At 52.8% G+C, this 57,671-nt stretch carries 44 protein-coding genes, 1 tRNA gene, 3 rRNA genes and 2 pseudogenes (1 of these 50 cut by a window edge); 23 read left to right on the top strand and 27 right to left on the bottom strand.

What is annotated here, in order from left to right; translation table 11 throughout:
* The 4 genes from rsmG to asnC all read right to left on the bottom strand — a co-directional run.
* Positions 1 to 538, bottom strand: partial view of a 16S rRNA (guanine(527)-N(7))-methyltransferase RsmG gene (rsmG, locus tag ACMGGS_RS06310; protein WP_414165447.1) — the 5' portion only. 86 nt of this gene lie to the left of the window's left edge; 538 of the gene's 624 nt are visible here — the first part of the coding sequence; its start codon is at positions 536 to 538; its stop codon lies beyond the left edge, outside the window.
* A gap of 101 nt (positions 539 to 639) precedes the next feature.
* Positions 640 to 2,529, bottom strand: a complete 1,890-nt coding sequence (mnmG, locus tag ACMGGS_RS06305; protein ID WP_414165446.1) for a tRNA uridine-5-carboxymethylaminomethyl(34) synthesis enzyme MnmG — start codon at positions 2,527 to 2,529, stop codon at positions 640 to 642.
* 373 nt (positions 2,530 to 2,902) lie between these two features.
* Positions 2,903 to 3,352 carry an FMN-binding protein MioC gene (gene mioC, locus ACMGGS_RS06300; protein WP_414165445.1) on the bottom strand — a complete coding sequence of 150 codons (450 nt, stop codon included), beginning with the start codon at positions 3,350 to 3,352 and terminating at the stop codon, positions 2,903 to 2,905.
* 88 nt (positions 3,353 to 3,440) lie between these two features.
* Positions 3,441 to 3,899, bottom strand: coding sequence for a transcriptional regulator AsnC (gene asnC / locus ACMGGS_RS06295; RefSeq protein ID WP_276160371.1), 459 nt, complete (start codon positions 3,897 to 3,899; stop codon positions 3,441 to 3,443).
* Between the two features lie 150 nt (positions 3,900 to 4,049).
* On the opposite strand from asnC, the gene asnA reads away from it, so the two are divergent.
* A complete protein-coding gene (asnA, locus tag ACMGGS_RS06290) occupies positions 4,050 to 5,042 on the top strand; it encodes an aspartate--ammonia ligase (protein ID WP_414165444.1) in 993 nt (330 codons plus the stop codon).
* Position 5,043: 1 nt separating this feature from the next.
* Here asnA and viaA read toward each other — a convergent pair whose 3' ends face one another.
* On the bottom strand, positions 5,044 to 6,495 hold the full coding sequence (gene viaA / locus ACMGGS_RS06285; protein ID WP_414165443.1) for an ATPase RavA stimulator ViaA: 1,452 nt from the start codon (positions 6,493 to 6,495) through the stop codon (positions 5,044 to 5,046).
* On the bottom strand, positions 6,489 to 7,985 hold the full coding sequence (gene ravA / locus ACMGGS_RS06280) for an ATPase RavA (RefSeq protein ID WP_414165442.1): 1,497 nt from the start codon (positions 7,983 to 7,985) through the stop codon (positions 6,489 to 6,491). Before ravA ends, viaA begins: the two co-directional genes overlap by 7 nt.
* Before the next feature lie 220 nt (positions 7,986 to 8,205).
* Here ravA and kup point away from each other — a divergent pair, with 220 nt between their 5' ends.
* The 7 genes from kup to rbsR all read left to right on the top strand — a co-directional run bounded on the left by kup (position 8,206) and on the right by rbsR (position 16,085).
* A complete protein-coding gene (gene kup, locus ACMGGS_RS06275) occupies positions 8,206 to 10,074 on the top strand; it encodes a low affinity potassium transporter Kup (RefSeq protein ID WP_414165441.1) in 1,869 nt (622 codons plus the stop codon).
* A 193-nt stretch (positions 10,075 to 10,267) separates the two neighbouring features.
* Complete coding sequence (gene rbsD, locus ACMGGS_RS06270) at positions 10,268 to 10,687, top strand: D-ribose pyranase (RefSeq protein ID WP_414165440.1); 420 nt, start codon at positions 10,268 to 10,270, stop codon at positions 10,685 to 10,687.
* A gap of 7 nt (positions 10,688 to 10,694) precedes the next feature.
* Positions 10,695 to 12,200 (top strand): ribose ABC transporter ATP-binding protein RbsA, encoded by a 1,506-nt coding sequence (gene rbsA, locus ACMGGS_RS06265; protein ID WP_194207704.1) that lies wholly within the window; start codon positions 10,695 to 10,697, stop codon positions 12,198 to 12,200.
* Between the two features lie 4 nt (positions 12,201 to 12,204).
* The gene (rbsC, locus tag ACMGGS_RS06260) at positions 12,205 to 13,170 is read left to right on the top strand and encodes a ribose ABC transporter permease (protein WP_176918567.1); all 966 of its coding nucleotides are present in this window, start codon (positions 12,205 to 12,207) and stop codon (positions 13,168 to 13,170) included.
* A gap of 26 nt (positions 13,171 to 13,196) precedes the next feature.
* A complete protein-coding gene (gene rbsB / locus ACMGGS_RS06255) occupies positions 13,197 to 14,087 on the top strand; it encodes a ribose ABC transporter substrate-binding protein RbsB (RefSeq protein WP_103676202.1) in 891 nt (296 codons plus the stop codon).
* A gap of 66 nt (positions 14,088 to 14,153) precedes the next feature.
* Complete coding sequence (gene rbsK / locus ACMGGS_RS06250; protein ID WP_414165439.1) at positions 14,154 to 15,083, top strand: ribokinase; 930 nt, start codon at positions 14,154 to 14,156, stop codon at positions 15,081 to 15,083.
* A 3-nt stretch (positions 15,084 to 15,086) separates the two neighbouring features.
* Positions 15,087 to 16,085 carry a ribose operon transcriptional repressor RbsR gene (rbsR, locus tag ACMGGS_RS06245; protein ID WP_414165438.1) on the top strand — a complete coding sequence of 333 codons (999 nt, stop codon included), beginning with the start codon at positions 15,087 to 15,089 and terminating at the stop codon, positions 16,083 to 16,085.
* Here the strand turns inward: rbsR and mdtD are convergent.
* Together mdtD and ACMGGS_RS06235 are read right to left on the bottom strand one after the other, a co-directional pair.
* Positions 16,082 to 17,473: a multidrug transporter subunit MdtD gene (mdtD, locus tag ACMGGS_RS06240; RefSeq protein ID WP_414165437.1), complete on the bottom strand. Its 1,392-nt coding sequence runs from the start codon at positions 17,471 to 17,473 to the stop codon at positions 16,082 to 16,084. The two genes, rbsR and mdtD, sit on opposite strands and share 4 nt — an antisense overlap.
* A 2-nt stretch (positions 17,474 to 17,475) precedes the next feature.
* Positions 17,476 to 18,186, bottom strand: coding sequence for a FadR/GntR family transcriptional regulator (locus ACMGGS_RS06235; RefSeq protein WP_414165436.1), 711 nt, complete (start codon positions 18,184 to 18,186; stop codon positions 17,476 to 17,478).
* A 476-nt stretch (positions 18,187 to 18,662) separates the two neighbouring features.
* On the opposite strand from ACMGGS_RS06235, the gene ACMGGS_RS06230 reads away from it, so the two are divergent.
* From ACMGGS_RS06230 to rrf, 4 genes are all read left to right on the top strand, one after another.
* Positions 18,663 to 20,204 (top strand): 16S ribosomal RNA (locus ACMGGS_RS06230).
* An 88-nt stretch (positions 20,205 to 20,292) separates the two neighbouring features.
* Positions 20,293 to 20,367, top strand: a tRNA-Glu gene (locus tag ACMGGS_RS06225).
* Between the two features lie 186 nt (positions 20,368 to 20,553).
* A 23S ribosomal RNA gene (locus tag ACMGGS_RS06220) occupies positions 20,554 to 23,460 on the top strand.
* A gap of 96 nt (positions 23,461 to 23,556) precedes the next feature.
* Positions 23,557 to 23,672 (top strand): 5S ribosomal RNA (gene rrf, locus ACMGGS_RS06215).
* The 16S, 23S and 5S rRNA genes sit together here with 1 tRNA gene alongside, the layout of an rRNA operon.
* Positions 23,673 to 23,903: 231 nt before the next feature.
* Here the strand turns inward: rrf and mobB are convergent.
* Together mobB and mobA are read right to left on the bottom strand one after the other, a co-directional pair.
* Positions 23,904 to 24,434: a molybdopterin-guanine dinucleotide biosynthesis protein MobB gene (gene mobB, locus ACMGGS_RS06210; protein WP_414166211.1), complete on the bottom strand. Its 531-nt coding sequence runs from the start codon at positions 24,432 to 24,434 to the stop codon at positions 23,904 to 23,906.
* Positions 24,416 to 25,000, bottom strand: a complete 585-nt coding sequence (gene mobA / locus ACMGGS_RS06205) for a molybdenum cofactor guanylyltransferase MobA (RefSeq protein ID WP_414165435.1) — start codon at positions 24,998 to 25,000, stop codon at positions 24,416 to 24,418. The genes mobB and mobA overlap by 19 nt, the downstream gene beginning before the upstream one ends.
* 69 nt (positions 25,001 to 25,069) lie before the next feature.
* On the opposite strand from mobA, the gene ACMGGS_RS06200 reads away from it, so the two are divergent.
* From ACMGGS_RS06200 to polA, 5 genes are all read left to right on the top strand, one after another.
* Positions 25,070 to 25,339 carry a YihD family protein gene (locus tag ACMGGS_RS06200; protein ID WP_414165434.1) on the top strand — a complete coding sequence of 90 codons (270 nt, stop codon included), beginning with the start codon at positions 25,070 to 25,072 and terminating at the stop codon, positions 25,337 to 25,339.
* A 74-nt stretch (positions 25,340 to 25,413) separates the two neighbouring features.
* A complete protein-coding gene (locus tag ACMGGS_RS06195; RefSeq protein WP_414165433.1) occupies positions 25,414 to 26,400 on the top strand; it encodes a serine/threonine protein kinase in 987 nt (328 codons plus the stop codon).
* Positions 26,401 to 26,426: 26 nt separating this feature from the next.
* Positions 26,427 to 27,050 carry a thiol:disulfide interchange protein DsbA gene (gene dsbA, locus ACMGGS_RS06190; protein ID WP_176919572.1) on the top strand — a complete coding sequence of 208 codons (624 nt, stop codon included), beginning with the start codon at positions 26,427 to 26,429 and terminating at the stop codon, positions 27,048 to 27,050.
* A gap of 194 nt (positions 27,051 to 27,244) precedes the next feature.
* Positions 27,245 to 28,714: a YdgA family protein gene (locus tag ACMGGS_RS06185; protein WP_414165432.1), complete on the top strand. Its 1,470-nt coding sequence runs from the start codon at positions 27,245 to 27,247 to the stop codon at positions 28,712 to 28,714.
* 374 nt (positions 28,715 to 29,088) lie between these two features.
* Positions 29,089 to 31,875, top strand: coding sequence for a DNA polymerase I (gene polA, locus ACMGGS_RS06180; protein WP_414165431.1), 2,787 nt, complete (start codon positions 29,089 to 29,091; stop codon positions 31,873 to 31,875).
* A gap of 295 nt (positions 31,876 to 32,170) precedes the next feature.
* Here the strand turns inward: polA and yihA are convergent, their stop codons facing one another.
* The gene (gene yihA / locus ACMGGS_RS06175) at positions 32,171 to 32,803 is read right to left on the bottom strand and encodes a ribosome biogenesis GTP-binding protein YihA/YsxC (RefSeq protein WP_414165430.1); all 633 of its coding nucleotides are present in this window, start codon (positions 32,801 to 32,803) and stop codon (positions 32,171 to 32,173) included.
* A 301-nt stretch (positions 32,804 to 33,104) separates the two neighbouring features.
* Here yihA and ACMGGS_RS06170 point away from each other — a divergent pair.
* From ACMGGS_RS06170 to hemN, 3 genes and pseudogenes are all read left to right on the top strand, one after another.
* Positions 33,105 to 33,240: pseudogene (locus tag ACMGGS_RS06170) on the top strand (hypothetical protein).
* 150 nt (positions 33,241 to 33,390) lie between these two features.
* The gene (gene yihI / locus ACMGGS_RS06165; RefSeq protein ID WP_414165429.1) at positions 33,391 to 33,897 is read left to right on the top strand and encodes a Der GTPase-activating protein YihI; all 507 of its coding nucleotides are present in this window, start codon (positions 33,391 to 33,393) and stop codon (positions 33,895 to 33,897) included.
* 188 nt (positions 33,898 to 34,085) lie between these two features.
* Entirely contained in the window at positions 34,086 to 35,459 is a 1,374-nt protein-coding gene (hemN, locus tag ACMGGS_RS06160) for an oxygen-independent coproporphyrinogen III oxidase (protein ID WP_414165428.1), read from the top strand.
* Here the strand turns inward: hemN and ACMGGS_RS06155 are convergent.
* The 8 genes from ACMGGS_RS06155 to glnA form a co-directional block, all read right to left on the bottom strand.
* Positions 35,445 to 36,041, bottom strand: a complete 597-nt coding sequence (locus tag ACMGGS_RS06155; protein WP_414165427.1) for a TetR/AcrR family transcriptional regulator — start codon at positions 36,039 to 36,041, stop codon at positions 35,445 to 35,447. The two genes, hemN and ACMGGS_RS06155, sit on opposite strands and share 15 nt — an antisense overlap.
* A gap of 52 nt (positions 36,042 to 36,093) precedes the next feature.
* Entirely contained in the window at positions 36,094 to 37,032 is a 939-nt protein-coding gene (locus ACMGGS_RS06150) for a glycyl-radical enzyme activating protein (RefSeq protein ID WP_414165426.1), read from the bottom strand.
* A gap of 50 nt (positions 37,033 to 37,082) precedes the next feature.
* Positions 37,083 to 37,340, bottom strand: a complete 258-nt coding sequence (locus tag ACMGGS_RS06145) for a hypothetical protein (RefSeq protein WP_194208524.1) — start codon at positions 37,338 to 37,340, stop codon at positions 37,083 to 37,085.
* Positions 37,341 to 39,986 carry a pyruvate formate lyase family protein gene (locus ACMGGS_RS06140; protein WP_414165425.1) on the bottom strand — a complete coding sequence of 882 codons (2,646 nt, stop codon included), beginning with the start codon at positions 39,984 to 39,986 and terminating at the stop codon, positions 37,341 to 37,343. It abuts the gene before it with no gap.
* 331 nt (positions 39,987 to 40,317) lie between these two features.
* Complete coding sequence (locus ACMGGS_RS06135; RefSeq protein ID WP_139156240.1) at positions 40,318 to 40,440, bottom strand: YshB family small membrane protein; 123 nt, start codon at positions 40,438 to 40,440, stop codon at positions 40,318 to 40,320.
* A gap of 111 nt (positions 40,441 to 40,551) precedes the next feature.
* Positions 40,552 to 41,961, bottom strand: a complete 1,410-nt coding sequence (gene glnG, locus ACMGGS_RS06130; RefSeq protein WP_176919582.1) for a nitrogen regulation protein NR(I) — start codon at positions 41,959 to 41,961, stop codon at positions 40,552 to 40,554.
* A gap of 12 nt (positions 41,962 to 41,973) precedes the next feature.
* A complete protein-coding gene (gene glnL, locus ACMGGS_RS06125; protein ID WP_414165424.1) occupies positions 41,974 to 43,023 on the bottom strand; it encodes a nitrogen regulation protein NR(II) in 1,050 nt (349 codons plus the stop codon).
* Positions 43,024 to 43,159: 136 nt separating this feature from the next.
* Positions 43,160 to 44,569: a glutamate--ammonia ligase gene (gene glnA / locus ACMGGS_RS06120; protein WP_176919584.1), complete on the bottom strand. Its 1,410-nt coding sequence runs from the start codon at positions 44,567 to 44,569 to the stop codon at positions 43,160 to 43,162.
* 379 nt (positions 44,570 to 44,948) lie between these two features.
* On the opposite strand from glnA, the gene typA reads away from it, so the two are divergent.
* Complete coding sequence (typA, locus tag ACMGGS_RS06115; protein ID WP_103676764.1) at positions 44,949 to 46,772, top strand: ribosome-dependent GTPase TypA; 1,824 nt, start codon at positions 44,949 to 44,951, stop codon at positions 46,770 to 46,772.
* 86 nt (positions 46,773 to 46,858) lie between these two features.
* On the opposite strand, the gene ACMGGS_RS06110 is transcribed toward typA, so the two are convergent.
* The 6 genes and pseudogenes from ACMGGS_RS06110 to araD all read right to left on the bottom strand — a co-directional run bounded on the left by ACMGGS_RS06110 (position 46,859) and on the right by araD (position 52,839).
* On the bottom strand, positions 46,859 to 47,743 hold the full coding sequence (locus tag ACMGGS_RS06110; protein WP_414165423.1) for a sulfite exporter TauE/SafE family protein: 885 nt from the start codon (positions 47,741 to 47,743) through the stop codon (positions 46,859 to 46,861).
* A 9-nt stretch (positions 47,744 to 47,752) separates the two neighbouring features.
* Positions 47,753 to 48,574 (bottom strand): SDR family NAD(P)-dependent oxidoreductase, encoded by an 822-nt coding sequence (locus ACMGGS_RS06105; protein ID WP_414165422.1) that lies wholly within the window; start codon positions 48,572 to 48,574, stop codon positions 47,753 to 47,755.
* Positions 48,522 to 49,409 carry an SMP-30/gluconolactonase/LRE family protein gene (locus ACMGGS_RS06100; protein ID WP_414165421.1) on the bottom strand — a complete coding sequence of 296 codons (888 nt, stop codon included), beginning with the start codon at positions 49,407 to 49,409 and terminating at the stop codon, positions 48,522 to 48,524. Before ACMGGS_RS06100 ends, ACMGGS_RS06105 begins: the two co-directional genes overlap by 53 nt.
* On the bottom strand, positions 49,402 to 50,286 hold the full coding sequence (locus ACMGGS_RS06095; RefSeq protein ID WP_414165420.1) for an aldose 1-epimerase: 885 nt from the start codon (positions 50,284 to 50,286) through the stop codon (positions 49,402 to 49,404). The genes ACMGGS_RS06100 and ACMGGS_RS06095 overlap by 8 nt, the downstream gene beginning before the upstream one ends.
* A gap of 1 nt (position 50,287) precedes the next feature.
* Positions 50,288 to 51,079, bottom strand: a complete 792-nt coding sequence (locus tag ACMGGS_RS06090; RefSeq protein WP_414165419.1) for an HpcH/HpaI aldolase family protein — start codon at positions 51,077 to 51,079, stop codon at positions 50,288 to 50,290.
* Between the two features lie 8 nt (positions 51,080 to 51,087).
* Positions 51,088 to 52,839 (bottom strand): annotated as a pseudogene (gene araD, locus ACMGGS_RS06085) (L-arabinonate dehydratase).
* Positions 52,840 to 53,053: 214 nt separating this feature from the next.
* Between araD and ACMGGS_RS06080 the strand changes: the two are divergent.
* Both ACMGGS_RS06080 and ACMGGS_RS06075 read left to right on the top strand, forming a co-directional pair.
* The gene (locus ACMGGS_RS06080) at positions 53,054 to 54,781 is read left to right on the top strand and encodes a solute:sodium symporter family transporter (protein WP_414165418.1); all 1,728 of its coding nucleotides are present in this window, start codon (positions 53,054 to 53,056) and stop codon (positions 54,779 to 54,781) included.
* Positions 54,757 to 55,785, top strand: a complete 1,029-nt coding sequence (locus ACMGGS_RS06075; RefSeq protein WP_414165417.1) for a LacI family DNA-binding transcriptional regulator — start codon at positions 54,757 to 54,759, stop codon at positions 55,783 to 55,785. Before ACMGGS_RS06080 ends, ACMGGS_RS06075 begins: the two co-directional genes overlap by 25 nt.
* Before the next feature lie 11 nt (positions 55,786 to 55,796).
* Here ACMGGS_RS06075 and ACMGGS_RS06070 read toward each other — a convergent pair whose 3' ends face one another.
* Together ACMGGS_RS06070 and ACMGGS_RS06065 are read right to left on the bottom strand one after the other, a co-directional pair.
* Positions 55,797 to 56,585, bottom strand: a complete 789-nt coding sequence (locus ACMGGS_RS06070) for a DeoR/GlpR family DNA-binding transcription regulator (RefSeq protein ID WP_414165416.1) — start codon at positions 56,583 to 56,585, stop codon at positions 55,797 to 55,799.
* Between the two features lie 39 nt (positions 56,586 to 56,624).
* A complete protein-coding gene (locus tag ACMGGS_RS06065; RefSeq protein ID WP_414165415.1) occupies positions 56,625 to 57,524 on the bottom strand; it encodes a sugar kinase in 900 nt (299 codons plus the stop codon).
* Positions 57,525 to 57,671: the final 147 nt, after the last annotated feature.

The following is a 57,671-nucleotide window of genomic DNA, read 5'->3' as shown; positions in this document are numbered from 1 at the left end:
ATTCAACGGGAAGCTGAGAAATCTCATCATCAGGTAATTGACCTTTAAGCGCGTAAAAACGGCCTTTCTCACCAGGCAGGTGGTGACACCACTGCACCATATCCGTTAGTGAAGCGAACGCGCGGCTGATGACGCCGTCAAAAGGAGGCTCTGCGGGGAAGTCTTCTACCCTGCTCTGTACTGGATGCACGTTATCCAACTTCAGTTCGTGCTGCACCTGGCGAAGAAATCGTACGCGTTTACCCAGGCTGTCCAGCAATGTGAACTGCGCTTCTGGACGCACGATGGATAACGGGATCCCCGGCAGCCCCGGCCCGGTACCGACATCGATAAAACGCGTGCCTTCGAGATAAGGCGCAACGACTACGCTGTCGAGAATATGGCGGACCAGCATCTCGTTCGGATCGCGTACCGACGTGAGGTTGTAGGCTTTATTCCACTTGTGCAGCATATCGACATAGGCAACTAGCTGGTTTTTCTGGTGATCGGAGAGCGAAATCCCTGCTTTATCCAGCAGACGAGAGAGTTTGTTCAGCACGTTAAATACCTGTTATTGATCAGCCGGATAGCATCGTCATTTTACCGGCATAGAGAACGTGTTTCAGGCCCGGTAAGCGCAGTTTACCGGGCCTGGATATATCAGGCGCTGCGACGCAGCATGCCCTGTTTTTTTAACCACACCAGCAGAATAGAGATAGCGGCTGGGGTGATCCCGGAAATGCGCGAAGCCTGCCCGATGGATACCGGTTTATGATCGTTTAGCTTGGCGATCACTTCGTTCGACAAACCGGAAACCTGTCGATAATCCAGCATCGCTGGCAGGAGCGTATTCTCGTTACGCTGCTGTTTTTCAATCTCGTCCTGCTGGCGGGCAATGTAACCTTCGTATTTCACCTGGATTTCAACCTGCTCAGCGGCCTGCACATCTTCCAGCGCGGGAGCGAACGGCGTCAGGGCCGTCAACTGCTGGTAGGTCATTTCCGGGCGACGCAGGAGATCTTCACCACTCGCTTCACGAGAAAGCGGAGCTGCAAGGTGAGCGTTCACTTCCGCCGCTGAGTCAACGGAGGGTGAAACCCAGGTTGCTTTCAGGCGCTGGCGTTCGCGCTCAATGTTTTCCAGCTTCTCGTTATAACGCGCCCAGCGGGCATCATCGACCAGTCCGAGTTCGCGACCCGCTTCGGTCAGGCGCAGATCGGCATTATCTTCCCGCAGCATCAGGCGATATTCCGCCCGTGAGGTAAACATGCGGTACGGCTCTTTAGTACCCAGCGTACACAGATCGTCGACCAGCACGCCAAGGTAAGCCTGATCGCGACGCGGTGCCCAGCCCTCTTTCTCGGCGGAGAAACGCGCCGCGTTAAGACCTGCCAGCAGTCCCTGGGCCGCCGCTTCTTCGTAGCCGGTGGTGCCGTTGATCTGGCCAGCAAAGAACAATCCGGCGATAAATTTGCTTTCCAGCGTCGGTTTCAGGTCGCGCGGATCGAAGAAATCGTACTCAATGGCATAGCCAGGACGCACGATTTTTGCGTTTTCCATCCCCTGCATAGAGCGGACGATTTGCATCTGCACATCAAACGGCAGGCTGGTGGAGATGCCGTTCGGATAAATTTCGTTTGAAGTCAGTCCTTCCGGCTCGAGGAAGATCTGATGCTGGTTACGATCGGCAAAGCGCATCACTTTGTCTTCAATCGATGGGCAGTAGCGCGGACCAATCCCTTCAATCACGCCAGCGTACATCGGGCTGCGATCGAGGTTATTACGGATCACGTCGTGGGTTTTTTCGTTGGTATAGGTGACATAGCACGGTACCTGACGCGGATGTTGATCCGCAGACCCCATAAACGAGAACACCGGCATCGGGTTGTCCCCGTGCTGTTGCGCCAGTACGCTGAAATCGATAGTCCGCGCATCGATACGCGGCGGCGTTCCGGTTTTCAGGCGATTAACGCGCAGCGGCAGCTCACGCAGACGGCGGGAAAGGGAGATCGACGGCGGATCGCCAGCGCGACCGCCGCTATAGTTATCCAGTCCGATATGGATCTTGCCGTCGAGGAAAGTTCCGACGGTGAGCACCACCGCTTTGGCGCGGAATTTAAGCCCCATCTGAGTTACTGCGCCGACAACACGATCGTTTTCGACGATCAGATCTTCAACCGCCTGCTGGAAGATCATCAGATTGGGTTGGTTCTCCAGCTCGGTACGCACCGCCTGGCGGTAAAGCACGCGATCCGCCTGAGCGCGGGTGGCCCGGACAGCAGGACCTTTGCTCGCGTTTAGTATCCTGAACTGAATGCCTGCCTGATCGATCGCCTTCGCCATCAGTCCGCCAAGCGCATCGACTTCTTTTACCAGGTGTCCTTTCCCAATGCCGCCAATCGCCGGGTTACAGCTCATTTGTCCCAGCGTGTCGATATTATGCGTCAAGAGAAGGGTCTGTTGACCCATACGCGCCGCGGCCATTGCGGCCTCAGTGCCTGCATGACCCCCGCCAATGATGATGACGTCAAAAGGATCCTGATAAAACATGGTAATTTGCCTCGCGTAAAGCGGTGTTGAAAAGGATTGAAGTCCGGGCCGTGGATTCTACTCAACTTTAGTCGATCGAGAAAGCACCAGGATCCTGACTATTAATTAAAGAAGATCTTTATATAGAGATCTGTTTTATTATGATCTCTTATTAGGATCGCCAACCCTTGTGGATAAGTCGGATCCTTCATTAAAGATCATGCCGTTAGAGAGGATCATTAACTGTGAATGATCGGTGATCCTGTTCAGTATAAGCTGGGATCAAAAGGGCGGGTTATACACAACTCAAAAACTGACCAACGGTTATACTTTGGATAACTACCGGTTGATCCAAGCTTTTAACCAGAGTTATCCACAATTGATCGCGTGATCTTTAATCGTTTTTGAGTAAATTAATCCAGGATCCGAGCCATATTTCTGCCGGATCCTCCGGAATGTCATGTTCAAGCACATTGATCTTCAGCGTATCGCCGATCTGTTTTGCTCCGCAGATCGTCATTTCTGCGTCCAGTTTTTCGATCGCGCCACAGAAGGTGTCATATTCACGGCTACCGAGACCGATAGCGCCAAAACGTACCTGAGACAGATCCGGCTGCTGCGCTTTAAGTTCATCCAGGAAGGGCTGAATGTTATCCGGCAGATCGCCTGCGCCATGCGTGGAGCAGATGACTAACCAGATCCCCGCGGTTGGCACTTCTTCCAGCTGCGGACCATGCAGGGTTTCGGTAGAAAAACCGGCGTCTTCCAGCTTTTCAGCCAGATGTTCCGCGACATATTCGGCACCGCCAAGGGTACTGCCGCTGATAAGAGTTATGTCTGCCATAAAAGCCCATCCTGTTAAAGAGGGGCCATTGTACGCTGTGTGAGAGCTGGGATCTACCTGTGGACAACAGGGGTATTAAAAAGAACGATCATGGACGGATGGTGCGCATGATCGGGTTTTGCAGGGAGATCAGCGTCTCAGTGGACTGAATTTCATCAATTGTTTGGATCTTGTTGATAAGTACCTGCTGTAACGCATCAATTGATCGGCACATGACCTTAATAAAGATGCTGTAGTGCCCGGTGGTGTAATACGCTTCGGTTACTTCATCCAGGCTTTCCAGCTTCGCCAGCGCGGAGGGGTAGTCTTTCGCACTCTTCAGAATGATGCCGATAAAACAGCAAACGTCGTAGCCGAGCTGTTTCGGGCTGATGTCTATGCGTGCGCCAGTGATAATCCCCGCCTGCTTCATTTTCTCAACGCGAACGTGAATGGTGCCGGGGCTGACGCCAAATTGTTTAGCCAGTTCGGCGTAAGCGGTGCGCGCATTGACCATCAGCGCGTCGAGGATGCCGCGATCCAGATTGTCGATCTGATAATTTTCCATAGCTTTTTCTTATGAAGAATAGAGATTCACTCTATTTTAGCGCCTTATTTTAACGAATCAAAAGTGAGTCAGGCTTTTTGTTGTAGGATTATTGAATTGTACCCGCTTTTTGTTGCTTAATCATATTCAACAGGACGCAGGAGTATAAAAATGAAAACCGCTTATATCGCAAAACAACGCCAGATCAGTTTCGTTAAATCCCATTTTTCCCGTCAGCTGGAAGAGAAACTGGGCCTGATTGAAGTGCAGGCTCCGATCTTAAGCCGCGTGGGAGACGGGACGCAGGATAACTTATCCGGCTGCGAAAAAGCGGTGCAGGTGAAAGTGAAAACGCTGCCAGACGCCCATTTCGAAGTGGTTCACTCACTGGCGAAATGGAAACGTCAAACCCTGGGACAACACGACTTCAGCGCGGGCGAAGGGCTGTACACGCATATGAAGGCCCTTCGCCCCGATGAAGACCGGCTGACCGCCATTCACTCCGTTTACGTTGACCAGTGGGACTGGGAACGCGTGATGGGCGATGGCGAACGCCACCTTGCCACGCTGCATTCTACCGTTGAGTCTATTTGGGCGGGGATCAAAGCGACCGAGGCCGCAGTAAGTAAAGAGTTTGGTCTGACACCGTTCCTGCCGGATCAAATCCACTTTGTTCACAGTCAGGATCTGCTGACTCGCTTCCCGGATCTTGATGCCAAAGGGCGTGAGCGCGCGATCGCCAAAGAACTGGGTGCGGTATTTCTGATCGGTATCGGCGGCAAACTTTCCGACGGCAAGCGTCACGATGTGCGTGCACCGGATTATGATGACTGGAGTTCGGCTTCCGTGTCCGGCGCTGCCGGTCTGAACGGGGATATCCTGGTCTGGAACCCGATTCTGGAAGATGCGTTTGAGCTTTCCTCTATGGGGATCCGTGTGGATGCCGACACCTTAAAACGCCAGCTTGCCCTCACCGGCGACGAAGATCGCCTGAAGCTGGAATGGCATCAGGCGCTGCTGCGCGGTGAGATGCCGCAGACTATCGGCGGTGGCATAGGACAATCACGTTTGACCATGCTGTTGCTACAACTGCCGCATATTGGTCAGGTACAGTGCGGCGTCTGGCCTGCTCAGGTGCGTGAGAGCGTTTCTGCACTACTGTAATTTAACGCCGCCAGCGTCGTAGCAGGCGGCTGCGCATCCCGGTATCAAAGCGCCAGATATGATCGAAAATGCGTATAATGCCGGGTTTGCCGTGAGCAGACATCGCCACCGCATGAAACCGGTGCTGATGCACTCTCTGCAGTTCTCCCACCTTTTTTACCACTTCATCCGGCAGCCGCTGGGCGATAAAATCTGAGATCACCACCGCATCGGCATCGGCCCATTCAAGGCCCTGCATACGCTCGACGATGGCGCGAAAGCAGCTTGCCAGATCGGTGCCGCCGCGAAAGCGCTGGCTGAGAAAGCGGATCGCCTGTTCAATCCCCTGTGGACCGCTGAGTTCGTAGCGCACCACTTCGCTTGAAAAGAGCATGATAAAACAGCGACGGTTATCCGCGAGGGCGACACGCATTAAGGCCAGGCAAAAGGCTTTGGCACACTGTTCATTGAAGCCGCCCATCGATCCGGAGGTATCAACGCAGACAATAAACGGTCCGCGCGGCTGTTCATCAACGTCCTGATGAATAACCGGACGCTCAGAGATTTTTTCCCGCCAGGCCTCGCCGTGCAGACGGTAGGTCAGCAGTTGTTTCTCCACCAGCCGTCGATAAAACTCATACTCCAGTTCAGTGATGCCAAGCGTGGCCAGTTCAGGTGGCAGCAGGCGCAGGATATCGTCGCTCTGGATAATGCCATCGACCTGTTCCGGCACGGTAGACGGCTCGCGCACCAGCGTGCGGAATGTTTCCATCGGCGCGTCTTTTTTCGGCACCGATTTCGCTTCACGTGAACGACCTAGCTGTTCCGCCAGCTGCATTAACTCTGGCTGCTGCGCCAGAAAATCGCCGTATTTGACGATTAACTGATAGTCGCCGCGCTTCAGGTTTCCGGCGCTCATATCCCATAGCCGTCCGGCGGCATTATCGTTTTCGACAAGAACCGGCTCAAGCTGGCCGCTCAGGGTCATTCGTTCCTGCACTTCGTTGAGCAGATTGTCACGTTCTTCTTCAAGCAGTTGCTGATTCAGCGTCGTGGCCTGGACGATGAGACTCAGCCGCCAGCGCTGTAGAAATAGCGTATGCAGGGCGGGCGTAAAGGAAGGATTCGCCTCCACCAGCTGTTTTGCCTGATCGGTATAGGGCGACCTGACTTTGCCCAGTAGCGTCAGTATTTGCGGCAGTTGGACGACAAATTGCGTAGTGGAGAGTAGCTGGCTTTGCTGATAACAAAGCACTTCTTCGGTTAGTTCCGGCGAGACGTGGGTTTCTTTGAGCCGATTTTTTAGCATTTCGCGCCAGCGCGGAATATCGTCAGTGACGGCGTTTTTCAGGCGTGGAAACTTTTCAAAAAACAGCGCCAGCACCGGGGAGGCCATTAACACGAGAATGGTCTCTTCGATCAACCCATCCTCGCCAATCGCTAACAGAACGTTGAGCGTATCCAGATTCAGCATTGTTTCGCCTGTTTGATCTGTTCACCGACATCCTGCAGGCTGGCTTCAATACGTCCCAGCCAGTCAGCGGCGATAAACAGACATTTTTGCTGCTCGCTGAAGCGGGTATGCTGCTGATGCCACTCATCGTCCAGCGCGTCGAGCTGCTGCTTAATCTCCTCCGGCATGTTTTCCTGAGAAACGCCGGGCAGCGCCAGCCACGTTCCCTTCAGGCTGACATCGCGCACTACCAGATGCTGACTGGCGTCGACTTCAAGATTGATGATTTGGGCAAAACCGATGCCGTTTAATTTGGCGCGAATTTCACCACCCTTTTCCAGCCACGTTGCCAGCGCCGCGCGTTCGAAGGTCATATGGACGACCTCCATATCGTGCAGCTTAAGCGGCTGCTGAAGCAGTAGCGTGATGACTGAGCCTTCTATCTCTGGCGGCAATTCATAATGCGGTTTACGACTGAACATGCCGCCCTGACGCGTCACTTTCAGCGCGGTTTTATCGCTTTGTTGTTGCTGAAGTTGAATACGGTGCTGGGTTATCGCGCCCAGGCGAGTCAGCAGGGATTGCTGCTGCCAGGCGTGCCCGGTCATCAATATTTCGAGCTGCTGCTGCATCAGATTTTTACTTTCCGCATCGTGCCACAGGCAGTCTTTCAGCAGGATCACGTCAATGGGCGCAATAGCGTCACGCCCGCTGAAAAAGGCGCTGGCCTGAAGTAAACGGATCGCTTTTTTCCAGCGGCGATCGGAGACATACGGCGCGGCGGGCAGGTTATCAAGCTGCTGACGCAACAGATAGATGAGTTCGAAAACGGCGTCCGGCAGTTTGACGTTGCCGATATCGATCTGCCACTGGGCAAACTCTTCGTCCGTGACCTGCAAACCGGCGGCGACCGGATTCTCACCCTCTTCCTGCTGGCTGGTTAGCATGGCGCGGAAGTTGCCTTTCTCCTGGACTTTATCCAGCCACAGGCGGATTAACATACGGTCGTAAAGCGCCTCAAGGCTACTGTCCGCCTCCGGCAGTTCGTTGGAGGCCGCGACCAGCAGGCGCATGGGGATTTTCTCCTCATGCGCGCCATTGCGAAAATGGCGTTCGTTGATGGCGGTCAGCAGCGTATTGAGGATCGCCGGACCCGCTTTCCAGATCTCATCCAGAAAGACAATTTCCGCTTCCGGCAGGTAGCCCGCAGTGAGGCGCTCGTAGCGTCCTTCATCTTTTAGCGCCTGAATGGATAGCGGACCGAAAACCTCTTCCGGCGTAGAAAAGCGAGTCATTAAATATTCAAACGCCTGCGCGTGTTGAAAGGCATATTTTAAGCGGCGCGCAATCAGGCTTTTGGCGATTCCCGGCGGGCCTAACAGGAAAACGCTTTCGCCGCTTAACGCGGCCAGCAGGCACAGGCGGATGGCGTGGCTGCGTTCATAAAGTCCTTTTTCCAGGGCATTGCTCAGGCGGGAAATTCTTTCTGCTAACAGATGTGATTGAGCCATAATCAAATTGCGTCCTTCTGCCATGTTGCAGCGGTAAAATGCGAGTATAGCGTTTTCGTGTCAGGCCGGTAATAGACTGAACAACTGGTTCATTTTCTTTGCGCCAGGTTAACCTGAGTTCACTTAGGGGTACGATTTTGCCATTTATCATGCATACTGTGCGTTTTTTGTGGGCCAAGGGACTACGCGCACATTCCTTATTCCAACGTAAGATTTGTCTATGAGCACTGATAATAAGCAATCATTGTCTGCGATAACCCTCGCAGCCATTGGGGTTGTCTACGGTGATATCGGCACCAGCCCACTTTATACGCTGCGTGAGTGTCTTTCTGGCCAGTTTGGTTTTGGCGTAGAGCGCGACGCCGTGTTTGGTTTTTTGTCGCTGATTTTCTGGCTTCTGATTTTTGTCGTGTCGATTAAGTACCTGACTTTCGTCATGCGGGCGGACAATGCCGGTGAAGGCGGGATCCTGACGCTGATGTCGCTGGCGGGGCGCAATACCTCTGCCAGAATGACCTCGGTGCTGGTGATCATGGGACTGATTGGCGGCAGCTTCTTCTATGGGGAAGTGGTTATCACGCCTGCGATTTCGGTGATGTCGGCGATTGAAGGGCTGGAAATTGTCGCCCCGCAACTGGATACGTGGGTGGTGCCGCTCTCTATTATTGTTCTGACGCTGCTGTTTATGATTCAGAAACACGGTACCGGAATGGTGGGCAAGCTTTTTGCGCCCATTATGCTGATCTGGTTTCTGATTCTGGCGGTGCTCGGCCTGCGCAGCATCATTGCCAACCCGGATGTCCTGCATGCTCTGAATCCGATGTGGGCGGTCCATTTCTTCCTTGAGTATAAAACCATCTCATTTGTCGCCCTCGGCGCGGTAGTGCTTTCCATTACCGGCGTTGAAGCGTTGTATGCGGATATGGGCCATTTCGGCAAGCTGCCCATCCGGCTGGCATGGTTTTCGGTCGTGCTGCCATCGCTGGTGCTTAACTATTTCGGCCAGGGCGCGCTGTTGCTGCGCCATCCGGAAGCGATTAAAAACCCCTTCTTCCTGTTGGCACCGGACTGGGCGCTGATCCCGCTGCTGATTGTTGCCGCGCTGGCGACGGTTATCGCCTCGCAGGCGGTGATTTCCGGCGTCTTCTCGCTAACTCGTCAGGCGGTACGTCTGGGCTATCTGTCGCCGATGCGCATTATCCATACCTCTGAAATGGAGTCCGGGCAGATTTACATCCCGTTCGTAAACTGGCTGCTGTACGCCTCGGTGGTGATTGTTATCGTCAGCTTTGAACACTCCAGTAATCTGGCGGCGGCTTACGGTATTGCGGTGACCGGGACGATGGTCTTGACCTCTTTCCTCTCTACGACCGTGGCGCGTAAAAACTGGCACTGGAATAAGTTTCTTGTGGCTTTCATTCTCGTGGCATTCCTGTGCATTGATATCCCGCTGTTCTCAGCGAACCTGGATAAAATCGTCTCCGGCGGCTGGCTACCGCTTAGCCTGGGGCTGATTATGTTTACGGTCATGACCACCTGGAAAAGTGAACGTTTCCGCCTGCTGCGCCGTATGCACGAGCACGGCAATTCGCTGGAGGCGATGATCGCCTCATTAGAGAAATCGCCGCCGGTGCGGGTGCCGGGCACGGCGGTCTATATGTCCCGCGCGCTGAACGTAATCCCCTTTGCGTTGATGCACAACCTCAAACATAACAAGGTGCTGCACGAGCGCGTGATCCTGTTAACTCTGCGCACGGAAGATGCGCCTTACGTGCATAACGTGAAGCGAGTACAGATCGAGCAGCTTTCGCCGACCTTCTGGCGGGTAGTGGCGAGCTACGGCTGGCGCGAAACGCCGAATGTGGAAGAGGTCTTCCACCGCTGTGGTCTGGAAGGCTTAAGCTGCCGGATGATGGAAACCTCGTTCTTTATGTCGCACGAGTCGCTGATCATTGGCAAGCGGCCGCTCTATCTGCGGCTACGCGGCAAGCTCTTCCTGCTGCTCCAGCGCAATGCGCTGCGCGCGCCAGACCAGTTTGAGATCCCACCTAACCGGGTGATTGAGCTGGGGACGCAGGTCGAGATTTAACGTGTTGATTGTTCCGGGTGACGCGTTTGCTCACCCGGTGACTATTGTCTGTTTCCCGCAACAACTCCCTCTATATTTGCCTTAGCGAAACGTTTCGACAGCGATCACATTTCTGCAACGACACGATGGTTTTCTCATCGCCCGCCGCGCTACACTCCTTGTTAGCGAAACGTTTCGCTAGTGGAGCAAGAAAATGAAAAAAGGTACGGTGCTGAATTCTGCAATTTCATCGGCGATCTCCCTGCTGGGGCATACCGATACGCTGGTGGTCTGTGATGCGGGCTTACCCATCCCGGCCAGCACCGCGCGTATTGATATGGCATTAACCCAGGGTGTGCCTGGCTTTATGCAGGTCCTGGAGGTGGTTACCAGTGAAATGCAGGTTGAAGCGGCGATCCTCGCGACGGAAATTAAACAGCATAATCCGCAGCTCCACGAAACGTTGCTCAATCATATTGAACAACTGCAACAACACCAGGGAAACACCATAGAAGTCCATTACATCTCGCATGAGGACTTCAAAAAACAAACCGCAGACAGTCAGGCGGTCATTCGCAGCGGGGAGTGTTCCCCGTATGCGAATATTATTCTCTGTGCTGGCGTGACGTTCTGAGGCCATCATGGACGCATTACTGCAACTCAAAGGGATCGACAAAGCGTTCCCTGGCGTAAAAGCCCTCTCCGGCGCGGCGCTCAATGTTTACCCTGGCCGCGTGATGGCGCTGGTGGGGGAAAATGGCGCGGGCAAATCCACGATGATGAAAGTGCTGACCGGCATCTATACCCGCGATGCCGGATCGCTGCTGTGGCTGGGTCAGGAAACCACGTTTAACGGTCCGAAATCCTCGCAGGATGCGGGCATCGGTATTATCCATCAGGAATTGAACCTGATCCCGCAATTGAGTATCGCGGAAAATATCTTCCTCGGCCGTGAATTTGTTAACCGCTTTGGCAAAATCGACTGGAAAAGGATGTATGCCGAAGCGAACACCCTGCTGGCGAAGCTTAACCTGCGCTTTAAAAGCGACCGGCTGGTGGGCGAATTGTCGATTGGCGATCAGCAGATGGTTGAAATCGCCAAAGTGCTGAGCTTTGAATCGAAAGTCATCATTATGGATGAACCGACCGATGCGCTCACCGATACTGAAACAGAATCGCTGTTCCGCGTGATCCGCGAATTAAAAGCGCAGGGGCGCGGCATCGTCTATATCTCCCACCGTATGAAAGAGATCTTCGAAATTTGCGATGACGTTACCGTCTTTCGTGACGGGCAGTTCATCGCCGAGCGCGAAGTGGTTAGCCTGAGCGAAGATACGCTGATTGAGATGATGGTCGGGCGTAAACTGGAAGATCAGTATCCGCGCCTCGACAAAGCGCCGGGGGAAATTCTCCTGAAGGTCGATAACCTGTGCGGACCGGGGGTGAATGACGTGTCCTTTACCCTGCGCAAGGGCGAAATCCTTGGCGTGGCCGGGTTGATGGGCGCAGGCCGTACCGAATTAATGAAAGTGCTGTATGGCGCATTACCGCGCACCAGCGGTTACGTCACGCTGGGCGGACGTGAAGTGGTGACGCGCACGCCGCAGGACGGGCTGGCGAACGGCATCGTCTATATCTCCGAAGACCGCAAACGTGACGGTCTGGTGCTGGGCATGTCGGTAAAAGAAAACATGTCTCTCACCGCGCTGCGCTACTTTAGCCGGGCGGGCGGCGGCCTGAAGCATAAAGATGAGCAGCAGGCAGTGGGTGATTTTATCCGCCTGTTTAACGTCAAAACGCCATCAATGGAACAGGCCATCGGCCTGCTTTCCGGCGGTAATCAGCAGAAAGTGGCGATTGCCCGCGGCCTGATGACGCGGCCAAAAGTCCTGATTCTGGACGAGCCGACGCGCGGCGTGGATGTCGGTGCCAAGAAAGAGATTTATCAGCTCATCAACCAGTTTAAGGCTGAGGGCCTGAGCATCATTCTGGTCTCCTCCGAGATGCCAGAAGTCTTAGGGATGAGCGATCGCATTATTGTTATGCATGAAGGCCACAACGGCGGTGAGTTCACTCGCGAGCAGGCCACTCAGGAAGTGTTAATGGCTGCCGCCGTCGGCAAGCTTAATCGCGTGAATCAGGAGTAATACAATGACTACCCAGACTGTTTCTGGACGCCGTTATTTCACCAAAGCATGGTTGATGGAGCAAAAATCGCTGATCGCTCTGCTGGTGCTGATCGCGATTGTCTCCACCATGAGTCCGAACTTTTTTACCGTCAATAACCTGTTCAACATTCTTCAACAAACCTCGGTTAACGCCATCATGGCGGTAGGGATGACGCTGGTGATCCTGACGTCAGGTATCGACTTGTCCGTTGGCTCCCTGATGGCGCTCACCGGCGCGGTGGCAGCGTCAATTGTCGGGGTAGAAGTCAACGCGCTGGTGGCGGTTGCCGCCTCGCTGGCGTTAGGCGCGGCTATTGGTGCTGTTACTGGCGTAATCGTGGCAAAAGGGCGTGTACAGGCATTTATCGCCACCCTGGTGATGATGCTTCTTCTTCGCGGCGTAACGATGGTGTACACCAACGGCAGCCCGGTAAATACCGGCTTTACCGATAACGCCGATCTGTTTGGCTGGTTCGGCATCGGTCGTCCGCTGGGAGTACCGACGCCGGTGTGGATTATGGGAATCGTCTTCCTCGCCGCGTGGTACATGCTGCACCACACGCGTCTGGGCCGCTATATCTATGCGCTGGGTGGTAACGAGGCGGCAACGCGTCTGTCCGGCATTAGCGTTAATAAAATCAAAGTTATCGTCTATTCATTAAGCGGCCTGCTGGCGTCGCTGGCGGGGATTATTGAAGTCGCGCGTCTTTCTTCAGCGCAACCAACCGCAGGCACCGGCTATGAACTGGATGCTATCGCGGCGGTGGTACTGGGCGGGACAAGCCTGGCGGGCGGTAAAGGTCGCATAGTTGGGACGTTGATCGGCGCATTAATTCTCGGCTTCCTGAATAATGGCCTGAATTTGTTAGGTGTTTCCTCCTATTACCAGATGATCGTTAAAGCGGTGGTGATTTTGCTGGCGGTGCTGGTAGACAACAAAAAGCAGTAATAACGACACTACAGGACATCTTAAATATGAACATGAAAAAACTGGCTACTCTGGTTTCTGCTGTTGCACTGAGTGCTACGGTCAGCGCGAACGCAATGGCGAAAGACACCATTGCGCTGGTGGTTTCCACGCTCAATAACCCGTTCTTCGTTTCCCTGAAGGATGGCGCACAAAAAGAAGCGGATAAACTGGGCTACAACCTGGTGGTGCTGGATTCGCAGAATAACCCGGCGAAAGAGCTGGCGAACGTTCAGGATTTAACGGTACGCGGCACCAAAATCTTGCTGATCAACCCGACCGATTCTGATGCGGTGGGTAACGCCGTGAAGATGGCGAATCAGGCAAATATCCCGGTGATTACGCTGGACCGTCAAGCCTCGAAAGGCGATGTAGTCAGCCATATCGCGTCTGATAACGTGCTGGGCGGCAAAATTGCTGGCGACTACATCGCCAAAAAAGCGGGCGAAGGCGCGAAAGTGATTGAGCTTCAGGGCATTGCCGGGACTTCCGCCGCGCGTGAACGTGGTGAAGGCTTCCAGCAGGCGGTAGCGGCTCACAAATTTAACGTGCTGGCCAGCCAGCCGGCAGATTTCGACCGTACTAAGGGGCTGAACGTGATGCAGAACCTGCTCACGGCCCACCCTGACGTTAAAGCCGTGTTCGCCCAGAACGACGAAATGGCGCTGGGCGCGCTGCGCGCGCTGCAAACTGCCGGTAAATCCGATGTGATGGTAGTCGGATTTGACGGTACGCCGGATGGCGAAAAAGCGGTAAACGATGGCAAACTGGCCGCGACGATTGCTCAGTTACCGGAGCAGATTGGCGCGAAAGGCGTCGAAACGGCTGACAAAGTGCTGAAAGGCGAGAAAGTTCAGGCGAAATACCCGGTTGATCTGAAACTGGTTATCAAACAGTAATTTTAAAAAGAAAAGCAGGGCACGCGCCACCGGTTCCGGTGGCGCACTTAAAGGGACACTCTGGATATGAAAAACGCAGGCCATCTCGTCGTTCTCGGCAGCATCAATGCCGATCACATTCTTAATCTCAACGCTTTCCCGGCACCCGGTGAAACCGTTACCGGCAATCAGTATCAAGTTGCGTTTGGCGGTAAGGGCGCGAACCAGGCGGTAGCAGCCGGGCGTAGCGGTGCCAGCATCGCGTTTATCGCCTGTACCGGCGATGATGACACGGGTGAGCGTATCCGTAAGCAGCTGGTAAGCGATAATATCGATGTCGAGCCAGTCAGCACTATCGCGGGCGAATCTACCGGTGTGGCGCTGATCTTCGTTAACGGCGAAGGCGAGAATGTGATCGGGATTCATGCGGGTGCCAACGCTGCCCTTTCTCCTGTACTGGTCGAGGCGCAGCGGGAGCGCATTGCTCAGGCTTCGGCGCTGTTAATGCAACTGGAGTCGCCGATTGAGAGCGTGCTGGCGGCAGCGAAAATTGCCCATCAGCATCAAACCAGAGTTGCGCTGAATCCCGCGCCCGCGCGGGAGTTGCCGGATGAACTGCTGACGCTGGTAGATATTATTACGCCGAACGAAACCGAAGCGGAGAAGCTAACCGGGATCGCGGTTAAAAATGATGACGATGCGGCGAAAGCGGCGCAGGCGCTACATAATAAAGGTATCAAAACGGTCATTATTACGCTGGGCAGTCGTGGCGTCTGGGCCAGCGTAGAAGGTAAAGGTCAGCGTGTCCCCGGCTTCAAAGTCGAGGCGGTCGATACCATCGCGGCAGGCGACACCTTTAACGGTGCGCTGATCACGGCACTGCTGGAAGAAAAACCGCTGGCGGACGCGATCCGTTTTGCCCACGCGGCGGCGGCGATCGCGGTCACCCGAAAAGGTGCGCAGCCGTCGGTACCGTGGCGTGAAGAGATTGACCTGTTTTTACGTCAGCAGGGGTAAACATTGGCTACCATGAAGGACGTTGCCCGCCTGGCGGGCGTTTCCACCTCAACGGTGTCTCACGTCATTAATAAAGATCGCTTTGTCAGCGAGGCCATCACTGACAAAGTGGCTGCCGCCATTAAAACCCTCAACTATGCGCCTTCCGCGCTGGCGCGCAGCCTCAAACTGAATCAGACCCGGACTATCGGAATGCTGATTACCGCCAGTACCAACCCGTTTTACTCCGAGCTGGTGCGTGGCGTAGAGCGCAGCTGTTTTGAACGCGGCTACAGCCTGGTACTGTGTAATACCGAAGGCGACGAGCAGCGGATGAATCAGAATCTTGAAACGCTGATGCAAAAACGCGTCGATGGACTGCTGTTGCTGTGTACCGAAACGCATCAGCCCTCACAAGAAATTATGCAGCGTTATCCTTCCGTTCCTACCGTAATGATGGACTGGGCACCCTTCGATGGTGACAGCGATCTGATTCAGGATAACTCGTTGCTGGGCGGCGATTTAGCGACGCAGCATTTGATCGACCAGGGCTATACGCGAATTGGCTGCCTGACGGGGCCACTGGATAAAACGCCTGCTCGTCTGCGTCTTGAGGGATATCGCAAAGCCATGCACCGGGCGGGTCTTGCCATACCTGATGGATACGAAATTACCGGCAATTTTGAGTTTGGTGGTGGTTTTGCCGCAATGCAGCAGTTGCTTGCACATCCTGTTCCGCCTGAGGCAGTTTTTGCCGGCAATGATGCGATGGCCGTGGGGGCTTATCAGGCGCTTTATCAGGCGGGCAAGCGTATTCCTGAGGATATGGGGATCGTGGGATATGATGATATTGAACTGGCGCGCTATATGACCCCGCCGCTGACCACCATTCATCAACCAAAAGATGAACTGGGCGAGCTGGCCATTGATGTGCTTATTCATCGAATGGCGCAGCCCGATCAGCAACAGCAGCGGGTTCAACTGACGCCGGAGCTGGTGGTTCGCGGCTCGACACGCGGTTAATGACGTTCTTTTATCAGGTTCCGTCCGTCTTTCGGCCGTAGCAGCATAAACACCGCGGCGGAGAGCACCGTTAATGCGCCCATCGTAATAAAGGTATAGTGGAATTGCTCCACGGTATTCGCGTTATCAAAACCTTCATAAAATCGCAGTACCGCCGCGCTAATGGCAACCCCCAGACTGATCGATAATTGCTGGGTCACTGCCAGCATACTATTGCCGCTGCTGGCGTTTTCATCGGTCAGGTCAGCCAGCGTGATGGTATTCATTGAGGTAAACTGCGTCGACATGGCCATTCCCAGAATAAATAGCGGGATGAGCATCAACCAGATGGGATAAGCAGGTGATTGCAGCGAGAACTGCGCAATCATCAGCCCGATAAACACGGTAATCCCAACCAGCGTGCGGCGATAGCCCAGCCGACGAAGCACCTGAGTCACCATTGATTTCGCCAGGATAGAACCGATTGCGGTCGGGGCCATCATGCAACCGGCAATCAGCGCCGGATAGCCGAAGCCGACTTGCAACATCAACGGCATCAGAAAGGGAACGCAGCCGGTTCCCAGACGCGTTGCCAGATTTCCGACGATACCCACGGAAAAGGTTCTGGTTTTAAACATTGGCAGGGCAATAAGCGGATTCGGATGACGGCGGGCATGGCGAATATAGCCCAGCAGTAAAATGATGCTCAACGCGATAATAGCCAGCGCAATCCATGTTGCTACGATTTTTTCGCCAAACAATTCCATCCCACTGGAGAAAAGGACCAGTCCAAGACCAAAAAGCAGGAAGCCACTCATATCGAAGCCGCGACGGGGCGTCGTGAAGTTCGGCATATATTTGCGTGCGTATAACAGCCCCGCGATGCCAATGGGAATATTAATCAGGAAGATCCAGTGCCAGCTTGCCCACGTTACCAGTACACCACCGAGCAACGGACCGAGAATCGGCCCGACCAGGCCAGGCATGGTCACAAAGTTGAGTACCGGTAATAGTTCGCTGCGGGGATAGGCGCGTAATAATGCCAGGCGGGCAACCGGCATCATCATCGCGCCGCCAATTCCCTGGATCACACGGAAAATCACCAGCGCCATGAGCGAGCCGGAAAGTGCGCAAGCCAGAGAACCGAGCGTAAACAGGCTGACCGCCGTCATAAAGACCAGGCGAGTCCCGAAACGATCCGCCAGCCATCCGCTGACCGGAATCAGCATGGCGACCGTCAGGGTATAGCTGATAATGGCCGATTGCATGGCTAAAGGGGAACGATCAAGACTTTGTGCGATGGCGGGAAGAGCGGTATTCAGTATGGTGGCATCCAGCGCCTGCATAAAAAAAGCCATTGCCGCAATCCATGGCAAACCGGCCATGCTGATCCCTTTTTTCTTCGTCATGCTTACTCCTTCGTTCCTGACAAGTGATCCGGCGTGTTTAATAGTGCCTGACAGGCCGCCAGCGCCCGATGACCATCACTATCCTGAATGGCATCAACGATAGCCTGATGTAAATCGAGTTTGATCACTTCATTGTGCGTAATAGAGGTAAAGTAAATATGGTAGACCGACTGAAACAAGGTGGCGAAAGAGGTCAGAAAAGGATTACCGCTCATCTTATAGATATGTTCATGCCAGGCCATGTCCACCTCTATCCAGCGATCGCGCTGAAAATACTGCTTAAGGCAGACCATCTCCTCCATTAAAGTATTCAACTGTGCTTTTTGCTCAGCGCTTCCATGCGTTGCTGCCAGCAGGCAGGCTTGTGGCTCCAGGCTGCTGCGCATAATAAGGAAGTGTTGTACCACGTCCTGAAAGTTATCTTCGGTCATCCACCATGAGAGCAGTTCTTTATCCAGGAAGTTCCAGTCGCTTTGCGGCATAACGCGCGTGCCGATGCGCGGGCGGGGCAAAACCATTCCTTTTGCTGTCAGGGTTTTTATCGCCTCTCGCACGGCGGTACGACTAACGCCATATTGCTCGCCCAGTTCTATTTCACCGGGCAGGATGCTCTCCGGGGCATAAACACCCTGCAAGATTTTCTGCGCCAGTTTCTCGGCCAGCACATATGAAAGGTTCTTTTGAGCAGCCAGCTGCTGTGCGCTTAGCTTCATAAATGCCGTTCCTTAATTTTTTTCACGCGTTCTAGTATGCCATTTGTGGCTGGCGTCGGTGGTAAAAACAGCATTTGAAGGATTATCTGGCGTATCAGGCAGCAATTTGGTGAAAAAAAGCGCGCTTAGTAAATTATTTTAAATTTATGCTTGTCAGCCCGGAATAACTCCCTATAATGCGCCTCCACTGACACGGAACAACGGATTACATGCCGCCGGGTCAGCAGGCTCCTCCGGGAATGCCGACAGAGAATAGCGAAAATAAACGCTTGACTCTGAATGAGGAAAACGTATTATACGGGACCTCGCGACACAGCGCTAAAGCGCGTCGCAACTGCTCTTTAACAATTTATCAGACAATCTGTGTGGGCACTCGAAGATACGGATTCTTAATGCCGAAAGGCAAAAATGAATACCAAGTCTCAAGAGTGAACACGTAATTCATTACGAAGTTTAATTCTTTGAGCATCAAACTTAAATTGAAGAGTTTGATCATGGCTCAGATTGAACGCTGGCGGCAGGCCTAACACATGCAAGTCGAACGGTAACAGGAAGCAGCTTGCTGCTTTGCTGACGAGTGGCGGACGGGTGAGTAATGTCTGGGAAACTGCCTGATGGAGGGGGATAACTACTGGAAACGGTAGCTAATACCGCATAACGTCTTCGGACCAAAGAGGGGGACCTTCGGGCCTCTTGCCATCGGATGTGCCCAGATGGGATTAGCTTGTTGGTGGGGTAACGGCTCACCAAGGCGACGATCCCTAGCTGGTCTGAGAGGATGACCAGCCACACTGGAACTGAGACACGGTCCAGACTCCTACGGGAGGCAGCAGTGGGGAATATTGCACAATGGGCGCAAGCCTGATGCAGCCATGCCGCGTGTATGAAGAAGGCCTTCGGGTTGTAAAGTACTTTCAGCGGGGAGGAAGGCGATAAGGTTAATAACCTTGTCGATTGACGTTACCCGCAGAAGAAGCACCGGCTAACTCCGTGCCAGCAGCCGCGGTAATACGGAGGGTGCAAGCGTTAATCGGAATTACTGGGCGTAAAGCGCACGCAGGCGGCGTGTCAAGTCGGATGTGAAATCCCCGGGCTCAACCCGGGAACTGCATTCGAAACTGGCATGCTAGAGTCTTGTAGAGGGGGGTAGAATTCCAGGTGTAGCGGTGAAATGCGTAGAGATCTGGAGGAATACCGGTGGCGAAGGCGGCCCCCTGGACAAAGACTGACGCTCAGGTGCGAAAGCGTGGGGAGCAAACAGGATTAGATACCCTGGTAGTCCACGCCGTAAACGATGTCGACTTGGAGGTTGTGCCCTTGAGGCGTGGCTTCCGGAGCTAACGCGTTAAGTCGACCGCCTGGGGAGTACGGCCGCAAGGTTAAAACTCAAATGAATTGACGGGGGCCCGCACAAGCGGTGGAGCATGTGGTTTAATTCGATGCAACGCGAAGAACCTTACCTGGTCTTGACATCCACAGAACCTGGCAGAGATGCCGGGGTGCCTTCGGGAACTGTGAGACAGGTGCTGCATGGCTGTCGTCAGCTCGTGTTGTGAAATGTTGGGTTAAGTCCCGCAACGAGCGCAACCCTTATCCTTTGTTGCCAGCGGTCCGGCCGGGAACTCAAAGGAGACTGCCAGTGATAAACTGGAGGAAGGTGGGGATGACGTCAAGTCATCATGGCCCTTACGACCAGGGCTACACACGTGCTACAATGGCATATACAAAGAGAAGCGACCTCGCGAGAGCAAGCGGACCTCATAAAGTATGTCGTAGTCCGGATCGGAGTCTGCAACTCGACTCCGTGAAGTCGGAATCGCTAGTAATCGTGGATCAGAATGCCACGGTGAATACGTTCCCGGGCCTTGTACACACCGCCCGTCACACCATGGGAGTGGGTTGCAAAAGAAGTAGGTAGCTTAACCTCCGGGAGGGCGCTTACCACTTTGTGATTCATGACTGGGGTGAAGTCGTAACAAGGTAACCGTAGGGGAACCTGCGGTTGGATCACCTCCTTACCTTAAAGAACCTGCCTTTGTAGTGCTCACACAGATTGTCTGATGAAAAAGTAACGAGCAAGACGGCTGCGAAGTCGTGACACTCCGTGTCCCCTTCGTCTAGCGGTTAGGACTCCGCCCTTTCACGGCGGCAACAGGGGTTCGAATCCCCTAGGGGACGCCACTTGCTGGCTGTGGGTGAAAGGCACAACCAAACGTATCTCAAAACTGACTGTATCAGTCACGTTTGAGATATTTGCTCTTTAAAAATCTGGATCAAGCTGAAAATTGAAAAACACTGAACAACGCGAGTTGTTCGTGGGTCTCTCAAATTTTCGCAACACTGAAGTGAAACATCTTCGGGTTGTGAGGTTAAGCGACTAAGCGTACACGGTGGATGCCCTGGCAGTCAGAGGCGATGAAGGGCGTGCTAATCTGCGATAAGCGCCGGTAAGGTGATATGAACCGTTATAACCGGCGATACCCGAATGGGGAAACCCAGTGTGACTCGTCACACTATCATGTCATGAATACATAGTGGCATGAGGCGAACCGGGGGAACTGAAACATCTAAGTACCCCGAGGAAAAGAAATCAACCGAGATTCCCCCAGTAGCGGCGAGCGAACGGGGAGGAGCCCGGAGTCTGAATCAGCATGCGTGTTAGTGGAACGGTCTGGAAAGTCCGGCGGTACAGGGTGATAGTCCCGTACACCAAAATGCACATGCTGTGAACTCGAAGAGTAGGGCGGGACACGTGGTATCCTGTCTGAATATGGGGGGACCATCCTCCAAGGCTAAATACTCCTGACTGACCGATAGTGAACCAGTACCGTGAGGGAAAGGCGAAAAGAACCCCGGCGAGGGGAGTGAAAAAGAACCTGAAACCGTGTACGTACAAGCAGTGGGAGCCTCTTTTATGGGGTGACTGCGTACCTTTTGTATAATGGGTCAGCGACTTATATTCTGTAGCAAGGTTAACCGTATAGGGGAGCCGGAGGGAAACCGAGTCTTAACCGGGCGTTAAGTTGCAGGGTATAGACCCGAAACCCGGTGATCTAGCCATGGGCAGGTTGAAGGTTGGGTAACACTAACTGGAGGACCGAACCGACTAATGTTGAAAAATTAGCGGATGACCTGTGGCTGGGGGTGAAAGGCCAATCAAACCGGGAGATAGCTGGTTCTCCCCGAAAGCTATTTAGGTAGCGCCTCGTGAACTCATCTTCGGGGGTAGAGCACTGTTTCGGCCAGGGGGTCATCCCGACTTACCGATCCGATGCAAACTGCGAATACCGAAGAATGTTATCACGGGAGACACACGGCGGGTGCTAACGTCCGTCGTGAAGAGGGAAACAACCCAGACCGCCAGCTAAGGTCCCAAAGTCATGGTTAAGTGGGAAACGATGTGGGAAGGCCCAGACAGCCAGGATGTTGGCTTAGAAGCAGCCATCATTTAAAGAAAGCGTAATAGCTCACTGGTCGAGTCGGCCTGCGCGGAAGATGTAACGGGGCTAAACCATGCACCGAAGCTGCGGCAGCGACGCTTATGCGTTGTTGGGTAGGGGAGCGTTCTGTAAGCCGTTGAAGGTGGCCTGTGAGGGCTGCTGGAGGTATCAGAAGTGCGAATGCTGACATAAGTAACGATAATGCGGGTGAAAAACCCGCACGCCGGAAGACCAAGGGTTCCTGTCCAACGTTAATCGGGGCAGGGTGAGTCGACCCCTAAGGCGAGGCCGAAAGGCGTAGTCGATGGGAAACGGGTTAATATTCCCGTACTTGGTGTTACTGCGAAGGGGGGACGGAGAAGGCTATGTCGGCCGGGCGACGGTTGTCCCGGTTTAAGCGTGAAGGTGGGTGTTCCAGGTAAATCCGGAACGCTGTTAACACTGAGGCGTGATGACGAGGCACCACGGTGCTGAAGTGACAAATGCCCTGCTTCCAGGAAAAGCCTCTAAGCATCAGGTAACACGAAATCGTACCCCAAACCGACACAGGTGGTCAGGTAGAGAATACCAAGGCGCTTGAGAGAACCCGGGTGAAGGAACTAGGCAAAATGGTGCCGTAACTTCGGGAGAAGGCACGCTGGTGCGTAGGTGAAGTCACTTGCTGATGGAGCTGAAACCAGTCGAAGATACCAGCTGGCTGCAACTGTTTATTAAAAACACAGCACTGTGCAAACACGAAAGTGGACGTATACGGTGTGACGCCTGCCCGGTGCCGGAAGGTTAATTGATGGGGTTATCGCAAGAGAAGCTCCTGATCGAAGCCCCGGTAAACGGCGGCCGTAACTATAACGGTCCTAAGGTAGCGAAATTCCTTGTCGGGTAAGTTCCGACCTGCACGAATGGCGTAATGATGGCCAGGCTGTCTCCACCCGGGACTCAGTGAAATTGAACTCGCTGTGAAGATGCAGTGTACCCGCGGCAAGACGGAAAGACCCCGTGAACCTTTACTATAGCTTGACACTGAACATTGAGCCTTGATGTGTAGGATAGGTGGGAGGCTTTGAAGCGTGGACGCCAGTCTGCGTGGAGCCGACCTTGAAATACCACCCTTTAATGTTTGATGTTCTAACCTGGCGCCATAATCTGGCGTGGGGACAGTGTCTGGTGGGTAGTTTGACTGGGGCGGTCTCCTCCTAAAGCGTAACGGAGGAGCACGAAGGTCAGCTAATCCTGGTCGGACATCAGGAGGTTAGTGCAATGGCATAAGCTGGCTTGACTGCGAGCGTGACGGCGCGAGCAGGTGCGAAAGCAGGTCATAGTGATCCGGTGGTTCTGAATGGAAGGGCCATCGCTCAACGGATAAAAGGTACTCCGGGGATAACAGGCTGATACCGCCCAAGAGTTCATATCGACGGCGGTGTTTGGCACCTCGATGTCGGCTCATCACATCCTGGGGCTGAAGTAGGTCCCAAGGGTATGGCTGTTCGCCATTTAAAGTGGTACGCGAGCTGGGTTTAGAACGTCGTGAGACAGTTCGGTCCCTATCTGCCGTGGGCGCTGGAAGACTGAGGGGGGCTGCTCCTAGTACGAGAGGACCGGAGTGGACGCATCACTGGTGTTCGGGTTGTCATGCCAATGGCACTGCCCGGTAGCTAAATGCGGAAGAGATAAGTGCTGAAAGCATCTAAGCACGAAACTTGCCCCGAGATGAGTCTTCCCTGAGACTACAAGTCTCCTGAAGGAACGTTAAAGACGATGACGTTGATAGGCCGGGTGTGTAAGCGCAGCGATGCGTTGAGCTAACCGGTACTAATGAACCGTGAGGCTTAACCTTACAACGCCGAAGCTGTTTTGGCGGATTTGAGAGAATATTTTCAGCCTGATTACAGATTAATCAGTGTGCAGCCTGCACCCTGATAAACAGAATTTGCCTGGCGGCAACAGCGCGGTGGTCCCACCTGACCCCATGCCGAACTCAGAAGTGAAACGCCGTAGCGCCGATGGTAGTGTGGGGTCTCCCCATGCGAGAGTAGGGAACTGCCAGGCATCAAACAAGTAAGAAGCCCATCCTGACGGATGGGCTTTTTGCGTTTCTGTCGTAAAACTTCCACCCGTCATGCCCTCATTCCCCATCGGTAATCACCAGCCAGACTCCCGCCCCCTCACGCCAGATAGCAACGTCTTTCTGCTGGTCTGTGAACTGCAAACCCTGTTGCTATGCCACTTGCCACAGGCGCGGCCGCAGCACACCGGGCAAAACGAAGCCAAAGCAGAAAACTATCGTTTCTCCTGCCCCGCCATCCACAGCTCAATAAACGCCACAATGTCCCCGACATCATTCAAATTCAGTACCGGCACATCCAGCGCCAGGGGAACATCGCTGGCAACAGCAATCACATGCGCATCCAGCGTCAGCTCGCCTGGCTCATGCCCCGCACCGGCTCTGAAAAGCAGAATCTTTGCGATACTCTCCTGCTTAAAACCCTCGACTAACACAAGATCCAGCGTGGAATGATCCATCCGGCTGACCAGATAAGCCAGATCCAGCGTCTCCTCCTCCGGCGTTTCCGTCATAAGCGCCCAGCGCTGCTGACTGGCCACCATCGTTTGTGCGGCACCCGCCTTACGTAGCTCATAACTATCCTTTCCGGGCTTATCAATATCCATATGATGATGCGTATGCTTAATCAGGCCGGGCCGGATACCTCGTTCACAGAGTGCCGGGATCAGTTTCTTAAGCAGCGTGGTCTTGCCAGTGCCGCTCCATGCCGCAATTGCCAGTACAGGGATCATTGTCTCTCCTGCCAGTGCGCCAGCTCTTCGGGTGTATTTACATTCACAAACGCCGCAGGGCGATCGCTAAAATCGACAGAATGCCCGCCGCTCTGCCGCAGAAACACCATTACACGGCGCTCACCCGCCCGAAGATAGTCCTGAAGCGATGGAATAAGACGCCGATGCAGGAGCGCAATTGCCGGGTGATCGCGTTCGCCATCATTTACCCATACGGCGGGAGATCCCTTTATCTCTGCCTCTAAACGTGACAACAGATCGTCCGGGATAGCAGGCGTATCGCAGGGGCAAAAAAGAAACCAGTCGCTGTTAATCTGCTGCATTACAGAAAGTATCCCTGCCAGCGGACCTGGGAAATCCGCCAGCGAATCCTGAACAACCGGAAGGCCGCTGGCCTGATAACTATCGAGATTACGATTCGCGCTAATCACTACGTTCTCTACCTGAGAAGACAGTTTATCGGCCACCCATTTCCACAACGGTCGCCCGTGAAGTTCAATAAGCCCTTTATCTCTGCCCCCCATCCGCGTCGATCTCCCTCCAGCCAGCACGACGCCTGTTACTACACTATCCTGATCCACTGATATCGCCTCTTTTATTGTGGGATTGACCCTGCTAACGTGTCTTAACGAAAAGTAAGGAGCCAAGCTATGAAGTGTAAACGTCTTAACGAAGTGATTGAACTTCTTCAGCCCGCCTGGCAAAAAGAGCCAGAGCTGAATCTTATTCAATTTTTACAGAAACTGGCTGTGGAGTCAGGATACGAAGGCGATCTCGCCGACCTTTCTGACGATATCCTGATCTATCACCTGAAAATGCGCGACTCATCAAAAGATGCCGTCATTCCGGGTATTAAGAAAGATTATGAAGAGGATTTTAAAACCGCACTTCTTCGCGCACGCGGCGTAATTAAAGAGTAAAACCTTGTAAGCGGAGCCTCCGAAAGCGCTGTGAAATGATATCCTGAATCATTCGTATTTTTTCGGATGCCAGGATGAACGACAAGGCTTTCACATTCCAGACATTACATCCGGATACCATCATGGATGCGCTGTTCGATCAGGGTATTCGGGTGGATTCCGGGCTTACGCCGCTCAATAGCTATGAAAACCGTGTCTACCAGTTTCAGGATGAAGATCGCCGCCGCTTTGTGGTCAAATTCTACCGTCCCGAACGCTGGTCGGCTGAGCAGATTCAGGAAGAACACCAGTTCGCACTGGAACTTCAGCATGATGATGTCCCTGTTGCTGCGCCGCTGAAATTTAACGATCGAACCCTGCTGACCCATCAGGGATTTTTCTATGCGATATTCCCGAGCATGGGCGGTCGCCAGTTTGAAGCGGATAACCTGGATCAAATGGAGTGGGTCGGGCGTTATCTTGGCCGTCTGCACCAGACCGGTCGTAAACACCCCTTTCAGTTCCGCCCGGCGATAGGCGTACAGGAATACCTGATCGCGCCACGACAGATATTAGAAAATTGTACGCTGATCCCTGCCAGGCAAAAAGAAACGTTCTTGCAGACCACCGATGCGCTGATCGACGCTGTTAACGGGCAATGGCATAATCGCTTTACGTCGCTACGTTTACACGGCGACTGTCATGCCGGCAATATTCTCTGGCGTGACGGTCCGCTGTTTGTGGATTTGGACGATGCGCGCAGCGGCCCGGCCATCCAGGATTTATGGATGCTGCTGAACGGAGACAAAGCTGAGCAGCGCATGCAGCTGGAAACCATCATTGAAGCCTATGAGGAATTCAGTGAGTTTAATTCCGATGAATTAGGACTGATTGAGCCTTTACGTGCCATGAGGCTGGTTTATTATCTGGCATGGTTGATCCGTCGCTGGGATGACCCTGCTTTTCCGGCAAACTTCCCCTGGCTTGCCGAGGAAGATTACTGGTACAGACAAAAACAAATATTCACCGAACAGATTCGGGTTCTACAAGAACCCCCTCTACAATTAACGCCAATGTATTAATGACTATATTCAGGAGAGAGTTACCAATGAAAAAAATTTGGCTGGCACTGGCAGGTATGATTCTGGCATTTAGCGCATCAGCGGCACAAATCACCGATGGCAAGGAATACATCACGCTTGATAAACCGGCCGCTGGTGAGCCACAGGTGCTGGAATTTTTCTCATTCTATTGCCCGCATTGCTATGAATTTGAAGAAGTGCTGCACGTTTCGGATACGGTTAAACAGAAGCTGCCGCAAGGCACTAAGATGACAAAATATCACGTTGAATTCCTTGGTCCTTTGGGCAAAGAGATGACGCAAGCATGGGCCGTTGCGGTAGCGCTGGGTGTGGAAGATAAAATCACCGCCCCGATGTTTAACGCGGTACAAAAAACGCAATCTGTACAATCTGTCGCCGATATCCGTAAGGTATTCGTTGATGCGGGCGTTAAAGGTGAAGAATACGACGCTGCATGGAACAGCTTTGTAGTGAAATCGCTGGTCGCTCAGCAGGAAAAAGCCGCTGCCGATCTGCAACTCCAGGGGGTGCCTGCAATGTACGTGAATGGTAAATACCAGCTTAATCCGCAGGGTATGGACACCAGCAATATGGATGTCTTTATCCAGCAGTACGCAAACACCGTGAAGCAGCTGGTTGAGAAAAAATAACGCTGCTTTAAACGTTAAAAACGCCTGAGCGAATACCTCAGGCGTTTTTTTATGTCTGGAATAAAAAAATAGCGCAAACGCTGGACAACACGCGCATAAAAAACGATAGTGCTAAATATTGTAACCTTTTGTTTTTATTGTATTAATTATAGCTTCCATGAATTAATGGAGCAATTTTATTAAGGATGATGAATATGAAGAAATCAACAGTTGCCGTAGGCGTAATTATCGCTCTTGGCGTGGTATGGACCGGTAGCGCATGGTATACCGGAAAACAGCTGGAGAAGAATGTTGAGGCTGTGGTTAACAAGGTAACAGCCGACACCAGTAAAAAACTGGATGCCGAAATCCATTCAACCGTTAAAGATTTCCATCGCGGTTGGTTTAGTAGCCATTTTATTCTTGATATCGCGCCGGTAAAAGGTATCACCATTGACGGGATAAAATCTAACCAGAGCTTACAATTAAACGTCGATGTTGACCATGGACCTTTCCCTCTGGCCCGTGTTAGCTCAGGAAATATTCTGCCTGCTATGGCCTCAGCCAAACTGTCATTAATTAATAATGAACTAACCAGGACGGCATTTGACGGTGCAAAAGGGAAAAGTCCGGTAGAGGCCATCATCAATTATGCCTGGGGCGGTGCAATTTCATCTGACATTACCCTTGCACCGGCTGAATATAAGGACCAAAACAATTCGTTAACGTTCGAAGGCGCGTCATACCATGTCGATACTAATGCATCCATGAACGCCTTTGATTATGAAGGTAAAAGCAAAAAAATTACCTTCTCAGGTAAAAATAACATTGAAGTCGTTGTACCGGGCATGACGTTTTCGGGTCATCAAAACAAGACGCCGTTTGACTTTATGACGGGCGATCAACGGCTCGATTTTGAAAGCATAAGTATTAGCACGGCTGGCAAACCTGTCGCCCGATTAGATGGCCTGAGCTTTGGTGCTAATGTCGATCTTTCCGCTGACAATAAAAAGCTGAATGCTAAAGGCGAATATGCAGTCGCCTCGCTGAGCATTCAGGGGCAGGATTTCGGTGGAGGTAAAATCGCTATGGATCTCGCCTCATTAGATGTTGTTGCCTTTGCTGATTTCATGAAAGATTACCGACAGCTCGGTAAAGAACTTGTCGCGAGTACGCCTGCTCAGCAAATAGATCCAAACTATATCAGTAGCAAGTTAAAAGCGTTGATAGTGTCGCATGCCAGCAAGCTGAAAAAAGGCGAGCCGGAAGTGAAGTGGCTTATCAACTGGAAAAATGAGAAAGGCGAGGCCGCGTTAAATCTGGATTATCAGGCTGCTGATACCAATAAGCGATTAGATGAAAGCGCAAATGAAACGGCGGCGCTGGATAGCCAGCTCAAATACGTTGCAGCTAAGCTGGTTCTGCCCGTGGATATGGCTATTGAAGTGGGCAAAAAGGGTTTGATGGTCGCAGATCATAAATCTGAAGAAAGTGCGAAAGCTAAGGCAACTCAGGGCGTTAACGGCCTGGTGGGGCTGGGGAGTATGTTTAAGCTCATTACCCTGGAAAACAATACGGTTAAACTGGACGCGCAATATAGCCAGGGTTACATCACTCTCAATGGTAAAAAAATGACCGTCGATGAATTCCGTCAGCAATATGGTCGGCTTGGCTCACTTCATTAATCTGCTTTAATGCTTCGCTCAGGCTGTGGGCGTGAATAGCCTGAGCGAATGCGCAAAATGTGACACTACCCACATCAGACTAATAAAAAAATAGCACTTATATCCACATCGGTTAAATTACCAGCATTGATCCTGAAATAACCGCGGATCCTCAATAATCCTATGAATATAAAGAAATTTACCCACGTAAACGCTTCAGGCTTTTTCTCTTTTATACGAGCATAAAATTCTATGCACAAAGTTATCCACAGGATAACTCTGCGATCGATCCTCAGGATCGGAGATTCTTTTCGATCAATTTAAGGGAAAAATTCAAGTTTTTATCCGGTCTGTGGCATCCTTTAACCATAAACTGATAAACAGGCATGGAAATTATGGTTCAGATCTCAGAAAACCCACTCATCCTGGTTGATGGCTCCTCTTACCTTTACCGGGCCTATCATGCGTTTCCTCCTCTGACCAATAGTGCCGGAGAACCAACAGGCGCAATGTACGGCGTGCTCAACATGCTGCGTAGTCTGATCATGCAGTATCAGCCTACCCATGCGGTTGTGGTCTTTGACGCTAAAGGTAAAACCTTCCGCGACGAGCTGTTTGAGCATTACAAATCCCACCGTCCGCCGATGCCGGACGATCTGCGTGCGCAGATCGAACCGCTGCATGCGATGGTGAAAGCGATGGGCCTGCCGCTAATGGCGGTGTCCGGCGTCGAGGCGGATGACGTTATCGGTACGCTGGCGCGTGAAGCGGATAAAGCGGGACGTCCGGTATTAATCAGCACCGGCGATAAAGACATGGCGCAGCTGGTGACGCCAAATATCACGCTCATCAACACCATGACCAATACTATCCTCGGGCCGGAAGAAGTCGCGACCAAATACGGCGTGCCGCCAGAACTGATCATTGATTTTCTCGCCCTGATGGGCGATTCGTCAGATAACATCCCAGGCGTGCCAGGTGTCGGAGAGAAAACCGCGCAGGCATTGTTACAGGGGCTGGGTGGCCTTGATACGCTTTACGCCGAGCCGGAAAAAATTGCCGGACTCTCCTTCCGCGGCGCGAAAACCATGGCCGCGAAGCTGGAGCAAAATAAAGAGGTGGCTTACCTCTCCTATCAACTGGCAACCATCAAAACGGATGTCGAGCTGGAGCTGACTTGCGATCAGCTTGAAGTACAGCAGCCTGCGGTGGAAGAGTTGCTGGCGCTATTCAAAAAATACGAATTTAAGCGCTGGTTTACCGACGTTGAAGCGGGCAAATGGCTACAGGCGAAAGGGGCGAAAACGGCGGCAAAACCTCAGGAGACGCTGGTGGTGGAGGCGGACGTAACCCCGACGGTCGCCACCCTGTCATCGGAACATTACGTCACGATTCTTGATGAAGAAACGCTGCAAAGCTGGATTGCCACGCTGAAGAAGACCCCGGTATTTGCGTTCGATACCGAAACTGACAGCCTGGATAATATCAGCGCGAACCTGGTCGGCATCTCTTTCGCCACTGAGCCGGGTGTTGCCGCCTATATCCCCGTCGCGCATGACTACCTTGACGCACCGGATCAAATTTCCCGCGAGCGGGCGCTCGAATTGCTCAAGCCGCTGCTGGAAGATGAAACGCTTTTGAAAGTGGGGCAAAACCTGAAGTTCGATCGCGGTATTTTGCAGAATTACGGCATCGAGCTGCGCGGCATCGCCTTTGATACCATGCTGGAATCCTACACGCTGGACAGCGTGGTGGGCCGTCATGATATGGATTCTCTGTCCGATCGCTGGCTGAAGCATAAGACCGTCTCCTTTGAGGAAATTGCCGGGAAAGGGAAGAATCAACTCACTTTCAACCAGATCGCGCTGGAAGAGGCCGGGCATTATGCGGCGGAAGATGCCGACGTCACGCTGCAACTGCACCTAAAAATGTGGCCGGAACTGCAACAGCACGCTGGCCCGCTCAATATCTTCCAGAACATTGAAATGCCGCTGGTGCCGGTCATTTCCCGTATTGAGCGCAACGGCGTCAAAATCGATCCGGCGGTATTGCATAAACACTCCGGTGAAATTGCGCTACGCCTGACCGAACTTGAGCAGAAGGCGCACGACATCGCGGGCGAGCCGTTTAACCTCTCCTCGACGAAACAGCTGCAAACGATCCTGTTTGAGAAGCAGGGCATTAAGCCACTGAAGAAAACGCCGGGCGGCGCGCCGTCCACTTCGGAAGAGGTGCTGGAAGAGCTGGCGCTGGATTATCCGCTGCCGAAAGTCATCCTGGAATATCGCGGCCTGGCGAAGCTGAAATCGACCTACACCGATAAGCTGCCGCTGATGATTAACCCGAAAACCGGTCGCGTTCACACCTCCTATCACCAGGCGGTGACGGCCACCGGGCGGCTTTCTTCAACCGATCCTAACCTGCAAAATATTCCGGTGCGTAATGATGAAGGCCGCCGTATCCGTCAGGCTTTTATCGCGCCGGAGGATTACGTCATCGTCTCCGCCGACTACTCGCAAATCGAGTTGCGCATCATGGCGCACCTGTCGCGTGATAAGGGACTGCTGACGGCGTTTGCCGAGGGGAAAGACATTCACCGCGCCACGGCGGCGGAAGTGTTTGGCCTGCCGCTGGATCACGTGACAAATGAGCAGCGCCGCAGCGCGAAAGCGATTAACTTCGGCCTGATTTACGGGATGAGCGCCTTCGGCCTGTCGCGCCAGCTCAACATTCCGCGTAAAGAGTCGCAGAAGTATATGGACCTCTACTTCGAGCGCTACCCTGGCGTACTGGAGTACATGGAGCGAACCCGTGCGCAGGCGAAAGAGAAAGGCTACGTCGAAACGCTGGACGGTCGCCGTCTCTACCTGCCGGACATCAAATCCAGCAACGCGGCACGGCGGGCAGGCGCAGAGCGTGCGGCCATCAACGCGCCGATGCAGGGTACCGCGGCGGACATTATCAAACGCGCGATGATTGCGGTCGATGACTGGCTGGAAACGGAAAAACCGCGCGTGCGGATGATCATGCAGGTACACGATGAACTGGTATTTGAAGTGCATAAAGATGACGTTGCAACCGTGTCGAAGAAAATCCACGAGCTAATGGAAAACTGTACCCAGCTTGACGTGCCGTTACTGGTGGAAGTGGATAGCGGTGAAAACTGGGATCAGGCTCACTAAGATTTGGCTGCAATAAGCGCTTTCTTGTAAGTAAGCAACATAACTTATCGCATTTTGTGATGAACATTAGAATTCGGTATGTAAAGAATGAAAAAAAATTACAAAAAGGGCTTCGCAGGTGGCTAAAAAAAGAGTAGAGTTATTCGCGTAGGGTACAGAGGTAAGATGTTCTATCTTTCAGACCTTTTACTTCACGTAATCGGATTTGGCTGAATATTTTAGCCGCCCCGGTCAGTAATGATCGGGGCGTTTTTTATTGGGCGAAACAAAAAAACGCGGACTATGCCGCGCCTGTTTATTCAGCGTCTTCTTCTTCAGTGACAGGAGGAAGGTCGCTAAACCAGCTATCCAGCTTCTGCCGCAGTTTATCCACGCCCAGTTTCTTCAGCGACGAAAACGCTTCAACCTGCACATCGCCGTTAAAGGCCAGCACCGCTTCGCGAACCATATTGAGCTGCGCTTTGCGCGCGCCGCTGGCCAGTTTGTCCGCCTTGGTTAACAGCACCAGCACCTGAATATTACTCTCCACGGCCCACTGAATCATCTGCTGATCGAGATCTTTAAGCGGATGACGGATATCCATCAGGATCACCACGCCCTGCAAACACTGGCGTTTTTCCAGATATTCACCGAGCGCGCGCTGCCACTTAATTTTCATCTCTTCCGGCACTTCGGCATAACCGTAGCCCGGAAGGTCAACCAGACGTTTGCCCTCGGCCACTTCGAACAGGTTAATGAGCTGGGTGCGACCCGGCGTCTTGGAGGTTCGCGCGAGGTTTTTCTGGTTGGTCAGCGTATTCAGGGCGCTCGATTTGCCCGCGTTGGAGCGGCCAGCGAAAGCCACTTCTATGCCGATATCGCCGGGAAGATGGCGAATATCCGGTGCACTGGTGACAAAGTGCGTTTGTTGATAATTAAAACTTGTCAAAATGGCCTTCTCCGTTAATTCAGGCGTTGGCGGCGATTATACCCGATCAACGGAAAAAGACTGTTTTTTCGGCTGGGTAGTGGCCATGTAAGCAAAAGCCATACGCTTTGTGAGACATTGACCATAATCCTTATGGGAGATTGCTGGCGCGTTTCCCTAAGCTAAATTTTTTTATCGCTACAAATCATAGGGTTAGTTTTTAAGTTTTTTCCGATTACCCTTTCTCACGTCTCGCTGTACCTTGTATACCCATCACAGTACGGTAAAGTGTGACTCACAGGCGAGGACGCCAGCAGGATTGATGACTCAGGATGAGGGTCAGGAGCGCCAGGAGGCGAAGACGCAGGATTGTCAGGAAGACAGACGTCCGGAGACGTTTTACAAGGAAAGGGAACTGCAACAAGGATTGTTCCATGCTAAGGGAAAAACAGGGTTAGTTGTAAGCAAACAGGGAATGTAAAGCCCGCTGAGGGTGTGAGTCAGGAAAAAAGGCGACAGAGTAATCTGTCGCCTTTTTTCTTTGCTTGCTTTCTGTTAGATTCCGCCTCAATTCTATACTAAAGAAAATGGCTTAAAGATCTCAGATTATGAAAAAACCAGCATCGGCACCGCGCAGTAAAGTCCGCCGCAAAACGCGTGAAGAGTTGAATCAGGAAGCGCGCGCGCTCAAGCGCAAGAAAAAGCACCGCGGTCACTCGGCGGGCAGCCGCGCAACCGGCAGTGAAAGCGCCTCCGGCGGCAAAGGCCAGAAACAGCAAAAAGATCCGCGTATTGGCAGTAAAACACCGATTCCACTGGGCGTTACCGACGCGCCAGTCACCAGGCAGCACAAACCAAAGAGCGAGAAACCTATGCTTTCACCGCAGGATGAGCTGGATATGCTGGAGAACGATGAGCGCCTGGACGCGCTGCTGGAACGTCTGGAAGAGGGTGAAACCCTGACTGCTGAAGAGCAATCCTGGGTCGATGCCAAACTGGACCGTATTGACGAACTGATGCAGAAACTCGGCCTCTCTTACGATGATGATGAAGAGGATGAGGACGAGGAAGAAAAGCAGGAAGATATGATGCGCCTGCTGAAAGGCGGAAAGTAACGTTTGCACCAGGCCGGGCTGCCCGTCCTGCTTCTACTCCTTCCGGTTATATGTTATCTGGGGTGGTTATTCGTTAAACTACAGCGGTTGTCGCGGCGTCAACGTTGGCTGCGCAACCGGCTGGTAACGAAAAACGGTGTCCGGCCGGTATACCGTACCCGCCGTCGGCATCATCGGAAGGAGTGAGCATGTCTGAGCAGTTAATCGACTGGGATCTGGCCCTGATCCAAAAATATAACTATTCCGGGCCGCGTTATACCTCTTATCCCACCGCGCTGGAGTTTTCCGAAGACTTCGGCGAAGCGGAGTTTCTCAGCGCCGTGGCGCGCTATCCTGAGCGGCCGCTGTCGCTCTATGTCCATATCCCCTTTTGCCATAAGCTCTGCTATTTCTGCGGCTGCAACAAAATCGTCACCCGCCAGCAGCATAAAGCCGATCAGTACCTCGACGCGCTGGAACAGGAAATTCTCCATCGCGCGCCGCGGTTTGCTGACCGGCAGGTTAGCCAGTTGCACTGGGGCGGCGGCACGCCAACTTACCTGAATAAAGCGCAAATCAGCCGCCTGATGACGCTATTGCGCGCGAATTTCGCCTTCAATGACGACGCGGAAATCTCGATCGAAGTCGATCCGCGTGAAATAGCGCTGGATGTGCTCGATCATTTACGCGCCGAAGGCTTTAATCGTCTGAGCATGGGCGTGCAGGACTTCAACAAAGAGGTTCAGCGGCTGGTTAATCGCGAGCAGGATGAAGATTTTATCTTTGCGCTGCTCAACCATGCGCGGGATATCGGTTTTACCTCGACGAATATCGACTTAATCTACGGCCTGCCGAAGCAAACGCCGGAGAGCTTCGCTTTTACGCTTAAACGCGTGGCGGAACTTAATCCTGATCGGCTTAGCGTATTTAACTATGCCCATCTGCCGACCCTGTTTGCTGCCCAGCGCAAAATCAAAGATGCCGACCTGCCGACAGCGCAGCAGAAGCTGGATATTTTGCAGGAAACCATCGCCTCGCTGACCGCTGACGGCTACCAGTTTATTGGCATGGATCACTTTGCCCGTCCCGATAACGAGCTGGCGGTCGCCCAGCGTGAGGGCATTCTGCATCGTAACTTTCAGGGCTATACCACCCAGGGCGATACCGATTTGCTGGGGATGGGCGTTTCGGCCATCAGCATGATCGGCGACTGCTATGCGCAGAACCAGAAAGAGCTGAAGCGCTATTATCAGCAGGTCGATGAACAGGGCGATGCGCTGTGGCGCGGCATTGCCTTAACGCGTGATGATTGCATCCGCCGCGATGTGATTAAAGCGCTGATCTGTAATTTCCGCCTCGATACGCAAGCCGTCGAAGCCCAGTGGGATCTCGACTTTAACGACTACTTTGCCGAAGACCTTAAGCTGCTGGCCCCGCTGGCGAAAGACGGGCTGGTGGACGTAAACGAAAATGCCATTCAGGTCACCGCTAAGGGCCGCTTGCTGATCCGCAATATCTGCATGTGCTTTGACGCTTATCTGCGCCAGAAAGCACGCATGCAGCAATTCTCACGGGTAATTTAAATCGAGTTCCGCATAGTCAGGGAAAACGGTGCGGAACAATCGACGAACTAACGCCACGATGTCTTCATCGCTTCTGGCGGCGGAAAAATTGTAGATAAGCGAAAAACTCATCTCCAGAAAAAAGGCGATGTCCTCTTTCGTCGCGTGTTCCAGAAACCAGCTTTCAAAAATAGTGCGCATCGCCTGATAGCGTGGCTGCTGGTGTTTTTCGTTTAGCTGACTGGCAATGTCGGGATGTTCCAGCGCCAGGCCAATCATCACTCTGGCGACGGCGGTGCGGTGAAATTTACGCATCTCAATAACGCGGGCAATAAACTGCGCGTAAAAGTCGCGCTGGTTCCCGGCATCGTATTCCAGCACCGGAAGCGCTTCGCTGGCGTGACGCAGAAAGGCCTCGCAGAAAATCGCCTCTTTGCCCGGCCACCATTTGTAGATGGTGGTCTTGCTGACGCCCGCCTGGCGGGCCAGCTGCTCAACATTGATGCGGGCGAAGCTGACGCCGTCTTCAACCAGCGTCAGCATCGCGGTGAGAATGGAAATCCGCACGCTGTCGTCCCGCCTGCGGCCTCGTTTTATCTGCACGTCATTTTCCCCGCTTTCGTTTTGCCAGTGAGTATAAGAAAGCGGGAGGGGATCAGAAAGGAGTATCGCTGCCTACGTAGCAACGGATCGCCTGTGCCTCGAAATGCGCTTTCATCGCCAGCAGCGCATTCTGGGTGAGCGACCCGGTGTGCGCAAAGTCATACTGACGGCTTAACTGGGTATATTTTGATGCGCCCAGGCGATGAAACGGTAATAAATTCACTTCCGTCAGGCCAGCCTGTTGCAGAAAACGCGCGGTGGCCTGCATGTTCTGGTCATCGTCGTTAAAGCCAGGAATGACCGGCACGCGTGGGATCAGGCGAAACGTGTCGCGATGCTGTGCCATCTTCACGATATTTTCGAGGATCAGCGCATTGGATACGCCGGTGCCTTCACGATGGCGGGCATCGTCCATATGTTTGATATCGACAAAGACCCAGTCGGTGTGTTTAAGCACCTCCTGATAATGGCTCCACGACGCGTAGCCGGAGGTCTCTATGGCCGTGTGGATGTAGTTACGGTGGCACTGTTCAAGAAAGCGGGCGGCAAATTTATACTGGCTCATCATTTCGCCGCCGCCGAGGGTAATGCCGCCGCCGCTGCCCCAGAAGCGCCGGTCGCGTTCTATCTTGCGCATCAGCGCTTGCTGAGTGTAATACTTCCCGGCGATACCCAGCGCCGAGTCATAGCAATACTCCACGCAACGGAGCGATTCACACTGCTGGCAGCGCGCGCGATCGAAGGCAATCGCGCCGTCCTGCGTAATAGAGATGGCCTGTTCCGGACACTGTTCCACGCAGTTATAGCAGCGCTGACAGCTATCCTCGCGGAACATCACCTCCCGGTTGCGGCACTCTCCCTCCGGATTGCTGCACCAGGTACAGCTCAGCGGGCAGCCTTTGAAAAAAATCAGCGTCCTTCCGCCCGGACCATCGTGAACGGAAAAACCCTGAATATCAAAAATTAGCGCGACGTCTTCATTGGTTTTCATGGCTGTGGTCGTCCGTGGCAAGCGGGGCCGTTTTCGGCCCCGCACAGGGTTTAGCTCAGCGGCTGGAATTTCTCGCAGGCGTTCATCGTCGGGTAGACCATTTTCTCATGGCACTGGCCGACGAATTCCGTTCCGGCCTTCACGCAGTAGCTCTGGCAGAACTTGCACTGGTTTTTGCGCACAAAGGCCTGACAGCTTTTCACTGGTGAATCCAGCAGAATGCGCTGCTGAGAGTGTTCGCAGGTGCCTTTAAATACATCAAACGGCGCGCATTTCTGGCAGTCGTTGCAGGTATATTCCATGGTCATTTAAATTTCCTCATACTCGGTGCGGGAAATGATTTCATCCTGAATAGGTTTCGATAACTCAACCCAGTACTGCGTAAAGCCGGCGACGCGCACCATCAGATCGCGATAGTTACCGGGGTTTTCCTGAGCGTCTTTCAGCATCCGCGAATCGACGATATTGAACTGGATGTGATAGCCACCCTTGTCCATATAAGCGCGGATCAGTTCCTGAAGTTTTTTCGACCCCTGCACGCCTTTAATCGCCGATGGATGGATCTTGGTATTCAGCTGGGTATTCATAAAGTCGGAGTGATCGATGCAGGTCGCCGAGTTAAAGACGGCATACGGACCGCTCACGTCGGTGCCCGGATAGGGCGACTGCGCACCGTCGGCCAGCGTCAGGCCGGTCAGACGACCGTCCGGCGAGGCGACACAGGCTTGCCCCAGCGGGCCGTGGGTGGTGACGGACAACATACATGGCACCCAAGGACGGCCAAAGATATCGTTCACTTCCGGCACGATATCGCGGAAATATTCCACGATGTCTTTATAGATATCATCGACATAAGGCTCATCATTACCGAACTTCGGCGCACTCATGCACAGAGAGTGAATACGCGCCCATTCATTGCTGACGCGTTTTTGATCGAACATCGAATAGTTGCCGGTTTCCGCCACGCTCTGATAGCCAAAGTTATGCTCCAGCGCGGTTTTCAGATCGCCCAGCGTAAATTTCCCCTCGTCGAAAATGTTGCGCTTAATGGAGGCCAGCGAGTTGGTCAGATTGACCTGGCCGGAGATCCAGGTGGTAAAGCAGCGGTTATAGCGGCTGCCGCCACGGTCGATATCCAGGCCGGACTCAATACAATCGGCCATTAAAGCGGAGTAGAAAATCGGGTTGTCCACATCCCAGGTGGAGGCTGACTTGATATTAAACATCTCTTCAAACAGCACCACCACTTCGCGAAAATAATGCTTAAACTGGCGCATCACCTGCTCAAAGCTGTCCAGCGGCAGACCGTGAGCCTCAAATACACGGGTTCCGGTGCGCGGATCGACGCCGTCCCACAGCACCAGTTCGAGGATTTTCGGCATGTTGATAAAGCCGACGCCGGTGGAGCTGTAAGAGCCTGCGCCGAGTTCGCCATTAACTAATGCGCCGGGCTGAATTTCCAGGCAGCCGCCAATGGTCCAGGAACGCGCATCCTCGAGGGAAATTTTTTCCTCGCCGAAGGTTTTCATCAGATATTCAATGGCGACGCGGTTATTCACCCACGCCGGGAAGCCGGAGCCGGTCTTATTACACTCGACCGCCTTCAGCACGAATTTGTCGCTGAGTTTGCTATCGTAAAGCATGGACAGCGTTGGCTGCGGGGTGGAGCAGCGCATCGCCGCTTCCATAATTAGCTCTTCAAGCTCGTTCTCTGCGGAAGCGCCGTTCGGCTTCAGGCCGCCAATGCCGACGTTGTTAAAGGTGCTGCCTGCCAACAGGCCGATGGTGCCGACCGCCATTGCCAGGTCGATACCGGTGAATTTGACGCGCATACATTCGAGGATTTCCAGCGTCTCTTCGCGGGTGATGCGGCCCTCTTTAATGTCTTTCTCCCAGAAGGGGTAGAGCACCTGGCCGATACGCCCCGGCGAGATCCCGGAACCCTGAATTTCGTTTAGCACCGCGATATGGCAGGTCCACATCAGTTGGGTGGCTTCAAGGAAGGTGCGCGGTGGATTCTCAACGATCCACGCCAGCCGCCCGGCCATATCGGTCAGCTCCTGGCGTACCGTAGCATCCTGTTCAATCGCCGCCATGCGCTGCGCTTCTTTGGCGTAACTGGCAATCCATGCCTGCACGCCTTCAATCACCAGAATCGTGCCTTGCCAGAAGGCGAGGCTGTCCGGCGAACCGCCGGTGTTTTCGGCGATCTTGCGACGGCATTTTTCCAGCATGCCCTTAAAGCCACACTGTAGCGGATACTGGAAGTTGACCACGTTACGGCCATGACGCACCGAGTTCTCAAGATCGGAACACATCAGTACCGCTTTTTTCATATTGAGGTACTGCCCGAAACGCGGGTGCATCGCCGCCCACATAAACGATGAGTCCTCAACGGATTTGTTTTTCCAGTAGCGGCACAGTTCAACGATGACCGGATATTCTTCGCGGCGCACGCCAAAGCGTCTGGAAATCGACAGCACGTTGCCCACGCTTTCGGTGACGTTGCCGCCGCCTTCCGCCACGATGGTTACCTCTTCCAGACTTTTCGTCGCCGCCTTCGCGGATTCGGTCTCCATCTGCTCCGCGCTGTTGAGCGGGTAGCGGTTGGAGGTCCACGGCATAATATAGGCACCGCGCACGTAGCGGGTTTTCTGCATCGCCAGTAGTTCACCGCGGGTGATCATCGGCGTGAGGTGTTCAAAGCCGCACTTCAGCGCCATTGAGCGGCGCAGCATCGGATGATGGCCTTCTGCCTCGATCCATTTCTGCGTGTACCAGTACGTAAACTCGGTATCCAGCGACACTTTCGCTTCGTAATAATCGTCGAGTAACTTTTTCGCGTGTGCGGAACCGGTGACTTTAATTTCGCGGTCTGTCACCTCTTCGGGCGCTTTACCATATTGAAAACTGAGGGGGAGAGATCCCTGATTAAGCTGTTCTGAATCCAACATTACCTTGTACTCCTTGTGTTAGGGCTGAGCGATTTCCGACAGGAAAACGGCTCATGGCGGTAACGTTATCGCGCAAAAAATAATTAGTAAACGATCCGTTCAGTAATTGATTTGTTGTTTGACCAGACGCAAAAATTTTCGCAATTACCAATATGAGTAAGAATGATTTGCGTTATTGATTTTGCGCGGAGAGACAGAGAGAAGGGCGAGGAGGAGTCCTCAGCAATTCGTGGGCCTGTGCAAGCGCAGCGCCGCCAGGCATGATTCACGGTATGACGCTTGCCAGCAATCTGACGCCTTCCTCAAAAGCAAAGAGGAAGGCGTTCGGAAATTAACTTAAGAAATTCACCAGCGCCGCGCACAGTACCGCCGCAATCGCCGTTTGGGGCGAATGGCTTGCCGCTGCGCCAGCTTCGACGCTGCCCGACACAATATGAATTAATGATTCCAGCATGATGGCTCTCCCGTGTTACCGGGTCAGATCATACTCAACTCATCGACACAGTAAAGTACAAAAATGCAGCAATTTGCGCTATATGATCCATTTTTACACAACGCCGGGCCGCTATTCCATGCCCAGCTCTTTCAGCTTGCGGGTCAGGGTATTCCGTCCCCAGCCGAGCAGCCGCGCCGCTTCCTGTTTATGCCCCTGCGTATGGCGCAGCGCGGTAGTTAACAGCGTGCGCTCCAGTTCAGGCTGCGCTTCGGAGAGCAGGTCCTGATGCCCGGAACGCAGGGCGCGATCGGCCCACTGCGCCAGCAAGGTTGCCCAGCTATCCGGATGCGTTTGCGACGGGCTATCCGGAACGCTGGTTTCAAAGAGTTCACCCGGTAGATCCTGAATCAGCACCTCCTGCCCGGCGGCCATGACCGTCAGCCAGCGACAGGTATTCTCCAGCTGGCGCACGTTACCCTGCCAGGCCAGCCGCGTAAGCGCGGCTTCCGTTTCCGGGTGAAGCTGTTTGGTCTCAACCCCCAGTTCGCGCGCGGCGACCTGAAGGAAGTGACGCGCCAGACGTGGAATATCTTCCCGCCGCTCGCGTAGCGGCGGCAGATGCACGCGGATCACGTTCAGACGGTGAAACAGGTCCTCACGAAATTTCCCCTCCTGCACGCGCAGCTCCAGATTCTGATGGGTAGCCGCGATAATCCGCACGTCCACTTTGACCGGCGCGTAGCCGCCGACCCGGTAAAACTGACCGTCCGCCAGCACACGTAACAGTCGGGTCTGCACGTCCAGCGGCATGTCGCCGATTTCATCAAGAAACAGCGTCCCGCCGTCCGCCTGTTCAAAGCGCCCCTGACGAATGGTATTCGCGCCGGTAAACGCGCCTTTTTCATGCCCGAACAGTTCGGACTCGATCAAATCTTTCGGGATCGCCGCCATATTCAGCGCGATAAACGGCGCTTTTGCCCTCGGACTATGGCGATGCAGGGCATGTGCTACCAGCTCTTTCCCGGTCCCCGATTCGCCGTTAATCAGCACGCTTATTGATGACCGGGAAAGGCGGCCGATAATACGAAACACATCCTGCATCGCCGGCGCTTCGCCGATAATATCGGTCGTCGGGCCGTTCACCTGCACGTTACGCGGCTGCTGTTGTTCCTGATAATGGCTGATAGCGCGCTCGACCAGCGCCACCGCTTCGTCAATATCAAAGGGTTTGGGCAGGTAATCAAACGCGCCCTGCTGGTAGGCGCTCACCGCGGCGTCCAGATCGGAATGCGCTGTCATTATGATGACCGGAAGCATCGGGTGGCGCTGTTTAATTTGTTTTAACAGCGCCAGGCCGTCCATGCCCGGCATGCGGATGTCGGAAAGCAGGACGTCCGGCGTTTTAGTGGCCAGCGCATCCAGCACTTCGCTGCCGCTTTCATACGTGATGCAGCTCAATCCGGCACCGGTCAGCGCGCGTTCAAGCACCCAACGGATGGAGCTATCGTCATCGACTACCCAGACTATCCCTCGTTGCATAAACTCACGCCTCTATTTTTTGATGGGCAGGAACACCGAAAACTCGGTATGACCCGGCCAACTGGTAAATTCAATTTTTCCACAATGCTGGTCGATCAGACTACGGGCGATGGATAAACCCAGCCCCGTTCCCCCTTCGCGCCCGCTGACCATCGGATAAAACAGCGTGTCCTGAAGATGCGAAGGAATGCCGGGACCGTTATCCTCAATATCAATCCGCGCGGCAAGACGGTAGCGCACGCCGTGTAGCGTCAACTGAAAAGCCGTACGCGTGCGCAGGATAATTTCACCGCCTTCTGGTCCCAGCGCCTGTAATGCATTGCGTACCACGTTTAGTAGCACCTGCTCTATCTGGTCAGGATCGTGTGGTAACTCCGGCAGGCTGGGATCGTAATCGCGTACCAGCTTGACGTTATCCGGCAGTTCCATTGAGACCAGCTTCACCACGCGCTCGGCGACTTTGTGAATACTTTCAGTGACGTGTAACCCTGGCTGCTGCGGTCCCAGCAGGCGATCCACCAGATTACGCAGGCGGTCGGCCTGCTCAATAATCACTTTGGTATACTCCGTGAGCGACGGATCGGGCAGCGCTTTACTCAGTAATTGCGCCGCGCCGCGCAGCCCTCCCAGCGGGTTTTTAATCTCATGGGCCAATCCACGGACCAGATCGCGGGCGGCGACCTGCTGCGCATGCTGTAGCTGCTCCTGGCTCAGACGGCGCTGGTTATCCATCGGTGCCATCTCCAGCAGGATCATGCCGTCCGGCAGACGCTGGGCTGTCAGCGAAAGAATATGCGAGCGCCCGTCGATAACCAGCGTGACTTCGTTATCGGTAAACCCTTGCCCGGCGCGCAGACTTTCCTGCATCAACCCGACATTGAGGGAGAAATAGCTCAACAGCTCCGGCAATGGTGTACCGAATAATTTACGCGAGCTTTGCGCCAGCAGCTGCTGCGCCGCCGGATTGGCGTAATGGACCGCCAGGTCGTCATCGACCAGCAGGATACTGTTAATTAATGAGTTGAGGATCTGCCCAGCATCGGGTAGCACGCCGGTTGCCATGTAGCAGTCTCCTTAGTGTGCACCAAATGAGTGCAGTATAAGCGTAAGTGGATGAAACAGGCGGTTTTAGTGGAGAAAAAAGCCCATCTGGAGATGGGCTAAAAATTTCCACGGCAACTAACAAATAAGCGTCAGATTACACGCTGTAGTACAGCTCAAATTCTACCGGGTGCGGCGTCATGCGCACACGGTCGTTTTCTTCACGGCGCAGCGCGATATACGCATCGATCGCTTCGTCGGTGAACACGCCACCTGCGGTCAGGAACTCGCGGTCCAGATCCAGTTCGTTGAGGGCTTCTTCCAGAGAGCCGGCAACCTGTGGGATCTCTTTCGCTTCTTCCGGCGGCAGGTCGTACAGGTTTTTGTCCATGGCTTCGCCAGGGTGGATCTTGTTCTTAATACCGTCAAGACCCGCCATCAGCAGGGCTGCAAAGCACAGGTACGGGTTAGCAGCCGGGTCCGGGAAGCGCACTTCGATACGACGTGCTTTCGGAGAGGCAACGACCGGAATACGGATAGAAGCTGAACGGTTACGCGCAGAATAAGCCAGCATAACCGGTGCTTCATAGCCCGGGACCAGACGCTTATAGGAGTTGGTCGTCGGGTTGGACAGGGCGTTGATAGCTTTCGCGTGTTTAATTACACCACCGATGTAGAACAGCGCCTGCTCGGACAGACCGGCATATTTGTCGCCAGAGAACAGGTTGGTGCCGTTTTTGGACAGCGACATGTGGCAGTGCATACCGGAACCGTTATCGCCGAACATCGGTTTTGGCATAAAGGTCGCGGTTTTACCGAAACGATGTGCGACGTTATGCACAACGTATTTGTAGATCTGAATCTCGTCCGCTTTCTTGGTCATGGTGTTAAAACGGGTGGCGATTTCGTTCTGACCAGCGGTAGCCACTTCGTGGTGATGCGCTTCAACCACCAGACCCATCTCTTCCATGATCAAACACATGGTAGAGCGGATATCCTGAGAGGAATCCACAGGCGGAACCGGGAAATAGCCGCCTTTCACTGCCGGACGGTGGCCTTTGTTGCCGCCTTCGTATTTGGTAGTGGAGTTCCAGGCACCTTCGATATCATCGATAGCAACATGGGAACCGGAAATGGACGCGCCAAAACGTACATCGTCAAACAGGAAGAACTCAGGTTCTGGCCCGAACAGGACGGTATCGGCAATGCCGGTAGAGCGCAGGTATTCTTCAGCGCGTTTCGCGATGGAACGCGGGTCGCGGTCATAGCCTTGTAGTGTGCCTGGCTCCAGGATATCGCAGCGAATAATCAGGGTAGATTCTTCGTAGAACGGATCAATGAGTGCGGTTGAGGAATCCGGCATCAGCACCATGTCTGATTCGTTAATGCCTTTCCAGCCACCAATCGAGGAGCCATCAAACATTTTGCCTTCTTCAAAGAATTCGGCGTCAACCTGATGCGCAGGAATCGTGACGTGCTGTTCTTTACCTTTGGTATCGGTGAAGCGCAGATCGACAAACTTCACTTCATGTTCATTCAGCATCGTCAAAACGTGTTCAGCGGACATACTTTAACTCTCCCCGGATTCGGTCATTGTCGTCGTGGTAACGAAGTATTCAAAACAGCCTGTCTGGCGTTATCGTGTTAAAAAAGATAAAGCGAAATCTGTGCCAACTTTCAAATACCCCCAAAAAGGCGCTATCATGCGCACCATAGTGCAAAAGGGCTGCACCATTAACGTCACGCTGCACCAGTATAGTGCTTCTATGTAAACATCAAGCACCATATTGGTGCAATTTGCGTTAAGGTGCCCTGATTTCGCTTCGTGAAAGCGATCACAAACAAACTCTGCAATACTTGTTTGCGGAGGATCTTTGTGATCCTGTTTTGTAGTGCGATTAATCCGTGTACAATAACGCGCTATTTCTAATGCCTGAGGCAAAGTTGTGATCGAAAATTTGCGTAACATCGCCATCATTGCTCACGTTGACCATGGTAAAACGACCCTGGTTGACAAGCTGCTCCAACAATCTGGTACTTTCGGTGAGCGTGCCGAAACTCAAGAGCGTGTGATGGACTCCAACGATTTGGAGAAAGAGCGTGGGATTACCATCCTCGCTAAAAACACCGCTATCAAATGGAATGACTACCGTATCAACATCGTTGATACCCCGGGGCACGCCGACTTCGGTGGTGAAGTTGAGCGCGTCATGTCCATGGTAGACTCCGTGCTGCTGGTCGTTGATGCAATGGATGGTCCGATGCCGCAGACGCGCTTCGTGACCAAAAAAGCCTTTGCTCATGGCCTGAAGCCTATTGTTGTTATCAACAAAGTTGACCGTCCGGGCGCGCGTCCTGACTGGGTTGTCGATCAGGTATTTGACCTGTTCGTTAACCTCGACGCCACCGACGAGCAGCTGGACTTCCCTATCGTTTACGCGTCAGCGCTGAACGGTATCGCCGGTCTGGATCACGAAGATATGGCTGAAGATATGACGCCGCTGTATCAGACCATCGTTGATCGCGTACCGGCACCGAACGTTGACCTTGATGGTCCGCTGCAGATGCAGATCTCTCAGCTGGATTACAACAACTACGTTGGCGTAATCGGCATCGGTCGTATCAAGCGCGGTAAAGTGAAGCCGAACCAGCAGATCACTATCATTGATAGCGAAGGCAAAACCCGTAACGGTAAAGTCGGTAAAGTGCTGACCCACCTGGGTCTGGAACGTATCGAAAGCGACGTTGCAGAAGCAGGCGACATCATCGCGATCACCGGTCTGGGCGAACTGAACATCTCCGACACCATCTGCGATCCGCAGAATGTCGAAGCGCTGCCAGCGCTGTCCGTAGATGAACCGACCGTTACCATGTTCTTCTGCGTTAACACCTCTCCGTTCTGCGGTAAAGAAGGTAAGTACGTTACCTCTCGTCAGATCCTTGACCGCCTGAACAAAGAGCTGGTGCACAACGTGGCACTGCGCGTTGAAGAAACCGAAGATGCTGATGCATTCCGCGTTTCTGGCCGTGGTGAACTGCACTTGTCTGTGCTGATTGAAAACATGCGTCGTGAAGGTTTCGAGATGGCGGTTTCCCGTCCGAAAGTTATCTTCCGCGAAATCGATGGCCGTAAGCAAGAGCCGTTCGAAAACGTAACGCTGGACGTCGAAGAGCAGCATCAGGGTTCTGTCATGCAGGCACTGGGCGAGCGTAAAGGCGACCTGAAAAACATGAATCCAGACGGCAAAGGCCGCGTACGTCTCGACTACGTGATCCCAAGCCGTGGTCTGATCGGCTTCCGTTCAGAATTCATGACCATGACCTCCGGTACCGGTCTGCTGTACTCCACCTTCAGCCACTACGATGACGTTCGTGCGGGTGATGTTGGCCAGCGTCAGAACGGCGTACTGATCTCCAACGGTCAGGGTAAAGCGGTTGCGTTTGCGCTGTTCGGTTTGCAGGATCGCGGCAAGCTGTTCCTGGGTCACGGTGCAGAAGTGTATGAAGGCCAGATCATCGGCATTCACAGCCGTTCTAACGACCTGACAGTAAACTGCCTGACCGGTAAGAAACTGACCAACATGCGTGCTTCCGGTACTGACGAAGCCACGACGCTGGTTCCGGCACAGAAAATGACCCTGGAGCAAGCTCTGGAGTTCATCGATGACGACGAACTGGTAGAGGTTACGCCGGTTTCCGTACGTATTCGTAAACGTCACCTGACGGAAAACGATCGTAAACGTGCGAACCGTGGTCCGAAAGAAGCGTAATTAACGTCACCTGACGTCAAAAGTGATAAATAAAAGCCGCTGATTATTCAGCGGCTTTTTTATGTCTGAGATAATTACAATGTCGATTACTGTGCTCTTGCCGCTTCATCCGCTGCGCGGATAGCTGCAACTTTCTTGCCGAATAGTAATTGCATAATGATCAATATAGTGAATACCGGCAATAATGCGCTCAGGGCAGAAATTCCCGTAGCCCCTTTAATCAACATGGCACCAGAGGCGATAAGCAGTAAAAAAACCATAATTCGAAACACTTTGACGGAAATTCGCTTGTGAACATATTGCCCGACAATGGAGCCTAAGATCATGGTAGGCACGCAAAATATCACTAGTTTTACCGTAGATATCGTGAGTATCCCACTGGTCGCAAGCCCACCGATGATGGCGATGTTATTCGCCGTAAAAAAAGCATTTAGCGTACCGCGAAATGCGGCGGGCGCGAGGTTACGTAACATTCCGTACATTACTACCGGCGGTCCATTCGTTGAGAATGCAGCCCCAAGCGCTCCTGCAATTGCGCCCATCGGTGCGGCAATCCAGCGGTGATCGTATATAGGCAGGCGAGGTATGAACAGGCTATAGAATGAGTACAGAATAATAAAACCGCCCAGACCTATTTTCATAATATGGTCGGGTAAAAATGACAGCGCATAAAGGCCGACGGGGATCCCGGCAAACGAAAAAAGAATGAGAACCAGTGCTGATTTCCAGTCCGTTTCCTTGCGCGATAACCACGTAGCGTACAGGGCGGTAGCAGTACCAACCATAACCGACATTGGCGCAGCCATCTTAAGTGGCAATACCATGGTAATCAGCGGCATGGACGTTAGACCGCCGCCAAATCCCGCGCAGATGCCAACGAAGGTGTAGAGAAACATAACGGCAATGACGATAAGCATCGCTGTGGTATCAAGCGCTGCGCCGTCAGGCGTAAAGAGATTAAAGAATTCCATGGAGCATCCTTAATTAACCGATAGCCCGGCATCGACAATAAAGTTCTGACCGGTACAGCCACATGATTCCCCTGAACCGAGGAACAGCGCCATTCGGGCGCAATGGGTTCCATCCAGCCGTACTTTTAACGCCTGCAGATCCATAAATTGATTCACGGCGGACGGATCGAGTTTGGCCCACATAGCTTCTTGCTTAGCGGTTTTTATTGCCCCAGGGACCAGACTGTTAACCCGAATACCTCGTGGTCCCAGCTCCTGGCAGAGTGTACGGGTAAAGCCGTGAATGGCCGCCTTTGATAGCGAATAACATACGCGCCCCGGACGACCACGCATCCAGTTGATTGAGCCCATATTAATAATGCTACCTTCGCCTTTCGTAGTCATGCCAGGAATAACGGCCTGAATCGCAAATAGCTGGTGGCGCAAGTTCACGTTAATCCGATTATTAAAATATTCTTCGCTTAAGTCATCAATGTTATGATGGTCGTCACTTCCTGCGTTATTAATAAGAATATCAACAGCCCCTAATTCCTGCTCAATAGTTAAAAAACAGTTTTTGAGTTGTGGAATATCGGTGACATCGCAAAACAGAAAGCGGCAATTAAGCTCTTTGGCAAGTTTTTCACCCGCTGGCCGATCGTAATCTAAAAAAGCGACTTTTGCGCCCTGATTAACATAGGCGCGCACCAGTTCTTCACCGATGCCGCTGGCACCGCCTGTAATCGCAACGATTTTATTTTTGAGGGAGTGATAAGAAACATATTGGCTATAATTCATTTTATTGATCCTTATTTGGTTGTTCTTTAAATCGTGGTTTAGAAAACCCTGCAACGGTAACCGGCAGCGTAAAAATGGCTCCTGACAGAGGGCGCATGGCAATCTCATCCGCCGTCATATTTTCTCGGGTGGTGGTAATGAATAATGTTTTCATATCGTCACCGCCAAAACACACCATCGTCGGGCAACGAACAGGGAGCGAATGTTCTTCCAGTAGCTTTCCCCGGGGAGAAAAGCGGGCAATACGAAAGCCATCGAATAAGGCGCTCCAGTAGCAACCTTCACTATCCATTGCCGCGCCATCAGGACGACCGTTGCCCTGAGGGAACGTCTTCCATTTCTGGCGCAGTCCTGGTTCGCCGCAGATGTCGAGGGGCGTTTTGTAAATCGTGTAATTAGGCGTATCGCTGGTATACATCCAGCGATTATCTGGAGAAAACGCCAGTCCGTTAGCGCCCAGAATGTCACTTTGTACCACTGAAACCTTCAGGTTGTTGTCTACGCGGACGAGCAGTGCACCGTTATAATCACGCGGCCCCCAGTAGGTTCCCGCCCAAAAGCGACCGAGTGGATCGGTGCCGCCATCGTTAAATCGGGCCAGTTGAGGATTGTTGGGGTTGTCGCACACTTTCTTCACCAGCGTCCCGTCTACATCCGTTAGCCAGATACCGGAGCGCATAGCGACAATAAAACCACCATCATGGCGCAGGGCAAAACAGCCGACTTCCTCAGGAAAGGAAAGTATTTCGTGGCGTCGGGTGATTAAGTGAAAGCTATGGATCTGTTTCTGGAGAATATCTGTCCAGAATAGCGTCTGGCTGTCAGCATCCCAGGTCGGGCATTCCGGAAGTTCGCCCTGATAATCAAATAATACCGAGAGATTATTCATCGTCCGACATCCTTATCGTCATGCCAAGACATATAGAATCGCCAGCTGCGACGATATCCATCGCACGCTTATCCTGGCCACAAGGAAATAAATTAATGGCATTGTTAATATGGCTGACCGGTTCAATTGCAACGACATTGCGTTCTGCGCCAGGAATAAAAAGCACGGCGCATTCGGTATCGTGGCAGGTCAGGGTCGCGCGGATATTTTTTTGCGGCCAGCGGACCGTTGCTTCGCCAGACCAGCCGCAAAAACAATTGTCGACTGAACCAGCAACAGGCGCACGGAAAGACGAATAATTCCATTCGGGCGGCGTCGCCAGCTCGTCAACCGGAAGACTCTCATCGTTATTGATCCATACGCGAGGAGCTGAAAAAAATAGCTCACAGGCATCTGCCTGAGCGAAGAAGGGATGAAATCCCAGTCCTGCTGGTACGGCTTCCCCCGCAAGATTGTGGTAACAAAGGGTGACTGACAAACGCTCTTGTGTGGCATCAAATGTCTGAACGCCTCGCCACGGCCATGGCCAGCCGGGGGACGCTGGCATATCCAGCGTCAGGACAATCCGACAATCGCTCTCTTCTGCGACTGACCAGGGTGATAACCAGCCCTGACCGTGAATGGCGTGAGGATGATCGCCGAAATTTTTTGCCACCTGCCGCGCTTTTCCGGCAAAGAAGAAACGTCCATCAGCAATACGGTTAAACCAGGGAATTAAGGGATAGCTGGCGCACTGGTTAGCGCGTTGTTCGCCATGAGGATCGCGCGGCCTGAGAATGTCATGTCCCTTCCAGCGCAGACTGGCAAGCGCTCCGCCCAGTTCAGGCGCTACGGTGAAGGTAAGCGTACCCAGGGTGCGCTCAATAAGCCGGGTCATATCAATAGACCTCGCCGCCACGAATCTGTACGTCTTCTCCACGAATAGCGCCCAATTGCTCTTTTGCGCGGGAGATCAAAAAACTCATATCGGACGCCAGTGCCACAAATGTAAAGCCCATTTGCTGGTAGCGGTTCACCAGTTCAGGATTACCGCCAACGATCCCGCATGGCTTACCGAGCTGCTTACAGGCATCCAGGCCGCGTTTTATCATGGCCTGCACGTCAGGATGCGAAGGGTTACCCGGATGGCCCATCGAAGAGGATAAATCACCGGGACCGATGAAGAAGCCGGTTATCCCCTCGATTTCAGCCATCGCTCCGACGTTAGCAATGGCTTCAGGTGTTTCGAGCTGTAAAATCAGGCATAGCGCTTCACGAGCTTCTCTGACGAATTCCGCATTACCTCCCCAGCCCGATGCCCGATGCATGGCGGCAAAACCACGCTTACCATAAGGAGGATAGTAAGCGGACTCCACGGCTTTACGCGCATCCTCAACCGTATTAATAAATGGGATCATTAATGACATCGCTCCACCATCAAGCGCGCGCTTGAGCAGTACCACTTCGTTCCCCGCCAGACGGTAAAGGGGCGTCGTCAGTGGATTAACGCTGCGAATCGCGCGATCGATTCGAATTGCTTCCAGCGTATCGACGGCGACATGCTCTTGATCCAGTACCAAAAAATCGAATCCAACCGTAGCCATTGCCTCCGCGACAGTATCGCTGCCGGTCATCATCCATGTACCCAGCATCCGCTGGCCTGCCAGAATAGCTTGCTTAAAATTATTCATTTTTCACCTTAAAAAATGGGAGGTTCAGGAACGTCGCTGCCGGACTGGAGGAAGTCGAAATCACACCCTTCATCAGCCTGCGTAACGTGTTGTTGATATAGTGCGGCCCAGGAACGGCCAAAAACGGGATGCTGGGGTTGTAGTGCGGACCGGCGGCGCTTTAATTCAGCGTCATCTACCTGCATATTGAGCGTACCGGCCTCAATATTCAGTTCAATGATATCGCCGGTTTGTACCAGTGCGAGGGGACCACCAACGGCTGCCTCCGGCGCGACATGCAGAATACAGGTACCATAGTGGGTGCCGGACATTCGGGCATCGGAAATGCGCACCATATCCGTCACACCCTGCTGTAACAGTTATTTAGGAATAGGCAGATTCCCCCATTCGGGCATTCCCGGCCCGCCCACCGGCCCTGCATTGCGCAGGACAATCACGGTATCTTTAGTTACATTCAGATCCGGATCGTCAATGGCGTCAGACAGCGCCTGATGGTTATCAAATACCAGCGCTGGCCCCTGGTGCCGGTGAAATTGAGGGCTGGCGGCGGAGGATTTCATCACGGCACCATTCGGGCAAAGGTTGCCGTGTAAAACGGTCAATGCGCAGCCCTGTGAAAGCGGGATCACCGGATTATCTATGTCACGAATAATGTCATCGTCGAAACATCGCGCGCTTTCGATCCAGTCGCTGACGGGCGTATTGAGTACGCCACGCGCATTGAGATGTAAAAAGCCGGAGAGCTTTTTCATTTGCGCCATCAGGCCGCCGGCAAAGAAGAAATCGTCCATAAGCGCCCGGCCGGAAGGAAAAAGATTTGCCAGTACCGGTATTTTGCGGGCAATGGCTTCCATTTCTTTCAGCGTGAGTGAAATAGAGGCGCGGTTAGCCATCGCGATAAGATGAATTGCGGCATTGGTTGAACCACCGAGTGACATGTAAGCGATAACGCCGTTAATCACATTTTCTTTTGTCAGCCAACGGGACGGCTTATGGTCATACCACACCATATCAACAATGGTGTGGCCGCACTGTGCCGCCATCTGCGGGTGACGACAATCCGCCGCCGGAATGGAACTGGCGCCGGGGAGGGTAAAACCCATGGCGTCGGCAATAGAGGTCATCGTGGATGCTGTACCCATGGTATTGCAGGTACCGATTGACCTTGTCATCGCGCCCTCAAGTTCAATCCAGTCATGTTGTGTGATGGCACCCAGCCGTAGCTGATCCCAGTATTTTTTCGTGTGTGTACCTGCGCCAGTTACCTGACCGTGCCATTTGCCGGTAGTCATCGGTCCTGCCGGGCAGAAAAGAGTGGGGATATCCATAGAGAGTGCGCCCATCAACAGGGCAGGCGTGGATTTATCGCAACCGCCAAGCAAAACCACACCATCAATTGGATGCTGGCGTAACAACTCTTCAGTCTCCATAGCGAGAAAATTACGATAGAGCATGGTGGTGGGTTTCACCATGACTTCACCCATCGACAGGGCGGGTAATTCCACCGGGAATCCGCCTGCGGCCCAAACGCCGCGTTTTACCGCTTCTGCCCGTTCACGCAAATGTGAATGGCAGGCGCTCATATCACTCCAGGTGTTGATGATGCCGATAACCGGTTTGCCTAAGAACTCTTCGCGCGCAAATCCCATTTGCTGGGTACGTTGACGGTGGGCAAATGCCCGGATGGTCTGTGGGGCATACCAGCGCTGGCTTCGTAGCTCCGTGATATCTCGCCGTGTTAAGCATTCCTTATTAAACATAACTGTAAATCCTGTATTGAACATGCTTTTACAGTAATATCGTAGCGCTACGATATTCAAGGGGGGAGAAACACGTTATGTGATCTGATGCACATTTCTCACATCATCAGTGTGGTTTTTGTTTGCGACGTCAAGTTTCAGAGTGACATGGCCTTATCACAGCATATATCCAGTGACATAGTACGCCTTGCCAATTTTTTAGAAGGTTTATGATATGGAAATGCTATTTTCTATTGGGACGTTTTTCCTTTTCCTTGTTTTCGTAGCGCTATATTCCTATCGGAAAACAAAGGGGGTTTCTGAATCTGGTGTAGTGGGTTTTTTTCTGGCAGGAAGAGGATTGAGCGGTTATTTTATCGCCGGATCGCTCCTGCTTTCTAACTTGTCTGCCGAGCAACTGGTCGGACTAAACGGCAACGCTTACCGCTTCGACATCAGCGGACTGGCATGGGAAAGTACCGCCGCGATTGCGACGGTTATGATGGCTCTCTTTTTTCTACCGCGTTTTTTGCAACGAGGCATTACCACTCTGCCGCAATTTCTTGAAGAGCGCTTCGATAGCAGCACCCGGCGAATCGTCAGCATTATGCTGTTGGTGGGATATGCGGTGATGGCTAATCCCTGTAGTCTTTATCTTGGCGCGATCACCATGAATGAAATGTTCGATTTTCAGCAGATACTGCACTTTTCTGACTGGGGAGCGATTGGGACGCTCTCACTGGTGATGGGGATTACCGGGGGGTTGTATGCCACATTAGGTGGCCTGAAAGCCGTAGCGATTTCAGATACCATCAGTGGGCTTATTCTGTTAGTTGCCGCTATGCTGGTGCCTGTGCTGGGACTTTTTGCGCTTGGAAAGGGCTCTTTTTTGGCCGGTGGCACTATCTTACTGGAACATCCGGAGCAGTTAAATGCGATAGGATCGTCAACCTCCTCCGTGCCATTTAGTACTATTTTCACCGGTATGCTATGTGCAAATATGTTTTACTGGTGCACCAATCAGATGATTATCCAGCGGACACTGGGTGCCAAATCGCTTGCAGAAAGTCAAAAGGGCGTATTACTGGCAGGCGGTATAAAGCTGTTGGTGCCGCTGGGAATGGTTTTACCCGGTCTGATTGCTTTCAATATGTTTGGCCCTGTCTTCCCCCATGTCGATTATGCCTATCCTGCGTTAGTGAAAGCCGTAGTTCCCTGGTGGCTGATCGGTATGTTCGCCGCCGCCATCTTTGGTACGGTCATTAGCCATTTCAATTCGGTGGTCAACTCTGGCGCAACGCTGTTTGTTATTGATTTATACGCGCCTCTGACCGGCTGCAAGGACGAAAAAAAGCTGGTGCGGACAGGTAAGATGGTATCAGTGGCAATATCCCTCATTTCTGTGGTGATCGCTCCGTTGCTGTTATGGAGCCCGAATGGCATCTTTGACTTAATGCGGCGTTTTACTGGTTTTTATAATATCCCCATTATTGCAATTGTTTTGGTAGGGTTTTTAACTCGCACAGTACCGGCGCTGGCCGCAAAATGGGTACTGGCTTTTCATATTGTTGCTTATGGTTTGTATACTTTTGCCGGGCTGGATGCGTGGATCCCGTTTCATTTCATTCACGTCATGGGCATTCTGTTTGTTATTGAAGTGGCAATGATGCTACTAATTGGCTTATGGCAACCTTCGAACAGCCGACCTGTCGCTCATCACGCTCCCGATATACCTATGGAAAAATGGCGATATGCAGCGCCAGCAAGTGTTATTATGATGGCGGCTTTGATCAGTATATTTATCACATTGTCTCCGCTGGCGCTGGCGTCCAGAGAGGGTATTACTGACAGGTTTTACCTTCTGTTAGCGCTGATTTGGCTCGGTGCCGTGGTACTGATCGTCAGGTTAGTTCGTGGTTATCACCAGAAGGGAGAGGAATGCGCCAGAGGTCACGCCAAATAGTAAAACTTGATGATGTTGCACAGCAGGCCGGGGTATCCCCCTCTACGGTATCCCTGTATATCCGCCAGCCAGACCGCGTTTCGGCAAAAACGGGTAAAAAAATCCAGACAGCAATTGACGATTTAGGGTATGTCCATAACAAGATTGCCAGCCAGTTTACCGGGGGGCAAAGCTGTAATATGGCGGTCGTGTTGCCTTCACTGGCTAATGTCACCTTCAGCCATGTTATTCAACGTATAGAATCTACCGTAAGCGAACACGGTTTCCAGTTGTCGATAGCCTCCCACGATCATTGTCTGGATAAAGAAGAAGAGCAAATACGGGCCATTCTACAGTGGTCCCCTGCCGTTATTGCCATCGCCGGGGCCGATCATAAACCTGCGACGCTTAAAATGTTACAGAACAGCGGCGTACCCGTTGTTCAAATGTGGCAGGTCGATGGCAGCGTTTTTAGCGCCCAGGTCGGTAATAATCAGGATCATATTGGTTATACGGCTGCGCGTTATTTGCTGGATACAGGATGTTCGCATCTGGCCTATTTTACGACGCGTTTTCACGACGACATTCGCGCTCGTATTCGCTACGCAGGGTTTTGTCGTGCGCTTGAAGAAGCAGGAAAGAAAGCGTTGCTGGTGGACATCCCGCAAACAGAAAATATCTGGCAGGCGAGCCGTGAAATTCTTATCAAGACGCTGGTGAAAGCGCGTGAAATTGACGGCATTTTTTGTACCAGCGATTCCATTGCTACAGCTTTACTGATGGAAACACAGGCGAGAGGGATCACCGTACCCGACCAACTGAGTATTTTGGGCTTTGGCGATTTTCCCTCCAGCGCCTGGCTGGCACCCGTTTCCTTATCCAGTGTGAACTGGAATGCGAATAAAATTGCAGAAAAAACGGCGGAAATGATGCTCAAAATGAGCCAGGACAAGCAGTATCCTGGTGAAATTATTGATGTGGGCTTTGAGATCATGCCGCGAGGAAGTACACGCTTGCCGTTTTAACGAAGCCTCCTTCAGGAGGCTTCCTCTTCTGCAATCACCAGTTCGACTTTTTCCTGTTCCAGAAGCTGATTAAATGTGGCTGGCGGTTGTATATCAGTAAAAAAAGCTTTTACCTTACGCGCATTGCCGATGGAAACGGCCGCTGAAGCATGAAATTTGGTATGGTCGGCAACCAGTAGTGTATGGCGGGAATGTGCCATCATGGTTCTGGCTATGGTCGCCTCATTAACATCAAACTCCAGTAGCGTGCCGTCGTTTTCAATTGCGCCGATGCTGGTGATTAAATAGTCTGCTCTGAATCCTTCAACAAAACTGACCGCTGCCGGACCCACAATACCGCCGTTGTGCGCACGCAGGGTACCGCCTGGCACCATGACTTCAATATCCTGATTCTTATAGAGAATCTGAGCTACCCGCAAACTGTTAGTAATAATACGCAGATCGCGCCGCCCTGCCAGCGCTCTGGCGACAGCTTCCACGGTCGTCCCAATGGTAATAAACACCGTACAGCGTTCGGGCAGATAGTCGGCAATGGCCTCAGCCATTGCCCTTTTTTCATGCGTTAAAGATAACTCGCGCTGCTCAAAGGACGTGTTCATTATGCTGGATACGCGGCCAGCGCCACCATGGTGGCGAGTGATAAGGCCCTGCTCGCTTAATTTACGAATATCACGGCGCACGGTTTGCGTTGAAACATCAAGTAACTGCGCCAGATCATCAATATTCATATACCCGCGCTCAGCAATATACTGAACGAGCTGATCGTGTCGCGGATTACCGGTCAGTTCGATAACGCTCATGATCTCTCCTGTTATTTTCCGTAAATTATCGCCCCAGATTTACCTGTAACGTGACAAAAATGACTCGGTTTGCTCACTATCAGGAATACCTGCACGTCCGCCAGGTTGAGTGCATTTAAGGGCAGCAACGGCACTGGCGAAGCGAATAGCGCGATCTTGCGGCATTTTTTTGGCAAGCGCAAAGGCTATTGCACCGTGGAAGACGTCACCTGCGCCGGTGGTGTCAACGACATCGACAGAAAAGGCAGGCAAATGACACAAACGATCATGACTAAGCCAGTATGAACCTTCACTTCCCTGCGTCACATAGACCTGTGCATCGGTACAAGATGCGGCGCTTTTAAGCTGTGCCAGAGTATCATCATTTCGTCCCGTCATCTTTTGCAACCCCGGGGCCGAGAAAACGGCATGGCTGGCGAGCGCTACCAGTGGCGTGATGTCCTGCGGTGTCATGTCAGCATCCAGCAAAGTAGACACGTTTACGGCGCGAGCCAGCTTAAATGCTTTTAACGTGCCGTCATGCCAGCGTACATCGGCCAGCACCATGTCATATTGCGAAAAATCAATTGTTTCAAGCCATTGTGCGTCGTCCGGTAAATCCGGGCTTGGATAATTGATAATTATTCTTTCGCCCTGCTTATCGACTAAAATGGCCGACTGTGATGAACGCGCCTCCGGATACTGGCGACAGTATTGCGTATTCACACCCCACGACTGAAGCTCTGCCAATAAGGCAGTACCGCAGCTGTCATCGCCAACACGCCCGATAAAATCGACCTCGCCGCCCAGCCGGGCAATAGCGACCGCAGCCGTTGCTGCCGGGCCGCCGCCCACCTCGATATAGCGTTCTGACTGATACTTTCCTCCCCCTTCAGGAAGCGCATTGATGGCGTAAATCCGATCCTGAACAGCAATTCCCACACAGGCGATTTTGGTCATATCCGTCTATTCCTCTTGTATTTGTCATCTTGTGCTCATTTTAATGACACAAATGATCTGATTAGTGATCTGTGTCGAGTTTTTAACCTTAAATTACAAATATGCTCAAAAACAGACGGAAATGATTTTTGATGTGTAACTTTATAG

It is taken from the genome of Superficieibacter sp. BNK-5, assembly GCF_047456055.1.
Classification (GTDB): domain Bacteria; phylum Pseudomonadota; class Gammaproteobacteria; order Enterobacterales; family Enterobacteriaceae; genus Superficieibacter.
This window is presented reverse-complemented; position numbering and strand designations above follow the sequence as displayed.

Excerpts from the sequence above, each read along its gene's own strand:
- mnmG (WP_414165446.1), bottom strand. The coding sequence starts at position 2,529 with ATGTTTTATCAGGATCCTTTTGACGTCATCATCATTGGCGGGGGTCAT.
- mioC (WP_414165445.1), bottom strand. The coding sequence starts at position 3,352 with ATGGCAGACATAACTCTTATCAGCGGCAGTACCCTTGGCGGTGCCGAA.
- asnC (WP_276160371.1), bottom strand. The coding sequence starts at position 3,899 with ATGGAAAATTATCAGATCGACAATCTGGATCGCGGCATCCTCGACGCG.
- asnA (WP_414165444.1), top strand. The coding sequence starts at position 4,050 with ATGAAAACCGCTTATATCGCAAAACAACGCCAGATCAGTTTCGTTAAA.
- viaA (WP_414165443.1), bottom strand. The coding sequence starts at position 6,495 with ATGCTGAATCTGGATACGCTCAACGTTCTGTTAGCGATTGGCGAGGAT.
- ravA (WP_414165442.1), bottom strand. The coding sequence starts at position 7,985 with ATGGCTCAATCACATCTGTTAGCAGAAAGAATTTCCCGCCTGAGCAAT.
- kup (WP_414165441.1), top strand. The coding sequence starts at position 8,206 with ATGAGCACTGATAATAAGCAATCATTGTCTGCGATAACCCTCGCAGCC.
- rbsD (WP_414165440.1), top strand. The coding sequence starts at position 10,268 with ATGAAAAAAGGTACGGTGCTGAATTCTGCAATTTCATCGGCGATCTCC.
- rbsA (WP_194207704.1), top strand. The coding sequence starts at position 10,695 with ATGGACGCATTACTGCAACTCAAAGGGATCGACAAAGCGTTCCCTGGC.
- rbsC (WP_176918567.1), top strand. The coding sequence starts at position 12,205 with ATGACTACCCAGACTGTTTCTGGACGCCGTTATTTCACCAAAGCATGG.
- rbsB (WP_103676202.1), top strand. The coding sequence starts at position 13,197 with ATGAACATGAAAAAACTGGCTACTCTGGTTTCTGCTGTTGCACTGAGT.
- rbsK (WP_414165439.1), top strand. The coding sequence starts at position 14,154 with ATGAAAAACGCAGGCCATCTCGTCGTTCTCGGCAGCATCAATGCCGAT.
- mdtD (WP_414165437.1), bottom strand. The coding sequence starts at position 17,473 with ATGACGAAGAAAAAAGGGATCAGCATGGCCGGTTTGCCATGGATTGCG.
- ACMGGS_RS06235 (WP_414165436.1), bottom strand. The coding sequence starts at position 18,186 with ATGAAGCTAAGCGCACAGCAGCTGGCTGCTCAAAAGAACCTTTCATAT.
- ACMGGS_RS06200 (WP_414165434.1), top strand. The coding sequence starts at position 25,070 with ATGAAGTGTAAACGTCTTAACGAAGTGATTGAACTTCTTCAGCCCGCC.
- ACMGGS_RS06195 (WP_414165433.1), top strand. The coding sequence starts at position 25,414 with ATGAACGACAAGGCTTTCACATTCCAGACATTACATCCGGATACCATC.
- dsbA (WP_176919572.1), top strand. The coding sequence starts at position 26,427 with ATGAAAAAAATTTGGCTGGCACTGGCAGGTATGATTCTGGCATTTAGC.
- ACMGGS_RS06185 (WP_414165432.1), top strand. The coding sequence starts at position 27,245 with ATGAAGAAATCAACAGTTGCCGTAGGCGTAATTATCGCTCTTGGCGTG.
- polA (WP_414165431.1), top strand. The coding sequence starts at position 29,089 with ATGGTTCAGATCTCAGAAAACCCACTCATCCTGGTTGATGGCTCCTCT.
- yihI (WP_414165429.1), top strand. The coding sequence starts at position 33,391 with ATGAAAAAACCAGCATCGGCACCGCGCAGTAAAGTCCGCCGCAAAACG.
- hemN (WP_414165428.1), top strand. The coding sequence starts at position 34,086 with ATGTCTGAGCAGTTAATCGACTGGGATCTGGCCCTGATCCAAAAATAT.
- ACMGGS_RS06150 (WP_414165426.1), bottom strand. The coding sequence starts at position 37,032 with ATGAAAACCAATGAAGACGTCGCGCTAATTTTTGATATTCAGGGTTTT.
- ACMGGS_RS06145 (WP_194208524.1), bottom strand. The coding sequence starts at position 37,340 with ATGACCATGGAATATACCTGCAACGACTGCCAGAAATGCGCGCCGTTT.
- ACMGGS_RS06140 (WP_414165425.1), bottom strand. The coding sequence starts at position 39,986 with ATGTTGGATTCAGAACAGCTTAATCAGGGATCTCTCCCCCTCAGTTTT.
- ACMGGS_RS06135 (WP_139156240.1), bottom strand. The coding sequence starts at position 40,440 with ATGCTGGAATCATTAATTCATATTGTGTCGGGCAGCGTCGAAGCTGGC.
- glnG (WP_176919582.1), bottom strand. The coding sequence starts at position 41,961 with ATGCAACGAGGGATAGTCTGGGTAGTCGATGACGATAGCTCCATCCGT.
- glnL (WP_414165424.1), bottom strand. The coding sequence starts at position 43,023 with ATGGCAACCGGCGTGCTACCCGATGCTGGGCAGATCCTCAACTCATTA.
- glnA (WP_176919584.1), bottom strand. The coding sequence starts at position 44,569 with ATGTCCGCTGAACACGTTTTGACGATGCTGAATGAACATGAAGTGAAG.
- ACMGGS_RS06110 (WP_414165423.1), bottom strand. The coding sequence starts at position 47,743 with ATGGAATTCTTTAATCTCTTTACGCCTGACGGCGCAGCGCTTGATACC.
- ACMGGS_RS06100 (WP_414165421.1), bottom strand. The coding sequence starts at position 49,409 with ATGAATAATCTCTCGGTATTATTTGATTATCAGGGCGAACTTCCGGAA.
- ACMGGS_RS06095 (WP_414165420.1), bottom strand. The coding sequence starts at position 50,286 with ATGACCCGGCTTATTGAGCGCACCCTGGGTACGCTTACCTTCACCGTA.
- ACMGGS_RS06090 (WP_414165419.1), bottom strand. The coding sequence starts at position 51,079 with ATGAATAATTTTAAGCAAGCTATTCTGGCAGGCCAGCGGATGCTGGGT.
- ACMGGS_RS06080 (WP_414165418.1), top strand. The coding sequence starts at position 53,054 with ATGGAAATGCTATTTTCTATTGGGACGTTTTTCCTTTTCCTTGTTTTC.
- ACMGGS_RS06075 (WP_414165417.1), top strand. The coding sequence starts at position 54,757 with ATGCGCCAGAGGTCACGCCAAATAGTAAAACTTGATGATGTTGCACAG.
- ACMGGS_RS06070 (WP_414165416.1), bottom strand. The coding sequence starts at position 56,585 with ATGAGCGTTATCGAACTGACCGGTAATCCGCGACACGATCAGCTCGTT.
- ACMGGS_RS06065 (WP_414165415.1), bottom strand. The coding sequence starts at position 57,524 with ATGACCAAAATCGCCTGTGTGGGAATTGCTGTTCAGGATCGGATTTAC.